The following is a 57,349-nucleotide window of genomic DNA, read 5'->3' on the forward strand; positions in this document are numbered from 1 at the left end:
TTCAAAAACTGTTTCAAATTACACATTGAAATAATTTTTTAAAATTAATAGCGCGGAATCGTTAGGTCGTCAACTAGTTTCTCGAAGGCTTTTTAACGTGACCGGGCAGTCTCTTTTTCAGCCGTTTGGTCAGGTGTCTAAAGCAGGCATCGACGCCGTTGAACCGCGAGTCGGATTGCACAATCATTTACCCAGCTACTTACCCAGCTACTTACCCACCAGGGCCAATGGCCGTTGCGAAAGCGGGTCGTTTTGCGGCGGTTTGACGCGCTTGGCAATCTGCTCCACCACCGCCACCACACGCTCTGTGGCGGTGATCGGCAGCATATGGCCCCTGCCCTCCACCACTTGCAGCTTCAGCCCCGGCACCTTGCTGGCCAGGGCCTGGCCGTGCTTCTGGAAGTCCAGCACCTTGTCGCGCGCGCCATAGATCAGGCCGATGGGCAAGGTCAGTTGCGGGTAGCGCTTGACCATGTCCGGCAGGTGATCGTTGACTGTGTTGATCTCGGTGGAGGCGGCGTAGAAGTTGTCCGGGCGCATCCCCAGCAGCCCGCCGCCACGGGTGGCGAAGTCCGGTGGAGCGGTATCGGGGGCGAACACGCCCTTGACCACCGAACCTTTGGTCAAAAGCCCCACGGGCAGGGTCAGGGTGTGCGACACCCAACGACGCAACCAGGCCGGGCGTACGGCCAGTGACAGGAACACCAGCGGCAACAGGCGCTGCGGGTGGGTCAGCGGCGCAACCAGGACCAACCCGGACACCGCATGCGGATGATCAAGCGCCAGCGCCAGGGCAATCGCACCGCCAAGGGAATGCCCCAGCACCAGCGGCTTATCCAGGTCGAGGGTCTTGATAAACGCGGCGATTTGGCGGGCCTGGGCCGGCAGGTCTGCCGCCGTGTGGGCGCCACGGCTGGAATAGCCGGAGCCCGGACGGTCCAGCGTAATCACCCGAAAGCGTTCACGTAATTGCCCGGACAACGCATAGGTGAGGTTGCGACTGCTGCCCATCAGCCCGTGAATCATCACCAGCGGTGGGCCTTTACCTTCTTCGACATAGTGAAAGCGCTCGCCATCGACCTCGACGAAACGCCCGTTGATCGGAACGGTGGTTTCTATACGCCGTGTCATCCAGGCACTCAAGCCCCACAGCAGCGCACTGGCGCCCACCAACACACCCGCAGCAACAACCCATTCAACCGCCATAGCTCGGTCCTCTGCTTCCCTGCTGCTGCTCCCTGACCGGTATTGGTCAAGGCCTCAGCCACCGTCCACACCCTGGACCCGGACTTGCTGCATAACGTGCGCGTCTGTCGGACAAGGCGCACATTGCGAACAAGGTCCTAGCGTAGGCGATATTTTCAGGTAGATTATTTAAAATCTTTTTTAAAATAATTAATTCATTTTTTCTTTGCAATGGTGTTCTATCTAAAAGACAAAACAAAAACAGGAGCACATCTGATGCCCATGAGGGACAGCCTATGAATGCCCACAGTGATTCCATCGACATCGCCATCATCGGTTCAGGTTTTGCCGGCCTGTGCATGGCGATCAAACTCAAGGAAGCCGGGTTTACCGACTTCTTTATCGCCGAGCAGGCCGACACCCTGGGCGGCACCTGGCGTGACAACCACTACCCTGGCTGCGCCTGCGACGTGCAGTCCCATGTGTATTCATATTCGTTTGCGCCCAACCCCAACTGGACGCGGCAATTTGCGCCACAGGCGGAGATCCGCGCTTACCTTGAGCACTGCGCGCAGCGGTTCGGGCTGGCGCCCTATTTGCGCTTCGCCATGGGCCTGCAACGTGCGGTGTTTGATGAGCAGCAGCAACGCTGGCAACTGAGTTTCAGCGATGGCCGCAAGATTAGCGCGCGGGTGTTGGTGTCGGGCATGGGCGGCCTGTCACGCCCGGCGTTGCCGGATATTCCAGGGCTGGACAGCTTCAAGGGCAAACGCTTTCACTCCCAGCACTGGGATCATGACTATTCGTTGAAAGGCAAGCGCGTGGCGGTGATCGGCACCGGCGCCAGTGCGATCCAGTTCGTGCCGCAGATTGCCCCGCAGGTGGCGCACCTGGACCTGTTCCAGCGCACGCCACCGTGGATCATGCCCAAGCCGGATCGCGAGATTTCAAGGCTCGAACGCTGGGCCTTCAAACACCTGCCGTTTACCCAACGCCTGGTGCGCGGCGCCTTTTACTGGGCGCTGGAAGGCCGCGTGGTGGGCTTTGCCCTGCACCCGCGGCTGATGAAGATGGTGCAGAAGATCGCCCTGCGCCACTTGCGCAAACAGGTGGCGCGCCCTTCCCTGCGCAAAACCCTGACGCCGGACTACACCATCGGCTGCAAGCGCGTGTTGATCTCCAATGACTACTACCCGGCGCTGTCACGCAGCAATGTCGAGGTGGTCACCGACACGGTGCTGCGCATCGAAGCCGATGGCGTGATCACCAGCGACGGCATCAAGCACCCGGCCGACTGCCTGATTTTCGGCACCGGCTTCCAGGCCACCGACCCGCTGCCCCGCGACTGCATCATCGGTCGCGACGGTGTCGACCTGATGGACGCCTGGCGCGACGGCGCCCACGCCTATAAAGGTACGACGGTGCCGGGTTATCCCAACCTGTTCCTGATTGTCGGGCCTAACACGGGCCTGGGGCATAATTCGATGATCCTGATGATCGAGGCCCAGGTCAGGTACATCCTCGATGCGCTCAAGCACATGCAGCACCAGCGCATTGCCACGGTCGAGGTCAAACCTGCCATCGAACAGGCTTACAACCAGCAACTGCAGGACAAGCTCAAGCGCACCATCTGGAACACCGGTGGTTGCCAAAGTTGGTACCTGGACCCGCGCACCGGCAAAAACACCACGCTGTGGCCCGGATCGACCTGGCGTTTCAAGCAAATCACCCGGCACTTTGCCCTCAAGGACTACCTCGCCAACCCGTTGCCGGCCTCCGCGCCGCGCGCGGTTGTGGCCCCGCAACCCACTGCAGAAGGCAGCCTGTCATGAAGTCATTCAATGGCCGCGTGGCGGCAATCACCGGCGCAGCCTCCGGCATGGGCCGTGCCCTGGCCCTCGCATTGGCGCGCGAAGGTTGCCACCTGGCGCTTTCGGACAAGAACAGCCAAGGCTTGGAACACACCCTGGCGCTGATCAAGTCTTCAACCTTGTCGCCGATCATGATCACCACCCACGTCGTCGATGTGGCCGACCGCCAGGCCGTGCAAGACTGGGCCGCACGCTGCGCGGCCGAGCATGGCCAGGTCAACCTGATCTTCAACAATGCCGGCGTGGCGCTGTCGAGCACCGTCGAGGGTGTGGACTATGCCGACCTTGAGTGGATCGTCGGCATCAACTTCTGGGGCGTGGTGCATGGCACCAAGGCGTTTCTGCCGCACCTCAAAGCCAGCGGCGAAGGGCATGTGATCAATACTTCCAGCGTGTTCGGCCTGTTTGCCCAGCCGGGCATGAGCGGCTACAACGCGACCAAGTTTGCCGTGCGCGGCTTTACCGAATCCCTGCGCCAGGAGCTCGACCTGCAAGGCTGCGGTGTGTCCGCCACCTGCGTGCACCCCGGCGGCATTCGCACCGATATCTGCCGCAGCAGCCGCATCGACGCGAACATGACCGGCTTTCTGATCCACAGCGAGCAACAGGCCCGCGCCGACTTCGAAAAACTCTTCATCACCGACGCCGACCAGGCCGCCAAGGTGATTTTGCACGCCGTGCGCAAGAACAAGCGCCGCGTGCTGATCGGTCGCGACGCGTATTTTCTCGACCTGCTCGCCCGTTGCCTGCCGGCGGCCTATCAGGCCCTGGTGGTGTTCGCCAGCAAGCGTATGGCGCCCAAACCGCGCACGCCGGTGTTCGAAACCAACGACGAAACCCGACTCTGAAGAGGAGCACGCACCATGCTGCCGATCCGTCGCGATATCCGTTTTGCCTTGCCTGCCGAGCGCATTAAGGACTGGCACGAACAAGGCCCGTTCATCACGCACTTTTTCAACGCGTTGTCGCTGCTGTTTCCCCAGGGCGAGCTGTTTTTCATGGACAGCGTGCGCCACTACCGCCAGCGCATCGACGACCCGGCGTTGAAGAAAGAAATCCAGGGGTTTATCGGCCAGGAAGCCATGCACAGCCGCGAACACGTGGCCTACAACGATCACTTGCAAGCGGCCGGCCTGCCGGCGCACACCCTCGACAAGCGCCTGAAGTTCTTCCTCGACCTGCAAAAGAAACACCTGCCACCGTCGTTCAACCTGGCGGTGACCATCGCCCTGGAACACTACACAGCGATGCTCGCGGAAATCCTGCTCAGCGACCCGTCGCGTTTTGGCGAGTCACTCAAGGGCTACCAGCAGATGTGGTACTGGCACGCCCTCGAAGAAACCGAGCACAAGGCCGTGGCGTTCGATGTGTGGAACACCGTGATCAAGCCTGGGCCGATGCGCTATCTGTTGCGCACCGGCACCATGTTGACCACCACGCTGCTGTTCTGGCTGGTCGTGTTTGATTTCCATGTGCGCCTGCTGTTGGCCGACCGCAAAGCCGGTGGGCACCTGAAGGGGTTCTGGCGCATGCTCAAGTTTCTATACGGGCCCAAGGGCGTGTTCCCACGCATGCTGCGGCCGTGGTTGCACTATTTCAAACCGGGCTTTCACCCCTGGGACCATGACAACCGTGCACGCCTGGCGGGTATCGACGATCTGGTCGAAGCGATTGAACAAACCCGGCGCGAATACGCGTCCGCCCACGCTTAAGCCTGAGCCGCCGCACGCCTGCGGACAAAGCCCGGTAGCAGGTCGCCGGGCAGCGCCTTGCTGAAATACCAGCCCTGGATAAACAGCTCGGTGCCGGTATTCAAAAAGGCCAACTGCTCGGCGGTCTCCACGCCCTCGACCACCACGCCCAGGTTCAGCGCCTCACAAAAGCGCAACATGCCGGTCAACACCTGGGCGCCTTTGGGGTCGCGCTGGGCCACCACGAAACTGCGGTCGATCTTGATAAAGTCCACCGGAAACTGATGCAGGTAACTCAAGGCCGAAAACCCGGTGCCGAAGTCATCGATATACACCTTGGCGCCGATCGCCTGGAGCCTCTGGATGGTCTGGCGGGTGGCCTGGACATCACCCACCAATGCATCTTCGGTGATTTCCACCGAGATCTGGCCACAGGCCTGGGCGAGGATCTCCACCAGGCGCTCGCCATAGCCTGCGTGAGTGAGCGTGGCGCTGGAAATATTGATGGTCATGGGCAAGGCAAAGCCGATCTTTTGCCACTTCTGATATTGGCGCACGGCCTGGGACGCCACCCACAGATCAACATCCGGCATCAACCGCGCCTGGGCCAGCCATTGCAGGAACTCCCAGGGTGAATGCACCGTGCCCTGGCTGTCCCGCGCGCGCATCAGCGCCTCACAGCCGGTGCACAGGCCGGTGCGGGTCGAGACTTGCGGCTGGAATTCCAGGTAGAACTCGTAATCGCTGATCTGCTGGATACGGCTCAATTCGACTGCCTGACGGGCGGCCGCCTTGTGGGACGCCAACACCGGGTCCAATTCCAGCAGGCGGCCTTTCTCTTCGAGGCCACGGAAGGTCATGTCCAACGACTTGAGGTACACCGTGCCACCCTCACTGGACTGGCGATGAATCGCGCGCACATACGGCGCATACACCAGCGTGCCCAGCCCCAACAGCACCACTTGCAGCACCACCGCCGCCACGTCGCCGTGAGTGCTGAGGTAGGCATTGAGCAGCACTGGCGCGGTAAATGGCACGCTGGCCACTGCCGGCGATACCCAGCCCAACTGCACCACCGTCAATGCCAGCAGGGTGTTGAACGCCGGCACCAGCAGAAACGGGATAAACAAGCGTGGGTTAAGGATGATCGGCAAGCCGAACAACAGCACTTCGCTGACATTGAACAACGACAGCGGCAGACTGGCCATTGCCAGCAAACGCATGGTTTGGCTTTTGGAAAACAACAGGATCGCCAGCAGCAAACACAACGCCCCGCCCGACCCACCGATAAACGCGAAAGAACCGAGCAGGCCACTGTTGAGCAGGTACTTGACCGGTTCACCCGCCGCCAGCGCGGCGCCATTGAGCACTACGGCCTGGTCCAGTACATCAAACAGCGGCTGCATGGCGTACACACCGTGAATGCCGAAAAACCACAGCAGCGAATTCATCAAGGTCACAAACAATCCGCTGCCATACGGCGTTTGCAATGCATCCAGTACCTGCGGCCCCTGTAGCTGCGCCACATAGGGAATCTGCAACATCAACGACAACACCACCACCAGCAACAGCGCTGTAATCGCGCCGGGCACCACCATGTTGATGGTGCCGCGCAGGTTGTGGCCCACCAAGTCTTCGTTGACCAGCCGCGTCCAGCGGAAACGGTGCAGCCAGGCGATCGTCGGCACATTCAACAGCGGCGAAGCGATGGCGATAAACAATACAAACGTCGCCGATGCTCGCGGGTAGTCGCGCAATACAAAGGTGGCGATAACCACGTGGGCCAGGCACAAAAATGCCACTGGCAATTGTGGCAGCCGGTGCTGGATGGCGAGCATGTAGCCAATCGATGCCGCCACCAGCAGCGGGATCACCGAGCTGATCTGGTTATGCAACCCCGACAGAAAGGCCACCACCTGCGGATCGAAGCCCAGCACCTTGGCGCATTCAGCCAAGATCAGGAAACCGGCAGACACCAGCAGGCACGGCAGGATCCACAGCAAGCCTTCACGGATGGCGCGCAATGATTCGGTACTGGCCAAGGCCGCCAGGCGTTGGGTGAGGAAAAGTTTGAACAGCGTTTGCGCCATGCCCCGTCCCTCTGCCCGTATCGCTTTCTGCCCATGCTTGGCAGTGCCCAAAAATCCCATGTAACGCTACACGGCCACCTACCGGTAGCGAAAGGCTTTTGCCGCACTACAATTAATTATTCAGAATTAATTTCAGATTGCGCGGTGTATCGGGGCCGTCGGGTCAGCGCTCAAACCCGTTTTCTCGATGCCCAGGCCAGCGACCCTGCCCGCCTGCCCGCCAGCTGATTGCAAAGCCTTGTGCGTGACCCCATCTATTCACTTCATCCCATCAGGAGTAAGCCCTTGTCAGAACCCGGTGATAACCACCAGCGCGCCCTGGACCGTTTCTTGAGTGAACACCCCCAGGTGGCTTCGCAACTGGATACGCTCAACCCTCTGGCCGCCCAAGCCAAAGGCGAAACCCTCGCGCAGTATCGCGCCGAGCGCTTGCATGAAGCTTTCGAGGCCGAGGCTGAGCGCCAGAATCTGTTTGCCTGGGAGCTGACGCTCAAGTTGACGGCCGAGTCGGCTGAAACTTTTGAGGCTCAGCGCCTGGAAGTGCATAAAGAAGTCGCCCAGATGGCGGGGTTGGGGTGGGAAGAGTACTGCCGGCTGCATGAGTTGGCTGGGTAGGTCATGTGGGAGCTGGCTTGCCTGCGATGGCATCAACTCGGTGCACCTGACACACCGAGGTGTCTGCATCGCAGCGGTGCGACGATTCGACAAGCCAGCTCCCACAGAACAACCGATACACAGCGTAGGCCAAATCGATACCTTGGCAGGCACCCATAGCTACCTGAACCAGCGCCATCGACAACGCGCCATAACCTCGCCCAACGCCTCCACGCTGATCGTTCGGCGCTCAGGATCCATCGCCAACGCCAAGCGCAAGGCTGGCCAGCACGCTGCGGGCAGCTGGCGGGGGCGCTCCAGCCGCTCAGTGGCCCGACGCTCGCCCAAGCGTTTGCCATGGGCCAACTCATACACCACACACGCCACCGCATACAGATCAGCACTCGCCGTCAATGCACCGCCCGCCAACAACTCCGGCGCAGCATAAGCCGCTGTCCAGGCATTGAACCGGTCGCGACACACACTCGCCAGCCCTGCCATCGCCTCTGCCGTCGCCTGCCCGAGGCCGAAATCGAACAAACGAATACCCTCTTCACCCACCATGATATTCACCGGCTTCACATCCCCATGCAGCACACCTTGGCGATGCACATACGCCACAGCATCCAGCAGCTGCACAGCCAGAGGCTGCAACTCACGCCACGGCAAGCCATCGGGACACTCCAGCAGCAGCCGGTCCAGGGTCATACCGTGCATTAACTCCATGCTGAAAAACGCGATCTGGCTGCTGATATCCACCTCAAACGCAAACATGCGTACCACGCGCTCATGCTGCAGGCTGCGGGTCAGGGCAAACTCGCTGTAGAGCAGCACATGTGCATCGGGCGCCAGGCGGAGATTCTCACCGAGCACCTTGATTGCCACGCTGGAACAGGGCTCGCCAAACTGCTCATGCAGCAGGTCGCGCGCCCGGTAGACCACACCCATGCCGCCCGAGCCCAACACGCGCTCCAGGTGATAACGCCCCGCCAGCAAGGTGGGCATGCCAGGTGCCGTGGTCATACGCGCACCACCACGGCCGTCAGGTCATCCCGCGCCGGCCCGCGTAGCGCCGCCGTGAACAGCCGCGCCACCACCTGTTGCGGCGTACCGCTGTCCATGGCGCTGCCCAGCTCGGCGTGCGTCATCGCCTGGTACATACCGTCACTGCACAGCACAAACACATCGCCTGGGTGCGCGCCCAACTCCAGCACCTCGAGTTTCAGCGGGTGCCGCGCGCCTACGGCGCGGGTCAATGCCCTGGCGTCGGGATGCGCCTGGGCCTGCGCCAGGCTCAATCGCTGCTCATCCATCAATTGGCGCAGCAGTGAGTGATCGCGCGACAGCTGATACAACCGCCCGCCTCGCCACAGGTAACAGCGGCTGTCCCCCGCCCAGATACACGCTGCGCGCCGGCCCTCCAGCAGCAGGACCACCACGGTACTGCCCATCCTGTCGTCGCGACCTGCGGCCGGCGGTGAGGTGTTATCCCCCCAACACTGATTGAGCCGTTGCAGGCATCGCCGCACCGCATCGATGCGCTGATCGAACGTACCGTGGACCGGCAACGCGGCAAGGCTGTCGACCACCCATTGGCTGGCCCTGTGTCCGGCCCGGTGGCCGCCCATACCGTCGGCAACCGCCCAGCAACCTTGTTGGGGGCAGTCGAGGAACGCATCTTCGTTGCGCTGCCTGGCCTTGCCACGTTGAGTACGTGCCGCGCTGTTTGCGGCGGCTTGCGGCGCGGTCACAGCCGCTCCGGCAAACGGAACGTGCGCCACGTGTCCATCTGAAACGGGCTGGGTGTGCGCTGGCTGACCAACAGGTAATTGGCACGCAAACCAGCGAGGTCGGACTTGAGTATCTGCGCATCGCGCCCACTGGCGGGCTCGCTGTGCAGCAAGTCAAAAAACCGGAACAACGACCAGGCCCCGCTGTTCTTCTCGATGCCCAACGGCCGCTGTGCACCTCGTTCCAATACCAGGCTGCTGCGACCATTTTCCACCTCGCTGGGCCACTGGAACGTCACAGGCACAATCGGCCCATGACGGTACTCCAACTGCTGACCGCCAAAGCTCAACACCGCGCGGCTGACCGCCTGATCCAGGCTATAAGGTGCCAACGTAAATCGAACCGACAACTCGCCTGGGTCGCCACCAAAAAAACCACGGCGGATGGTCTGCGCTTTGCCGAGTTGCTCCAGCAGCGCGCGCGACATTGGCAGGCTCTGGCCTTCCAGGCCGCGCAAGCGATAACGCCCGCCGTCGGCGCTGATAAACGGGCGCAGGTAGGTTTCATGGAACCTTGCCAGCACGCCCTGGGGTTTAAAAAACTCCTCGAAGTCGCCCAGGGCCACGTCGCTGCTGGCATGGGCATTGAACGGGTAACGCTGGCGAATAGCCTTGGCATACAGGCTATACACCTCGCTCTGGTAGCGTTGGTTCACATGCGTATAGGCCTCATCGAACAAATGCCGCCAACTGTCGTCGGCAAGGCCCTCGACCCAACCTTTGAGCGGCAGCGGCAAACGTGCGGCAATATCGCGTAACTGTCCCAACCCAGGTTGTTGCCCTTCCATACGCCGTTTCACCATCTGGAAAGCCGCCTGCTCCGGTGACCCTTCGCGGTTCAGCGCTGCCATTTGCAGGTGCACAGCATCAAGCAGGCGCAACGCCTGGGTCAGTTGCTCACCCGGGTTTTGCTGCTCATCAAGCAGTTGATGCAAAGGCTCGAAACGGCGTTGCAAGGCGCGTCTTGCAGCGTCATCGCCTGTGGGCTTGGGCAAAACACCCGCGCGTACACGGGCAGCCATCGACTGAGCGATAGCCGCCACGTCACCGGCCTCGTGGGGCACCGCTGACATTGGGTCATCAGTGGATAGCAAACGGGTATTTTCACGCACCTGCTGTAACAACAACACCAGTGGTGATTGCGCCGAGGTGAGGCTCGCCAGTTGTTCGGCGTCCTGGCGCAGGTTTTCGGTTTCGCGTAATCGGATTTGGCCCAGGGCCTGGCTCCACGCATCGGCGTACTCGCTGAAATAGCGCTGTTCGAGCTCGACTATCAACCGGCGCAACTCCATCGCACTGAGGTCAGTCGCCTGCCCCAGCACCCAATTGTCCAGGACAATCGCGTTAACCAATCGCGGGCCTTGCTGGTCGAAATACTGCACATAGCGCTTGCTGTAAAACCCGGAAATCGGTTGGTCCAGCGCCATGAACACAGTGCCGTCGGTGAGACGGCTGGGCTCCAGCGTGTGCGATTGCTCGCGCAGCACGCGATATACCACGTCTGCCAGCGACTCTCCGCGCAGCACCTGGCGAGCCTGGGCGACCAGTTCATCATTGAGTGGCGCGGCAAAAGGTTGTTCAAGCAGCCGGCCGAAGTGCTCACTCAGGCGCGCCTGCGTCGAAGCCTCACCGGCATAGCGCTCGGACCACCGAGTCGCCACGCGCTCCGCCAGCCACCCGGCATCACGTCGCTCGCGCAGATTGAGCATCAGGTAGGCGCGCAGGTTATCCAGTAACCGTTCGCGATCCCCAAGGCTCGACCGCACCTGTTCTTCGAGCAGCGAAGCGACCTGGGCGACCATTTGCTGCAGGGCGTCGTTGTAGGCACTGACCAACGGTGGTCGGCTCACTTCACCCTGAAACAGTCCGGCTCTCTCCAGCACGCCGGCCTCTGACACCGGCGGAAACACCCGGGTGGCCGCCAGGCGATTGTCCAGCAATGTCAGTAACCCCAACGTATGGTCCGCATCGTCCGGGGCTGGCGTATTAACTTGACCTAACTGCGCCAACAGCTCCAGGCGTTGGTGGTTGATCCCATAGCTGTGCACCCAGAGCATGCCCGCCGCACCGATGACCAGTGCTACGGCGCTCGCCCATCCCGCCTGCTGCCAACGAATGCGTCGGTGCTCCTCGGCGTGCAGCCCCGCAAGATCGGCCTCGGCGAAAATCACCTGGTTGAAAAGACCTTGGACAAAGCGTTCGTGCCGCTCACCGGCACAGGTCAAATAGAAACCTCGCAACCCCTGGATGCGCTGATTGCGATGGGCGCAGAACGCAACTTCGATAAACAGGCATAAACGCTCACCGATGCGTGCCACCTGGGGCACAAAACCCAGCATCCAGCCACGGCGCTCGACATTGCGCTCCTGGTGCAGGCGCTGCACCAGTTCGCCACTCAGGCGCTGCAGCAACGTCTCGAACACCTGGCGCACCTGCGCCATAGGCACACCCGTGTGGCTGCCAGTGATCAGCTCACCGAGTACGCCCTCTGCGGCGCTGTCGTGCGGCGTATCAAAAAACGCGGTAAAGCCTGGGATGTGGTCAGCGTGGGTCAGCACCAGATAAACCGGAATATCGATATGCAGCGTCTGCTGGATATCTTGTAACCTGGAATGCACATGCCGTGCATGGCGCTCCAGATCATGCTCATTGCTGCCCAACAGCGTGTCCACCGACAACGTCACCACCACGCCGTTGAGTGGACGTACTCGCCGCCTGGACTTGAGCAGCCCGAGTAATGTTGACCAACCTGCGGCATCGACCGCGCGGTCGGGCTGGTCCAGGTAGCGTCCGGCACTCTCCATCAGGACGCCCTGATCGGCGAAGAACCAGTCACAGTAGGCGCTGGCCCCTGATGATGCGGCTTGAAGGTGATCCGGCGGGCGCTGCAAGCCATTCGCTGCCAGCAAAGCGCTCTTGCCGCTGCCTCGCTGTCCGATCAACAAGTACCAGGGCAGTTCGTTGCGTGAGCGCACGCTGCGCCCGAAATAGTGGCGAGATGTTTTCAAGGTGTGCAGCGCGTCCTTGAAACGGGCGCGTACCTGTTTGCGCTCATCCTCTACCAGCCCCGGATGCTGACGGTCGGCCCGGCTTTCGTCGGTTTTGGACCTTGCGCTGTGGCGTGCGCCCGCAATGACCATCGCCAGCCCCCATAGCAGAAACAGCCCGCTGATAGTCACGAGCCGAGCCGTAGCACCTTGCCAGAACCGGTGGTCATCCACCGCCAGCACAGGCCCGAAAAACCACACCAGGCACGCGCTGGAAAGCACCAGCAACAAGCTCCATACCCAAACGATGCGCAGCAGGTTGCCCGCGCCCTTGAAGAATGCGTTCATTCAATGTTCCCAGCGTTACAAGGGCGTCGGAGTCAGTTCCGGCGCCGAAGATTGAAAGGGTTGCAATGCATGGGCTCGCTCCTGCTCCAGTACCCAGGCAGTTGCCGAATACATCGCCAGCAAAGCGATCAAGCCCAACGCCACACACCAGGTTGCGGAGAGTGTGCGCAGCCGCTTGCGGCGTGCCGGCTCCGGCCGGGGAACAGAGGCGGACACAGACACCGGGTCGCCACGCACGTGTCTTATCTGGCGATACAAGGCGTCACGGACGCCCTCAAGCTCGGTCACGCCGCGCTCCATGACCCTGTATTTGCCTTCAAAACCCATCGACAGGCACAGGTACATCAGTTCCAGCATGGCCAAGTGCTTCACGGGGTCGCGAGACAGTCGCTCCAACAGCTGGAAAAACTTTTCGCCGCCAAAGGTTTCGTTGTGAAAACGGCTCAGCAGACTGATCTTCGACCAGTCGCTGCGACTTCCCCACGCCGTGGTGACTACCGCTTCATCAACGACGCTGCACAGCACATAGCGAGCAGCAATCACCTGAGCGCTTTCCATGCCTTCATGCTGGGCGCGGACCTCGAAGCGTGTGAGGCTTGCGGCCAGTCGCTCATTGAGCGTCTGCAGGTTTTCCCGACCGCTGCTGAGTTTAAGTTCAAGCACCTCGCACATCAGTTCCCAGGCCGCTGTCACCAGCGGGTTAAGGCCCACGTTGAAACGTTGAGCGCCCTGCACAGCGGCGGCGTAGACCATGCGGTCTTCCAACTGTTCAAAACGCGGTGGCGAGGGAAAGTCCGTCACCGGGCGCTGTACCGGGCCGTGGCCGTTACGATCCAGCAACACGGTTTTTTCATCCAGCGGGTAATCACTGTCCATGTTCATGCTGTTCAATTCCTGATAGCCCAGAAGGTCAGTTCCAACTCGCTGAACTCGCCGCCGACATGGAACGCAAAACCACCCGATTGCTCCAACTGCGCGATATCCCGGGCACTGAGTTCGAGCATGAAATAGGTTTTACCGGAATGAAAAGGGATCTGGCGGGGCGCCACCGGCAGTGGTTTGACCTTGATGCCCGCCAGGTGCAGGTTGACCAGTTCGCGGATGCGCTCTACGGGACCGATTTTCAGATGGGCCGGCAAACGATGGCGCAGTTCTTCCGAGTCGCATTGAGCCGCGACTGCCAGGATGAATGTCGCGGTGCCCAGCAGCTTGAGATCGGCCACTGGGCAGACCATTACCCCATACTGGCGCTGTTGCAGTACCAGCTCCAGGGCATGCTGCTCAAAGACCATCGACAGCACTGTGCGCAACCCCGCCATCAACCCACGAAAACTCGTGCCCTGGTCGCCGTGGAGGTAGCGCACCTGCTGGGTGGCACGTTTGCTGTCGCTGGCAAACGTCGCCAGTTCGCCCAGTATCGACAGCATCTCGCGGAACAACGCCTCTGAACGCACTTGCGCCTGCACCAGATAATGGCGCAACACCGGCTCGGTCCGATTGATCAGTTGCAGCATCAAAAAGTCCGCAATCTGCGCACCCGCCGTGGCGCCATTGCCGCCCATCCGCTCAGCAATCGCATCCCCCCGGCTGGCGAGCAGGCTGATCACTTCTTTGAGGCAGGACGAAACAAACCCCGAGCCCTGCACATAAATAAACGTCGGGGCAAAATCAGGCTCCATACGCAGCCCCTCTTCAGCAGAGCATTCCAGCACCTGGGCAATCTTCAGCTTCACGTAGACCTCATCCCCCGGCTGCTCACCCAGCAACAGGCGCAAATCCGGCCGTGCGCAACTGATCTGGCAACGAGCGTCCCGGCCCGCATTGGAGTCCGCCACTTCAATGTCACAGGCGATGTAGCGCGCCAACACCTCCGGTGCCTCCTGCGTGCGGGTTTCAACCTGATTGCCGGTCGTCATCGGTAACGCCAGGTACACCGATTGCCTACCCGCGTTGGCCGGCACCTCCAGCACCAGTGGCGCCATGGCGGTGGTCAACTCGAAAAGACTGCCGTCCGGCAAAACGCCACTGGCTTGATTGACCACCAGCTTGCCCAGGTTCAGGTATTGCAGGTCGATGTCCAGGCTCAGGAAACCCCAGGCATCACTGCCCAGCAAGCGAGTTCGATTAAGCTGCTGATGGTAATAACGGTCGTTATGTTGCAGGTGCTGGGGGCGCAGCAACATCCCTTCCTGCCAGATGACTTTATGAGCCTGCATATCAGTTCTCCTCCAGGCTGGCGAGCGGGTCGCCAGCACGGATACCCGCCTGGTCAAGCACCAGGTGCGCTCTTGTGACTTGCTGTGGCGCCAGCGCCAGCACCCAGCGCCATTGCACATGGGGTAAATCGCGGTACGCCGCAATGATGCCCACGTAACGGCTTTGCGGTTCGCTCCTGAGCTTGAGGGCCACCTGCTCGCCGGGGCGCAGCTCCAGCTCCTCGCTGCTCACCCAGTCTTTGGGCAGCGCCTGCTCGGCATGCCCATACAGGGTAAAAAAATCTGCGTTTTCGAATGCCACTGGATGCTTGAGTTCAAACAGCTGCACCACCACCGGCGAGGGGCGCCCATGCAGGTCGGGGTTCACTTCGTCACTGGCGGCCAGCGTCAAGTCGAGCTTGGTCAATGTGGAAAACGGTGACAGGTTGCTGCAACCACCCAGCAGCACCAATACAACCAAAAGAGGCAGGGCGACACGGGTCATGGGCATCCTCCCGGAGGTGTGGCAAACAACGCCGAGGCCAGGCGTACCTGCTCCTCATAGGCCTTGGAAAAGTTGCCGCGCAACAGGTCCGTATTCGATGCATTTTCTTCGACCACTCGTTGATAGTGGCGCTGGTAGGCCCGCCAATGCGCCCTGTCGGCAAAGAACCTCGGCACCTTGTCATCGCGCTCAAAACTGGCCAGCAAGTGACCGGGGGCAAACGTCGCCAACGAGGTGCGCAGCGCCGTGCGGCATGCAACGAGCAGCGCGACCTGATGCACTTGCATTTGCCGGTACACCTGCGTAATGGCCGCTTCGGCGCAGGGTTGCGCCAACTCGCCCGTGCCCAGCAACGACGCCAACGCAGAGTCAATGCACAGGCTGTCTTTCAACGCGTTCGGACGTTTGATCAAGGTGCTCGCGTCCAGGTCCAATTCGTTGTGCAGTTCGTCGTGAGTGCGCAGGTTCTGTTGCAACCCATCAATCGCGTGCCTGAGTAAACCCGCAACCTTAATCGCCAACGCCTCGCGGCCAGCGCAATCGAGCGCATGCGCACTGACGCCCAACGCTTTGGCGAACTGCGCCCAGAACACTTCGTAAGCCTCGGGCGCCTGCGAGTCAGGCAAGACAGGTTCGACCCTCTCTACCAAAACGTCTGCCTGTGCAGGTAAGGCCAGGTAGTCGCGCTCAACACCGTCACCAGACATCCAGGCACTCGGTGCCTCTTGCACGTCGTTCAAGGCGTCCAGCTCGCACAGCGGTGCGCCGTGCATCGACTGGCGATCCCATTCTTGAACGGGGTCCAGGCCCAGGTAAGCATCATCGGGTATCACCCCGCCCGCCGTGGATAATGGCTGGCAATGCGACGCCACGCGCTCAATCAACCGCGCACGGATAGCAAATGGCCCCAACTGGAAAACATCACCCTCCACGATCAACCGCGCCTGCCCCTTTTGCAGCGACTTGCCACTGCTCACCGCACGGATACCGTTACTGCTGATATCCGTCAGGAAATAACGCGCGTCACGGTACGCGATCAACCCGTGGTGACTGGAAAGCAAGCGACTGGGGTCAGGAATACTCCAGTCGCAACCGGCTCCACGACCGACCACGCCGCCCACTCCATCGAACACCTTGCGCAGTGGCGGCTCATCGCCCCCGCCATCACACACTTCAAGCACTAATTGCATGAAAGGCTCCTTTTCATTGGCCGCGACGGGTCGCTTGGGAGTCACCCAAAGGACGATAGTCAGCGTCATCAAACACATAATTGGCGCTGCAACCGCTCAGCAAACACAACACAAGCAGTACGGCTCGCCATGGACGATCAGGCATCGGGGTTCTCCCTGGAAGATAAAACAAGCGGGGCATCGCAGAGCCCATTAGCACGCCAGCGTGAATACGCCATTCAGCATTCTTCTCGAGACGCGCCCATGGGGATATTCAAACGCGCAAGCCGGTACAGAAGCGTGCGACGCGCGACCCCAAGTTCACGCGCGGTGCGCGTTCGATTGCCACGGTTCTTGTGCAGGCAATCGATCAGAAAGACCCGTTCCACCCGCTCCAGGCGCTGACGCAGAGTCGCCTCGGCGGTCGTACCCGCGGGAGCCGACGACAGCGACAGGTGCGCAGGTAAAATCACCCCGTCATCACACAGCAGCACCGCCCGTTCCACCAGGCATTTGAGCTCACGCACATTGCCTGGGAAGGCGTGGCCGGAGAGCTGGTCAAGCGCGGCACTGGACCAACTGACCACCGGCTTTTTGAGTGCCGCGCAGACCTTTTCAGCAAAGTGCCGGGCAAGCAGCAGCACATCACCGTCACGCTCACGCAAGGCCGGTAATTGGATAGGGAACTGTGCCAATCGGTAATAGAGGTCCTCGCGAAAAGTCCCCTGGCTGACCATTGCCAGCAGGTCGCGATGGGTGGCGGCGATGATTCGCACGTCGACCTTGTGGGCGGTATTGGCGCCCAGGGGGCGCACCTCACCTTCTTGTAGAACTCTCAGCAGCTTTGCCTGCAGGGAGAGTGGCATATCGCCAATCTCATCCAGCAGCAGTGTGCCGCCATCAGCCGCGTCAAATAGCCCTGCATAGTTACGCTCCGCACCGGTAAACGCGCCTTTGCGGTAGCCGAACAGCTCACTCTCCAGCAAGCCCTCAGGGAAGGCTGCGCAGTTTTGCACGACAAACGCTCGCGTGCTGCGCGGGCCGGCGGCGTGAATCGCACGCGCCACCACCTCCTTGCCAGTGCCGGTTTCACCGTGCAACAGCACGGTAAAAGGCGCCTGCACAACCTTGCCGATGAGGTGACAGGTCGCTTCCATCGCGGTGCTGTTGCCGATCAAGCCATAGCCGCCTGTGACGGGCGCACAGCGCTGGGCAACAGCAGTGATGCGCCCAGGATGGGCAAGCCGGCGCAGAGTTAATTGGCCGAGGGCAAAGCTACCCAGTTGGCCCAACGACACGGCGTAGCCCTGCAATTGCGTCGGGCGCAGGCTGGCACAAAGCAGGACGCCGCACACCGCCTTGCTCCGGTTGAACAAGGGCAGGCATGTCAGCGAGTGCCAAGGCAACGTCGCTACGGGCAGAAAACCGCTGTCATAGGCGCTGTTGCACAGTTCATCAATGGTCAGCTCCCGCCCCTGGTTAAGGACGTAGTGCAATAACTGCTGGTGTTGAACCTCCACAGTTGCAGCCCGCTCGCCTGAGGGTTCCCCGTCAGGAAAGTATTGAGCGATCAACCTCAACTGGCCGGTGGTTTCCTCCCGCGCATACAGTTGGCACAGGTCACACTCGCTCAACTGCGCAGCGGCCGTGACGCAAAGCTGCGCCAACGTCGATTCCTCACACTCAAATCCCAGGCGGGTGAACCAGCCCAGCAGTTGGTCGGTGCAGGCCTGCGGACCAGGCAACGGCTTGAATGCGCTGTGCGTCATTGGCTGAACTCACACACAGGCACACCGCGGCCATCCAGCGTCGCGTGGGTGGCAGAGAGGGATTCGCCAACGGCCATCGCACTGAGCAGGCGATCAACGATCTGCGGCAGCAGGTGGGATTCGATCCACTGGTCGATATAACGCGCGCCACTGTCCTGGTGCATACAGCGTTCGACCATGTGCGTGACCAGTTCGGCGCTGTAGCTGAACACCAGTTCACGCGTGTGCAGCCGTTGGCCAAGGCGCGCAAGCTTGAGCCTTGCCACGTCCTGTAACCGTTCGCCTGCGAGCGGGTAATACGGCACGACACGCATCCGGGCAAGCAGAGCCGGCTTGAAGTGAGCGCGCAATACGGGGCGAATCACTTCCTCCAGCACCTCAGAATCAGGGCGCTGGCCATCGGCGCACAGTGCTGTGATGCAATCGCTGCCCAGGTTGGACGTCATCAGGATCAGCGTGTTACGGAAGTCGATTTCGCGACCTTCACCGTCATTGGCCAAGCCCTTGTCAAAGACCTGGTAGAACAGGTTCAGCACCTCTGGGTCGGCCTTCTCGACTTCATCGAGCAGCACCACTGAATAGGGGCGCTGGCGCACGGCCTCGGTCAGCACCCCGCCCTCGCCGTATCCAATGTAACCGGGAGGCGCTCCGATCAATCGGGACAGGGAGTGTTGCTCCTGGTATTCCGACATATTGAGCGTGATCACAAACCGCTCGCCGCCGTACAGCAAGTCCGCCAGCGCCAGCGCCGTCTCGGTCTTGCCGACCCCGCTTGGGCCGGCCAGCAAAAATACGCCTACTGGGGCCTCAGGATTATTAAGGCCTGCAGCCACCGCTCGCAGGTTGCGATCAAGCGCCTGCACCGCCGGTTCCTGCCCAATAATTCGCTCGCGCAGGGCATCGGCAAAACCCGGGATGCGCTCACTGTGCTCCAACGCCAGTTGCTCGACCGGAACACCGGTCCAGCCGCTGATGACCTGAGCGACCACCCGTGGGCAGACCTCGTGACTGGCTTGCTGCTGTTCACGCTGCATCCAGCCCTGCTCGGCTTGCTGGCGCTCAAGCTCGAGGGCGTCCAGACGCCGGACCAGTGTTTGCAACGCTGGCTGGTCAACTGACAAGCCTGCTTGAACATCGCGCTCAAGCGCCACGCGCTGCTGTGTGCCCTCGGCCAATTCAGCGCACAGCTGCTGCAACACCTCAGGCGCCGCCGTCAGGCTAATGCGCACTTGCGCACAGGCTGTATCCAGTACATCGACGGCCTTGTCCGGCAACTGGCGCCCCGCCAGGTAACGAGCGCTCAGTTGCGCTGCCGCCACCACCGCATCGTCGCGTACATAGACGCCATGGCTGGCTTCATACACCGGGACCAACCCGCGCAAAATGGAAACTGCCGCCGCCACACTCGGCTCGCCAACCTTCACCGGCTGGAAGCGCCGTGCCAGCGCAGGGTCTTTTTCGATGTATTTTTTGTACTCGGACCAGGTCGTGGCTGCGATTGTGCGCAATTGACCGCGCGCCAGGGCGGGCTTGAGCAAATTGGCGGCATCGCCTCCACCCACCTGCCCGCCGGCACCCACCAGGGTATGTGCCTCATCAATAAACAGGATCACGGCCTGTGGTGAGGCGTTGACCTCGTCGATCACACCTTTGAGCCGCCGTTCGAACTCGCCCTTGATGCTGGCGCCGGCCTGCAACAAGCCCATATCCAAGGTCAGTATGCGTACTCCCTTGAGTGGCTCGGGCACCTGTGAGGCAACCACTCGCAAAGCGAGCCCTTCGACGATGGCGGTCTTACCCACGCCCGCGTCTCCCACCAGGATCGGGTTGTTCTTGCGCCGACGCACAAGGATATCGATCAATTGACGGATCTCTGCGTCGCGGCAAAGGACCGGGTCGATACGGCCTTCGCGGGCTTGATGCGTCAGGTCGTGGGTAAAGCGCTCCAGCAGCGACTCGCCTGGTCGCAAAGGACCAGTTCCAGATCCCTGGCTCAACAAAAAATCGAGCACCCGTTGCGCGTCCAAACGACTCAGCAATTGCTGATAACCACTGCCCGCGTGTTGCAGTGGATGGCGCAGAAGTGCCAGCAATAAAGCACCGGCATCGACTTCAACCTGCCCCAGTTCAAGGTGGCCAACCATTAATGCTTGTTGCAACCACTGCACGAGTGCCGGGGCAAACACCGGGCTGCGCGATGCACTGTGTTCACCTTTGAGCTGCAGCATGGCCTGAAGCTCGCCTGGAGCGATCTCGGCATCCGCCAGAGCCCTGGCCAAAGGACCATCATGGTGTTCCAGCAGTGTCAGCAGCAGGTCCTCAACCAACACTTCCTTGCCACCGCGCGTAACACATCGTTCAGCTGCCCGCGCCAAGTCAACGCGCGTTTGCGGGGTCAAGGTCCGGATCAGTTGTTGCAGGTCTACATTCATCATAATCATCAGTCCCTAATCAGAGTGGCTGGCCAGAGTGACCACACCGTCGGCACGCTCGTACCCCAACCAACTGGTCCAACCGAGACGACATACGTTGCGCTCGCCAATATGCAATGGCCGCACTTCACCCTCGGCCAGTACCAGGCGCACGTCATAGTCCAATGGCACCCGCAGCATCAGGCGAACCAGCGAGCACAACGGTTTGCACGCGCTGCCGGCGGGTAGAAACGTGTGAAAGCGCTGCCAGCTCAAGCCCTCGACATGCACCCTGAACTTGCCGCTACGATCGGCAACCCGGTGCCCGAGCAGCAGGTCTTCGCCAAGCACGTTATTGGCCGTACCGAGTTGATTGCGTTGCTGTTGGGCGATGACCACCGTGCGTTCAACCCATTGTTCAATGAACAAACGACTGTGCTTGAAGTAATGGCGCAGCACCGTTTCGATCAACGTTGCCGAATGCGCTCGCAGGCTCAGCAGCCCCAGGTACGGCAACAACCGCTTGCAGTCCAATTGCGCCGCGTCTCGAATCTGGCGGCTGCCCAGCCCGACCAGCGCAAACATCTGCGCGGAAAAAGCATCACTGGCGTCGGTGCGAAAACTCGCTCGATAGCGATACTTACGCCAGATCGGCAACATCAACCTCTGCAGGCGGTGGTGAAATACGTCGAGAAAGCCACGGCTGACGCTGCCACTCGCCTGCTCTTGATAAAACCCAGGCAATGGCGAACCGGCGCCAAACAAGCCGAGCACGTTAAGACGCAGGCGCGCGCGTAACTGTCCGTGCTCGACAAAAAAAACCACCCGGTCAATGTCGTGCCCAGGGAAACCCAAGCTTGGGTTGGCCTGGAACTCGAGCAGGTCATATAACGCGTCGTCATCCAGTGAAGGATGGCTGTCGCGCAGGCGCTCGATCACCTGCAGTACCGCCTGGAATAACGAATACTCGCGAATTGTGCGTGCTAGAGCAGTCAAAGCAGGGCCTGCCGACCCATCCGGGGTGGCCATAGATACACGTCTCCTTGTGTGCTGGTGACCCGCAGTTCGTGATACGAATTGAGGCCGGCGTATAGGGCAAAAAACTCATTGAGTGCCGAGGCGAAGACAAACAGGTCGCCCTGGCCGGCAAAGCCGTTGACGTCAATACTCAAGTCGACCTGCAGGCCGCGTATCGGCAGCCCACGATGTATTCGATCGACGGCTTGATGACGGATGGACTTCAACGCATCCAGTCTTCGCTGGCTGACGTTGTGAGCCTGTCGATCGTGATAGCGCGGCAAGTCGTATGTCTGGAGGATGACTTTCAAGGCACGGGTATCGGTCAACGAGAGGTAGTTGAGCGACATGTTGCTGATCAGTTTCCAGAGGAAGTCCTGGTCCAAAGGCGGAGCAAAGCTTGCCGTCGGCGCACAGATATTGCGAAACGTCAGGAATTCCGGGGTTTGTTCACAGGGCTGATTGATCTCTCCCACCTGCAGCAGCCGTGGCAAGTTGTGGTTGGTGCAGGTCAATTCAATCGAAAGGGTTTCCTGCTCATTGCCTGGACCAGTGCCAAAACTCAACCAGGTATCCAGTTCGGCACTTTGCACCGACGAGCGCTGACGAATGCTGTAGCTGGGCGTGCGCGCCGAAGTGGCATTGCCACTGCCATGCTCGAAGGATTCGAACGGCACATACGCCTGGTAGCCCAGCCCACCCGGGCGCCATCCGGTCACCTGGTCCACGGAAAAGACCGCGGCATTGCCCCGCGCTATGCCACCCGGCAGCAGCAGGTACTCATCCTGCTTGCCATCGAGGCGAATGGGCACTGCATCGTGCTTGAACAGGTTGGCAATCGGCGTGCAATACAGCTTTACGTTGTCCAGAGTGGGGCGATGCGCCGCATGCGCGGGGTGGTTTAACTTGAAACGCAGCTCTATACATCTCGCCTGCTTGCGCAATTCATTTGGCAACGCCTCTAACGCATCCAGCCCCAGTACATCGACAAACAGATACTTGTCCGTAAACGCAAAATATTCCTGCAGATGGCGATAACCGCAAAAGGTGTTGGCGGGATAGGGAATCAGTGCATGCTCCTCATCGAACCCCACCGGTTTTACCTGGCTTGCAGCAAGCCGCAGCGACAACGGCTGGCCATCGCGATCCTTGATCACAACCCCTTCGTGGTCAAAGAGCCGCAATTCGATGCCCTCCAGATGACGCAACAAGCTCAGGTACAAGCCTTGGCTCACCTGTCGATCACCCGCCAGGTGCAAACGCAATTGATCGAACGCCAACTGGCTCAAATTGCCCTCGACGCTCATCTCCATGTGCAGGTTGAGGAGCGTTTGTGCTCCCTGGGACACGTACTCCAGGCGACTCAGTTGCAACGCCAGCACCTGGGTGGCGTAGCAGGTACGAAAGCGGCAGCGCTCACCATTGACCAGCACGCTTTCAACCGGCGTGTCCCGTTCTACGCTCACCGTGGTGCACGCATGTTTCACCGGGTCAAATTGCAAGATACTGAACGCCGGCAGTGGTCGCATATAGTTGGGCCACAGCAGATGCATCAATGAGTGAGTCAGCTCTGGAAGCTCGTCGGCAAGCTTCTGGCGCAAGCGCCCGGTCAGAAAGGCGAAGCCTTCCAATAGACGCTCTACATCCGGGTCCTGGCCTGAGTCGGCGAGAAAAGGTGCCAAGGCTGGGTTGCGTTCAGCAAAACGCCGCCCAAGTTGGCGCAAGGCACTGAGCTCACTTTGGTAAAAGTGGTTAAAGGACATCAGGCAGTACCTCAACCCGACCACCACCGGCCAACTGCGCGTTAAAAACCACTGGTTGCATAACGCCGTCGATGAGCAGTGTTGCCTCAATCACAAACGCCAGGACCAAGGGGTTGCCGGTATCGGGTAAGCCCCTGACACACACATTCGAAAGACGTGGTTCGTAAACCTGGATGAAACGCTCAATCGACAGGCGCGACTGACTCAATGACTCATGCAGGCTCAAGCGCATGTCATTGAGGTCGGGCAGCCCATAGTCCGGCAGCGTCAAGACACTGCCTGCACGTGTGCCGAGCATGTTCTCCAAGTGCGCGGCAATCGACGCTACACTTCCGGCCCTGGCGGGTGCCAGGCCTTCGAGACGCTCAAAAAGGCTGCGATAGTCGGGTATCCCCTGCCCCTTTCTCATTCTTTGTCGAGTTTGCCGACGAGGGACAGGGTGAAGTCCGCGCCCATGTACTTGAAGTGCGGTCGCACACTGAGGTTAACGCGGTACCAGCCAGGTTCGCCCTCAACATCACTGACCACGATGCGGGCAGCCCGCAATGGGCGCCGCCCACGCACTTCGGCGCTGGGGTTTTCCTGGTCGGCAACGTATTGGCGAATCCATTTGTTGAGCTCCAGCTCAAGGTCGGTACGCTCCTTCCATGAACCCAACTGCTCACGCTGCAACACCTTGAGATAATGCGCCAGCCGGTTGACCACCATCATGTAGGGCAGTTGTGTTCCCAGGCGGTAATTCAACTCAGCTTCCTTGCCCTCGGCACTGCTGCCGAAATACTTGGGTTTTTGTACTGAACTGGCGGAAAAGAACGCCGCGTTATCACTGCCTTTGCGCATGGTCAGGGCAATAAAACCTTCCTGTGCGAGTTCGTACTCGCGACGGTCAGAGACCAGCACTTCGGTCGGGATCTTGGTTTCAATTTCACCCATGCTCTGGAAATGATGCAGGGGCAGGTCTTCCACTGTCCCACCGCTTTGCGGGCCGATAATGTTCGGGCACCAGCGAAACCGGGCAAAACTGTCCGTCAGCCGGGTGGCAAAGGCAAACGCGGTATTGCCCCACAAATAGTGTTCGTGGCTGTTGACCACGTTTTCCTGGTAGGCAAATGTCTTGACCGGGCACTCAAGGGGATCGTAAGGGGTACGCAACAGGAACCGCGGCACGGTCAGGCCAATGTAACGAGCGTCTTCGCTCTGACGAAAGCTTTGCCATTTGGCAAATTGCGGCCCCTCGAAATGATCCTTGAGGTCCTTCATGTCAGGTAGACCGGTAAAGCTTTCCAAACCGAAAAAGCTCGGCCCTGCGGCGGCAATAAACGGTGCATGGGCCATGCAGGCAACACTGGAAACGTATTGCATCAGCTTCACATCCGGCGCGCTGGGCCCAAGGAAGTAGTTGGCAATGATGGCGCCCACGGGCTGGCCGCCGAACTGACCATACTCGGCACTGTAGATATGCTTGTAGAGCCCGGACTGGGTGGTTTCCGGGGAGTCTTCGAAATCGTCCAGCAGGTCCTGTCGTGAGACGTTCAGCAGTTCGATCTTGATGTTCTCGCGAAAATTGGTGCGATCGACGAGCAGTTGCAACCCTCTCCACGAAGCTTCCAGTGCCTGGAAATCCGGGTGATGAAGAATTTCATCCATTTGCTCGCTGAGCTTCATGTCGATCTCGGCGATCATTCGATCGACCAGACGCTTCTTGACCGGCTCGCCGCTGTTGTGCGGTTTGACAAGCTCTTCGATAAACGCCGAGACACCGCGTTTGGCAATGCTGTAGGCCTCGTCATCCGCGCTCAGCAGTGTTTGGGCAATGATGGTATCGAGAATGCTGTGCTCGTCAGCCACTCGGGTGGGTAGCGGATGCTGTTGGGTGGTCATGGCGTCAGTGTCCTTTACTGAAAATGTCAGGCGGTGGGGTCACTCAACCCCAATTCGGTCAATACACGTGCGCGGGAGTCGTCATCCGCCAGCGCCTGTTCGATCGCCTTGCGAAAGCTCGGCGTGTTACCCAATGGCCCCTTGAGGGCCATCAGTGCTTCACGCAGCGCCATGAGTTTTTGCAGCTCCGGGATCTGCTCGACCAGGTTCGCCGGGGTAAAATCCTTCATCGAGTTGACCCGCACCTGGATCGACAGTGCTTCGATATCGGGCAGTTCCTGCAGGCGATTAGGCACACTTAGCGTCAACGCCAGTGCCTGTTTGGCCAGCACGTCATCAAAGGTGTTCTTGTCGATACCGATAGGCTTGCGGTCTTCGAGCTTGCGTGGGTCTTCGCGCTGGGCGAAGTCACCCAGCACCAGCAACTTCAGAGGTAGCTCAACCTCTTCCTGGGCGCCCCCGACGGCGGGCTTGAAGGTGATATTGATGCGTTCCTTGGGTGCTACCGAACCTTCTTTGGCCACGGTAAATCTCCTTTTTTCGAGGGGGTTCAAAAGCCTATTCAAGTACCGCTTCAACATCGAAGTGGCAGAGCCTTCGGTGGGTAGTTTCCTTACGCTCGCGTATGGCCTGGCTTTGCGGCAAAAGCTCGCAACAGCGATACAAAAGCTGCGCAACCTGCAGTGCCAGTTCCGGCTCCCAGCGATCCAGACCGGCGCGCTGAAGCTCGTGGTCCAAGTCTTCCAGCTGCACCTTCGCCAGCGCTTGCTTGCCTGCCGATACGCACAACCGCGCCAGTGCCAGACGCCAATGAAAACGCGCGCGCTCGCTGCGTGCGGTGTGCATGCCCTGCTTGAGTTCGCGTATTGCCTCCTTGAGCCCGTCCTTACGCAACCTGGGCATGACCTCTTGCAAGGCCGCTTCCCAGGGTTCGGCGTTGGCATCCACAACCACGCCGGACGGCGCAGGCGGCTGCAAGTGTCGAGCGACCTGAAGCGTGATCCAGTCCCGGGTGGCGGTATCGGCAAACGGCGCACCGTCGTGAAATTTGAATTCGGGCAGGTCTGGCAAACGTTTCAATAACAGCGCGAAGCTGACTTCCAGTTCGGTCATGGCCAGATCGGCCTGCAAGGCGTCAAGGCATTCCCAGACCATGCGCAAGCCGTCAAACCAGAACAACGCACCCGCCAGGCTGGCCTCAAGTTCAAGCAACAGGTCGCCGTAATGCCCTTGGGCAAAACGCTCCCGGTAGCGCTTGAGCTTGTCGGGCGTCGGGCCACGAAGCACCGTGAGCCGGTCACTGTCAGCGTCCGGGTAGGTGTTGAGTGCCAGCCAGGTCAGTGTCCGGTTAAGCCGCAAGGCGCGCAGGTCGGTCGCATCCTGGCGCAGCCACCAGTTGCACAAGTGCCGGCCATGTTCCTGTAAGGCGCGCAGTGATTTGTGGGCTTCTTTTTCACTGGCTATCGTCTGGTTACCCGTTTTGTCGTGACCCGTTGCCGACTCGGGGATCAGCAGCCGCGTCGTCGCCTGCTTGACCTGAGCAGTCACACGCGCCGAACCGGCTTCTGACAGCTCCACTTCTACGGCCTGCTCCAAGCGCTGCGTCAATTGCCTGCGCAGCGGCAATAACGTCGGTGCCTCATCACTCAAATGCGCAGACCAAAGCTCATCGAGGTGCGTCAGGTGCTCAAGCATGCGGCGAAACAATGGCTGCTGGTCCTTGAGCGAAAAGCTTTGTGCAAATACCTGCTCCAGGCGTAGCGCCAACCAGCCCAGTGCTGCGCCACGGGTACGTAATTTTGCCGGATAGACAACCGCCCAATGGTGCTCGCATAAATGACGTATCAACCCGAGGCCCGCCACCAGCCCCGGCAAGGATTCACGCTGGTACAGCGCCCAAGTCAACCAGGCCGCCACCCGCAGATCCTTGGTGTGCTGACGCAGCAGGCACTCGCTGATGTGCATGGCCTCCTGCCAGTCCGGCTGGGTGCTGACATGTATCGATTGCACTTTGCCAAGCTCGGACTCCAAGGCCTCATATTCACTTGAAAAGCGCATATCGCTGCCTGCAAAGTTACCCTGCGAACAGGGCGCCAAGGCAAGTTCAAGATAATATCCACACAAAGCGCCTGAATAATCCATTTTGGGCCGCACACCATTTAAAACAATTAAATTCTGCACACCTGAAGCACACTCAGGCGCAAAAAACACGATTATAAAAACCTCGCCACTCTCTCCACGAAGTTCGCAAACACTAGCCGGACAAATAACATCCGGCAAGTGTCAAATCGGCACTTAAGGATTTTCCTACAACCCCCTAAATCATTGGCGTGCGCACCATTTTGCGCAGCAAAACCAGCACGCCATGCTCAATTAACCCTCTCCTCCAATAAGCACACGAAAAAACTAGACGAGCAAATTAATGCACACTTCTGCGCAACTAATTTCATTTAAATCGGATTAAAACATCCACCTCCTTAATGAAATCAAGCTCAATAACAAGCAACCCCCTGCTTTTACTGGGCTTGTTAATTTCAGGCACGCTTCTTGTTATAGGAACTTGCCCAGCCGGCACAACTGCCGCTGGGCACTACTTCAACCATCAGGCAAGGAAACCCGTCATGCCAACACCCGCATACCTTTCGATCACCGGTGTCAAACAAGGACTGATTACGGCAGGCACGTTTACCCAGGACTCGGTAGGCAACATTTATCAGGAGGGCCACGAAGACCAGATCCTGGTCCAGGCTTTTTCGCATCAAGTGATCATTCCCCGTGACCCGCAATCCGGCCAGCCAACCGGCCAAAGGGTTCACAAACCGCTGATGATCAGCAAGGTCTTCGATAAATCATCGCCCCTGCTGTTCAGCGCCCTGACCAGTGGCGAAGAAGTCAAATGCCAACTGCAATGGTTCCGCACCTCCTCGGCCGGCACCCAGGAGCACTATTTCACCATCGAGCTTGAGGGTGCGACCATCGTGGACATCCAGTCACGCATGCCCAACTGCCAGGCACCGGAAAACGCGCACTTCACGCATTTGGAAGATGTGCATTTCACCTATCGCAAGATCATCTGGACGCACGAAGTGGCAGGTACTTCCGGCTCGGACGACTGGCGTAGCCCGGTCGCCGGCTAACCCTGGGTGACGCAGAAACGCCGGCCATGGACGGCAGCGTTTCTGCACGCTTGCTACACCATTGACAGGGGATGCTTGCGCTTGGGTGCACCGAACACGCGGTCGATCGCATCCAGATCGTGCTCATCCAGCACCAGTTTCGCGGCACTTGCGTTTAGCCGCACATGCTCGGGGCTCACCGCCTTGGGAATGGCAATCACACCCTCCTGACGCAGTACCCAGGCCAGGGCGATCTGTGCGGGTGTGGCCTCATGTCGGTGGGCAATTTGCTTGAGCGTCGGGCTGGACAGCAGTTCACCGCCCTGGGCGATTGGGCAGTACGCCATCAGTGGCAAATGGTGCTGTTGCCACCATGGCAACAGGTCGAACTCGATACCCCGCTCTTCGATGTTGTAGAGCACCTGGTTGGTGGCACACGCGGGGGATGCAAGTTCCTGCAGGTCGGCGACGTCGAAGTTGGAAACACCCCAACGACCGATCTTGCCTGCCTCGCGCAGACGTTCGAACGCTTCGACGGTTTCTTCGAGCGGGTACTGGCCGCGCCAGTGCAACAGGTACAGGTCGATATAATCAGTGCCCAGCCGCTGAAGGCTGGCGTCACAGGCACGCGGCACGCCCTTGTGGCTGGCATTGTGAGGGTAGATTTTACTGACCAGGAACACCTGGTCGCGCTTGCCACGAATGGCCTCGCCTACCACCTTTTCGGCGCCACCTTCGCCGTACATTTCAGCGGTGTCGATCAGGCTCATGCCCTCGTCGATACCCAATTGCAACGCGGCGACTTCAGCTTTGCGCAGGTCCGGGTTTTCACCCATGCGCCAGGTGCCTTGGCCGATGACAGGCACGGGAACACCGGCCAGATCAATGGTGCGCATAACAACCTCCTGATGAGTTGGCGAATTAACAGTGTGGCACTGACCGGACAAAAGGGTTCAATCGAAGTATGGTTAGCCTTTACCCAATCACCAGGCAGGACCTGTAATGCTGTTTGTTGTCATGCTCGGGGGCAAGCACCCAAGGGCCAAAATCGAAGTTCACGATGTGGTGTTCGCAGTGGCGGACACGCTGCAAGCCACCTACCCGCAATTGCGAGACGGCTGGTTCGGCAGCCCCAAGGGCATGCATATCGACGCCTGGATGGCCGTCGATGGCGTAGACGGCTGGAAAGTCGAACTCAGCCAAATGGCGCCGCCTGCAGGTGCCCATCACCTGTACTTCATCAACCTGGGTGGTTATGAAGCCAAGGTGTTCGGCGAGGCCCACCATTACTTACTGGTGGTGGCTCGCGACAAACAGGAAGCCAAGCGCAAAGGCCAGCAGCAGCTATTGCAGCACTGGTCGCAGGCCCATACCGATGGCGTGATGGATATTGACGACTGCCTGCCTATCGATCTGGTGGACGGTCGCTATGTTCACCTGGTGCCAGGCGCGCACCAGCCGATCATCCAACAGAACGACTACATCACCCTGCCCTGAGCCTTTATGTACAGGGCGCCAAGGTTTTGCCAAACAAACGATTGCCATGGGTTTCCCCTTGGAAGGTATAGGTCGGCGACCCCAGCACCGCGTAACCCCGTCGGGGGTAAAAACCCAGCGCGCGCTCATTGCCCACCCACACGGTTGCCCACACGAAAGACGCCCCGCCCAGCACCGCGCGCTGTTCTGCCGCCTGCAGCAACCGATAGCCAATTCCCTGGCCGGTAAATCGCTCCTGGATGTAGAGGCGCTGCAACTCGGCGGCATCTGAAGCTGTGATCATCGAATGAGTGGCGTGGAGTTTGATCTGGGCAAAGCCAACAAGGTGGCCATTCGACTCAGCCACCACCAGCGAGAGACCGGGTTGTATCAGCAGTTGGGTGATGGTCTGCGGCGCAAAGGCTTGCAGCGCCTCTCTGGCAATCGAGGCGCGGATACCTTGGGTCGCGTAAGTATCGAGAAACACCTGCATACCGAGCACGCCGATGCATAAGGCGTCCTCGGCAGTGGCATCCCGAACAGTAATGGGCGGCGGGTTGATAACAGGCATTGAGTCTCCGTACTCAAGGGGTGCAGGGATCAACGTTTTACCACGAATGCAGCCAACAGCAATTGCCTCTACCGATGGGCCGCAGTAGGGTTTACGCCTCGCCCAATCTGCAGGAGCCCGCCATGAGCTTTTTTTCCGACCCTGATGCCGTCGCCCGCTACGCCGAAGGCCCTGTGCGTCTGGTACCGGGCTTCGATGGCTTGCAACGGATGACCATCCTGCTGCTGCGTGAAACTGTTCCAGCGACCGGCAGCGTGTTGGTATTGGGCGCCGGGGGCGGCCTGGAGCTAAAACGGTTTGCCGACGCCGAGCCAGGCTGGCGCTTTACAGGCGTCGACCCGTCGGCCGAGATGCTGAAGTTGGCGCAGGCGACACTGGGCCCTTTAAATGAGCGCGTGCAGTTGCACGAGGGTTATATCGATACCGCCCCATTGGGTCCCTTTGACGGCGCCACCTGCTTGCTGACCTTGCACTTCATTCCAGAAGAGGAACGCCTGCAAACCCTCAAGGCCTTGTGGCAACGGTTGCTACCCGGAGCACCGCTGATCGTGGCGCACCACAGTTTCCCCCAGGCACCGCAGGAAAAAAGCCGCTGGTTGAAGCGTTACGCCGCGTTTGCGGTGGACTCGGGCGTGCCGGCCGAGGATGCAGAGCGCGCGATTACCGCGATCAGCGCCAAATTGCCGGTACTGTCACCCGCACAAGATGCAGCCTTGATGGTTGAAGCCGGGTTCGAAGGCGTGGAGCTGTTCTACGCCGGCTTCAGTTTCAAAGGATGGGTAGGTTATAAACCGCGCTAGCGCTTACCAACTACCAGATGCCCCACCGCCACCACTGGAACCACCGCCTCCGGACGAACTGCTGCTTGAACTGGAGCTTGAACCCGAGCTGCCTGAGCTTGAGCCAGACCCGCCGCCCGAACCCGAGCCGCCATCGGAAATACTCTGCAAAAACACTATAAACGCCACCACCGAAGCGGCGGGTATGGCGATGATCCAGCCTTGATAACCGTGCCCCAGCAGTAACCCGACTGCCACATACACCGCTACCACCGCCGCCACCCGCACGAAGAAGAAGCGCGGGCTATTCTTCCAGGATTGGTGGATAACGAAAAACAGTCCCATATACAACGCCAGCACCAACGCGCAGCCAAACGGCCACACCAGCCAATGGACGAAGTTGACGGCCACGAAATGGTCGACCACCAGCAGCCCGGCAACGTAGGCCAGCACCCCAATCACGCAATAAAACACGGTGCGCGCCAGCCATAAGGCGCCGAAAGTCGCGCCGCCAATCAGCAGGGTCAGCGGCAACACCAGCAGGTACATCGGCCAGTCGCGACCGCCCCCATACAGCGTCAACAGTACCGTAACCGCCACGGTGGCGATTAACGCCGGGCGCCACGGCAGCTTGCCGGCGGCGATCAGCACACCGCCGACGCCTCCCAAGATAAACGCCAACAGCACCGCAATGGCCTGCGGGTTGACCTCAGGCCCCACCGGCTTGGGCAGGTCGCCGCCGTCTACCAGCACGCCCAGGTCATCGACGGCCTGTTGAATCCCTCCCGCATAGTCACCCTGGCGAAACGCCGGGGTGATGTGCTCTTCGATGATGCGGTGGGCCAGCAGGTCGGTGACCGTGCCTTCCAGGCCGTAACCTACTTCGATACGCACGGTGTGGTCGTTTTTAGCCACTACCAGCAGGATGCCGTCATTGACGTCCTTGCGCCCCAGTTTCCAGGCACGGAACAGTTGGTTGGCAAAGTCTTCGATGGTTGCGCCGCCGGTGGTGGGCACCAGCAGCACGGCAACCTGGGCGCCCTTGCGTTGTTCGAGGGCGGCGAGTTGAGCCTTCAAGCGCTCGGTTGTGCCGTTATCCAACGTATTGGTGAGGTCGATCACCCGTTGATCGAGGGCGACCTTGATCGGCGAAGTGTCCGCCTGGGCACTGGTCAACAGGCCGATAAACACCAGCGCCAGCAGACTCAAGACGGATTGGCGCAAATACAGCCGCATGTTTTGTTACCTGAAGTTTCTTCGAGGAGGCGTCGACTTTACCTTATAGACGTATAACGCGTGACCCCACGCCCGCGACTATCTAAACTGCCCACACATATAGCAATGCGCCATAGCTGAGAACCCCATGAACCTAAAGCACCGCAACAACGTCAGTGTGATGGGCAACGGCACGGCGACCTTGGTGTTCTCCCACGGTTTCGGCTGCAACCAGGCCATGTGGAATTATATGACGCCGCACTTTACCGAGCGTTTTCGCGTCGTGATGTATGACTTGGTGGGGGCTGGCCTGTCGGACCTCAGCGCATTCGACAAGACCAAATATGCCGCGCTGGGCGGTTATGCCCGCGATTTAAACGAGATTATCGACGCTTTCGCCAGCGGCCCGGTGATCCTGGTCAGCCATTCGGTCAGCGCGATGATCGCCACCCTCGCCGACCGCCTGGCACCAGGCCGTATCGCCGCCCATGTGATGATCGGCCCGTCGCCACGCTATATCGACGACGTGGGCTACGTCGGCGGCTTCAAGCGCAGCGATATCGATGACCTGCTTGACACGCTCGACAGCAACTACCTGGGCTGGTCCAGCACCATGGCCCCCGTGATCATGGGCGCCCCCGAGCAACCGGCGTTGAGTGCCGAGCTGAGCGACAGTTTCTGCCGTACCGAACCGGACATCGCCAAGCAATTTGCGCGGGTGACCTTTATGTCGGACAACCGTAAGGACGTGATCGGCCTGACCACGCCCGTGCTGATCCTGCAATCACGTGACGACCTGATTGCACCCGTGGCGGTGGGCGAATACCTGCACAGCGTGCTGCCCAACAGCACCTATTGCCTGGTCGATAATGTCGGCCATTGCCCGCATATGAGCGCGCCCGAGGCCTGCACGAGGGCGATGGACAACTTCCTGGCGCCATGGGCCATGGCTGATGTCGGCTGATCTGTTCGACAGCGCCGCCTGTGCCCTGGCGGTGACGGCTGAAGACGGCACGATCCTGCGCGCCAACACGCTGCTCGGCCAATGGCTGGGGCTGCGCAGTGCCGAGCTGTGCGGGCGGCGGTTTCAGGATTTGCTGACCATGGGCGGGCGAATATTCCACCAGACCCACCTGACGCCGATGCTGCGCATGCGTGGCAGCGTCAGCGAAGTCAAACTCGACTTGGTGCACCACGACGGCCACAAAGTGACCGTACTGCTCAACGCCAGCGCCCGCGAACAGGCTGGCGCATTGGTACACGACCTGGCGCTGTTCGGCACCACCGACCGCGACAAGTACGAGCGCGAGCTGCTCAATGCGCGCAAGCTTGCCGAAGCCTTGTTGCAGGAACGCACCAGCACCGAATTGGCGCTGCATCAGGCCCAGGCGGAACTGAGCGAAGCCTATGCCATCGCCCAACGCCGCGCGTTGTTTGCCGAGCAGATGGTGGCGATCGTCAGCCATGACTTGAAAAACCCACTGACCGCCATCCGCATGGCCTCGGACATGCTTGCGCGCAGCGAGCGCACGCCCAGGGAGCACCAGTTGCTGGGCCATATCGGCCAGTCCTCCGAGCGCGCCCAGCGAATGATTGCCGACCTGCTGGATTTCACCCAGGCCCGGGTCGGCCACGGGATCAGCATCAAGACCACACCCCTGGACCTGCACGGCGTGATCCAGCACGCCGTGGATGAACTGCGCGTGGCCTTCCCCAAGGCCACATTAAAGCACCAGCCCGAAGGTATGGGCCAAGCGTGCCTGGATGCCGACCGGGTGCAGCAGATCATTGGTAACCTGGTGGCCAACAGCGTGGCCTATGGCGACTTGTTGATGCCAATTACCATCACCTCACGCTTGGGCGAAGGTGGCTGCCAAGTGGCCGTGCATAACCACGGTGCCGCGATCCCGCAAACGCTGCTGGCCGGGCTGTTCGAGCCCATGACCCGAGGCACCGACCAGGGCAGCGAGGTGCGTAGCGTGGGGTTGGGCCTGTATATCGTGCGTGAACTGGCCAGGGCGCACGGTGGAGACGTGGCGGTGAGTTCCTGCGTCAACGAGGGCACGACCTTTACCGTAACGCTTTAAAGCAGGTACGCCGTGCCCTGCATGACCGGCTGGACACGGCCGGTCAACACCACACCGCCCTGCCCGTCCCACTGCACAGTGACCGTGCCACCGTCGCATTGCACCTGAACCGTGGCGTCCAGCAACCCGCGCCGAATCCCATTGACCACCGCGCCACAGCAGCAGGAGCCGGAACCCAGCGGCACACCCCCGCCGCGCTCCCAGATACGCAGGCGGATGTGGCTGCGGTCCAGCACCTGCACAAAATGCACATTGGTGTTGGCCGGGAACAGCGGATGGGTTTCCAGCGCCGGGCCCACGGCCGCCACGTCGATGGTGCTGATGTCGTCGATAAAATACGTGCAATGCGGGTTACCCATGCTGCAGGCGGCAGGCGCGCCATCGATGGGCAAGATACGGGTGTCCAGCGCGTCAGCCAGTGGTACGCCAGACCAGTCCAGCGAGGGCGCGCCCATGTCCACCGACACTTGCTGGCCGGCGGCCCGCACGCACGTCAGCAAGCCTCGATCCGTGCGCAATACGATGGTGTCGCGACCGGTCTCATGCATCAAGCGGTCGGCCACGCCGCGGGTGGCGCTGCCGCAGGTTTGCAGCGGCGTACCGTTGGGGTTCCAGAACTTGATGCGGGCCAGGGCGTCTTCGCAGTCGAGCACCACCGCCAGTTGGTTGAAGCCGATACCGGTGTGGCGGTTGCCCAGTCGCCGGGCGACCTGCGCAGTGATCGGGTCGTCCAGGCCACGGCGGTCGATGATGATGAAATCGTCGCCATGGGCATGCATCTTCACAAAGGGCAAGGTCATGGGCGGTCCTCGGTCGAGATCAGCCTGCAAGCATACGGGAGTTTCATCCAAGCCGTTTCAGCCGCGTGCTAGCGTTGGCACATCCTTATCCAACAGAACCGTCCATGAACAAAACCACCCTTGCCTTTACCTTGCTGCTGGCCGCGTTGCCCGCCGTGGCGATGGCTGCAAGCCTTTGCCAGCCTGCGTCGGCAAACCCGGCAGCCCACGCGCTGCTGGCCGCCGCCCAACGGCATTTGGCCGACCAGCCTGCGCCGTTGCCGCAGGTGCACACCGAAGGCACCCTGCCGAACCATGGCATTCGCGAGCAAAGCCTGGTTGCCGAAAAGGACTGGCCGCTGATGCGCCAGGCGGCGCTGGCCTGGCGCATCAGCGGTGACCCGCGTTACCTCAGGCAAGTCGACGACTACCTCGCCGCCTGGGCCGATGTCTACCAGCCGGATTTCAACCCCATCGACGAAACCAATCTCGATATGCTGATCACGGCCTATGCGCTTACCGCCGACCACCTGCGCCTGGAAACCCGCGCCGCCAGCCGCCGTTTTATCAGCAAGCTGGGCAATGGCTACATCGCGCATATCGAACAATTCCACGGCCAGAAAAAAGGCACCCAGACCAATAACTGGCAGAGCCACCGCATCAAGTTGGTGACCCTCGCCGCCGCCGCACTCAACGACCAGGCCATGCTTGAGCACGCTCATCAACTGTTTAAACAGCAAGTGGCCGATAACATCCTGCCTGACGGCTCGGTCACCGACTTCCAGGACCGCGACGCCCTGCATTACGTGGTCTACGACCTTGAACCGCTGGTGCAGGCCGCACTGGCGGCCAAGTCCTACGGCGGCGACTGGCTGAACCTCAAGAGCAATGGTGCGTCGCTGGGCGCCGCCCTCGACTGGCTGGTGCCTTACGCCACTGGGCAACGCAGCCACCAGGAGTTCGTGCACACCCACGTTCAGTTCGACAAAGACCGTGCCACAGTAGGCGAAGCCGGTTACAGCGGCACCTGGGATGCCAAAAGCAGCGCGACGCTGTTCTGGCTGGCGGCGCAACTGGATAAACGCTACTTGCCCGTGGCCACGCAACTGGCGGCCCACCCGGCCGATTGGATCAGCGCCTGCTATTTGAAGTAAGCGCGGCTAGACTGGCCGGGCGCCCTATTCAAAGGATTGACCATGCTTATTGTATTCAGCGGCCTGCCCGGCACCGGCAAGACCACGATTGCCAGCGAACTGGCACGTCGGATAAACGCGGTTTACCTGCGTATTGATGTGATTGAGCAGGCGCTTCGGGATGCAAACGTACTGACCGGTGATGTGGGCGCCAGCGGTTATGGCGTGGCGAATGCGCTGGCATTGAGTAATTTGAGAATGGGGCAGACGGTGATTGCCGACTGTGTGAACCCGCTGAAGGAGAGCCGGGAGGCGTGGCAGGCCGTGGCGGCGACAGCGGGCGTCGAGATGCTTGATATTGAGGTGGTTTGCTCTGACCTGCTGGAACATCAGCGCCGGGTGGAGGGCCGCACGGGCGATATTGCCGGGTTGGTGCCGCCCTCCTGGCAGTCCGTTTCAGTACATGAATATCAGGCGTGGGCTGAGACGCCACTGACTGTCGACACTGCAAGTGTGACAGCCGCCGAGGCCGTCGAAGTGATCCTGGCACACATCACCCCTCTGGCGAGCGGGCTTACCGTGGCGAGCAGGCTTGCCCTGCGTTGGGCTGCGAAGCGGCCCTAATAATACAGTCACCGCGTTTTCTCAGAGACACATAAGCGTCTGGTTTTGGGACTGCTACGCAGCCCAACGCAGGGCAAGCCTGCTCGCCACAACAACCCCGTCTGCCACAACAAACCAGCTAGCCACAACAAGCCCGTCTGCCACAGTGAGTTTTTAGAGCACCGCTCCCATCGCCTTCACCAACACCGGGTCACGCGCATAAATATCCGGCGAGTACACCAACCCGCCTTGGCGATCGACTTCCACTGTCCAGTAACCCAACAGCACCGGCACCGGCGTGGCCAGCCTGAATTCATGGGTTGTGCCGGTGGCTAGCAATTCTTCGGTGCGCGTGCGTTCGGCCGGGGTTACCAGCAGGTCGCGCAGCATCATCGGCTGCTCAACCCGCACGCAGCCCGAACTGAATGCCCGTGGGCCTTTGGTAAACAGCGGCTGGCTCGGCGTGTCGTGCAAGTAAACGGAATAGGGGTTGGGAAAGCGCATCACGATGCGGCCCAGCGGGTTGCGCGGGCCGGCCTCCTGGCGCAGCAGAATGTTGCCGGGGTGCGACCAATCCACCTGGTCGGCCGTCAATGGGCGGCCCTGGGCGTCGAGCACTTGCAGGTTTTGCTGGCGCAGATATTCGGGGTTGAGGCGGATGGCCGGGAGTTTGTCCTCACGCATGATCGTCGGCGGGATGGTCCACGTGGGGTTGAGGGTAAGCCGGGTAATGCGCGACTTGAGCAGCGGCGTCTGGCGTTCGGCACGCCCCACTTGCAGGCGGGTTTGCCACACCGGGATGCCGCTCTGGTAAACACTCAATTGCGCAGCCGCGACGTTAACCACGACACCTTCGGGTTCCAGGTCCTGAGCCAGCCAACGAAAACGTTCGAGGTTGATGCGCAACTGATCGCGGCGCATCGCCGGGCTGATATTGAGTTCGGCCACAGTACCCGTGCCTATCACACCGTCGGCCTGCAACGAGTGGCTGAGCTGGAAGGCCTTGACCGCCTTGACCAACTCGTCACGGTACTGCCGGCTGTTGCCCGTCGGCGCCTTGGCGAGATAACCACCGCTATATAAGCGCCGCGCCAGGTCGGGCACGCGCGGGTCCTCCATGCCTGGCTTGAGCAGCGGCCCGGTGGCGACCGGGTCCCAATGGGGCAACGGCTGCAGGCGCACAGTGGCGTAGGTATTGCGCAAGCTGCGGTACAGGTCGGCACTGGGGCGCGCCTGATCAAAGGCTTGCGCCATGTCTTGCAGGCCGGTGGTGGCAAAAGCCAGCACTTGGGTATTGGGGTCGAGGGTGGGTGGCTGGGAATGCCAAAGCGGCTCGAAACGCGACTGTTGCAGGCGCCCGTAATGCAAATCCTGCAGGGCTTGCAGGTATTGCCGGCTGCTGCCGATATCGCTGCACAGCACGTTACCCGTGGCATCCACGGTAGGCAGGCTATAGTGGGTGGGGTCCAGGCCATCGTCGGCCAGCATCAGCAACTGAGATTGCAGAGTGTGGCGGCGCTCATCGGACCACAGCGTCACATTGCCCTGTTGCTGGTAGAACGCCTGCAAGCGCGCTTGGGTCGTTGCGTCTATCTGCGCGGCAAGGTTGGGGCAAACGCTGGGCAGTTCAGAAAGGGCCAACTGCACCGGGCTGGTCGAAACCACCGGCACAGCGTCCACCGGCAGCTCATCAGCTGTCGCGACCAGTGGTGCAACGAGCAGGCAAATGCTCAAGTAACATGCGTGTTTTTTGAACAATTGACTTAACTCCAATCCACAGCGGGGGGATGTACTGTAGATGCTGACTTTAATATGCCGCGCCGGCTTGATCGCCATGACCCTGGCTACGCTGAGCAATGTTACGCTCGCCGCCACTGCCAACCCTCCTACTTTGTATAGCAGCCTGGCGCGCTCGGCTCCAGAACTCAATCCCACTGTACTGAAAAGCGCCCTGAGCGCGGTGCAATGCGCGGTCAATAACGGCGAGGAACGCTCGGATCGCCTGGCCGTCATTGACTACTCCCAGCCCTCTACCGCCCGTCGGCTGTGGATCTTCGACCTACGCAAGAGGTCCCTGGTACTGCGCGACCTGGTGGCCCATGGTGCCAAATCCGGGGAAAACTTTGCCACGCAATTCTCCAATCGGGAAGGCAGCCACCAATCCAGCCTGGGTTTGTTCCGCACCCAGGAGAGTTACTTGGGCACCCACGGCTACTCGTTGCGCATGGACGGCCTGGAGCCGGGCTTCAATGACCAGGCCCGCGACCGCGCACTGGTGATTCATGCGGCCGACTACGTCAACCCGGCGTGGAGCAAGCGCGAAGGCCGAATCGGCCGCAGCCAGGGTTGCCCGGCCGTGCGCCCGCAAGTAGCGCGCCAGGTGGTAGACAAACTCAAGGATGGGCAGTTCATGTTCTCCTGGTACCCGGACCAGCGCTGGCTGAAGTCCTCGACGTATCTCAACTGCAAACCCCAACAGGTGGCGAGTAGTCGTACAATCCGTGGTGGTTAGCCTGTCCCCACAGATAAAAGAGAGCGTCGCATGCTTCTACACACCTCCACCTGGATCGAAATCGGGCAGTTTCTGGAACGCAGCCGCACGGTGGTTATTCCCATTGGCTCCAACGAGCAGCATGGCCCCACCGGCCTATTGGGCACCGACTGGATGTGCCCGGAAATCATCGCCCACGAGGCGCAGAAAAACGCCGACATCCTGATCGGCCCGACCTTCAATATCGGTATGGCCCAGCACCACCTGGGTTTTCCCGGGACCATTTCCCTGCGCCCTTCCACCTTTATCGCTGCCATTGGCGATTGGGTGCGTTCATTGGCCGGGCATGGTTTCGAGAAAATCCTGTTCTTGAATGGTCACGGCGGCAATATCGCCACCATCGAGGCGGCCTTTTCCGAGCTGTACGCCGAAGCCAGCTACGCCCGCCGCCCGGCCGGGTTTGCACTCAAGCTGGTGAACTGGTGGGACCTGGAAGGCGTCAACGAACTGGCTCACCGCCAATTCCCGGTGGGCCACGGCAGCCACGCCACGCCGTCGGAGATTGCAGTGACGCAGTGGGCGTACCCAGAGTCGATCAAGTCGGCTGAGTATTCGCCACAAATCGCCAACACCGGGCCGATCCGCGAAGCGCTGGACTTTCGCGCACGCTTCCCCGACGGGCGCATGGGCTCTGATCCTGCGCTGGCGACGGTGGAAAAAGGCGGTGAGTTGGTGGCGTTGGCAGCCAAGGGGTTGGTCAACACGGTGCACACCTTCAGCAACGAAGCCAAACCCTAGGCCCACCATAAATCCAAATATGGGAGCTGGCTTGAACGGTGTGAAGGCTCGGATTATTTGCAATCCTGCGCCGCCAACTCAAGCCGCGATGGCTTGATCGCCGACGCCAGTGGCTTGCGCTCATACAGGAACACCTTGGTGCCGTCCTGGGACTTGTAGGCTTCCAGTACATCATCGGCGGCAATCTTGCTGGTCAACACCACTTTGGCATGACGCGAGTTCTGGGTCACCGTCGAGGTAATGCCGTGTTTTTCAAGCTTGGGCAACACGCACTGCACATAGCCTTCAGGGGTCTTATTGGTTTGCAGGGTCAAGCTCGGAGCGTTGGGAGCGGTGATACAACCGGTCAGCAACAAAGGAGCCGCAGCCAGGGCCGGAACGAAAAAAGCGCGCATATAAAATCCTGAGTATAAAAAGAAAAGTTCACATCAACTGGCGCTTACCAACGCCTTGAGCGACACATCGAACTGCTTCAACGCATCAAGCTGTACATCACGCTGCTGTTCAATCTGTGCGGCAATTTCCGGCACCGCCTTGTCATGCACCCACACAGACGGCACCTGTTTGTGCACCGAGCCTTCAGCCTTGGCGATGTATTGCAGGTTCGCGTCATAGAACCGTGCAACAAAGCGCGCCTCAACCTGATCGTTACGCTGGGTCAGCAGCTGGTTGTGGGTATCGAGCACCACCACCACATCCGGGTGCGCCTGCACCAATTCATCGAGGCTGCTATAGACCGTTACTGTAAGAAAAGTGCCCTGCAACGAACTCATTAACCAATCGATGGCCAGTTCCGGGTCGGAGCTGTTGACGAACGCTTCACGGATGCGCCCGTCGAGGGCATCCTTGGCGCCGTTCATGGCCATGGCGTGGTAGCGTTCAAGGTAGCTGAGGTTGTCGCGGGTGTTTTCGCTGTACAACACCCCCACCGATTGCGCATGCCGCAGGGAGTCTACGCTACCGACGAGAGGCAGCAAATGGCTTGTACGCAGATCATCGGCAATCGCCGGGTTGGCCAGCACCGTGGTGCCGAGCATCAGTATCATCAGGCCCAGCTGGATTATCGTCCTCATCGCGCATTTCCTTGAACAGCGTGTCGATGGCGTGATTGTCCGCTTTTGGCGCAAAAACAGAACGTGTGATCCTTGATGGTGACTATCATTTGAACCGATAGTGTCAGGCAGCCTAACTCCATAAAACCTATAAGGACCACGCCATGAAGCCCCACCAGAAAACCTTCGACCGCATCCGCGAAGCCGTATTGCCGGAGTTTCGCGAGCGGGTCGCCGATTACCTGGTTGAATATGAGAACGTGCTGCAGGACGACACCGCAGACGCCGACCTGCGTTACGCCAGCGCCCAGCAACTGCTCGGTTACCTGCGCGGCTTGAACACCACGCGGGTGTTGGGCATGGCCGATTGGGAAGACCTGGGCCGGCGTGTGGCCCAGGAATGGCTGTAACCCCTAGAGCGCCGGGCGGTGCAGGTTGACCCAGGCCTGCACGGAAGGCCGCTGCCATTGGTGTTGTGCATAGGCCACCAACTCGGCGGGCACGTTGTCACCGTTGAGGATCAAACGGTTGAGCATCACCGCCAGGTCCACATCGACTATCGACCACGCACCGAACAGGTACAGCGGGTTGCCTGCCAATAACGCCTGTGCCGCCTGAATCAACTTGTGCGCGGCCGCCTCACCCGCAGGCGACAACGGCGGCATCTTCTGCCCATAGAACACCACCAGCGTCGAACGTTCCTGGCGAATAGCCTGCAAGTCGCTGCGCAACCACGCCTGAACCTGCCGCGCCCTCGCCCGCTGTTTTAAGTCCGTCGGGTATACCGTGGTCTGGGGGAAAGCCTCATCCAGGTATTCGCTGATTGCAGAGGACTCCGACAAGGCGAAGTCGCCTTCCACCAACGTGGGCACACGCTGAGTCAGGGACAGTTGGACAAATTCCGCTGCCTGGTTTTGCGCCGTGTCCAGGTCAAGGGTGACGGTTTCGAAGGTCATGCCCTTTTCCAGCAGGGTGACGAATACCGACATGGCGTAGGGGCTGGTGTATTGGGCATCCACGTAAAGGCGCAACGATGGTGAAGGCATAAAAGCTCTCCTTGGGTGAGAGACCACGCTACGAGATCGGCGCCCAGAAAGACAATGCGCTGTTTTTATAGGGGCATTCCTGGTGGGAATGCATACTTTTATCCAGCGCTCGCCAATACTTGATCAAATGCATAGCCCATCATGTTATTCAAGAACTTCTCTTGCCCATTGTCTACCGTGGTGCCTGAAACCTCAGTGGTGGTAAGTTCAATATCACTGAATGCGATCACTCGGCCCATCGTGCCGCCTACCAACCAAAAAAGCACATAAGCACCCAATGTCGCCAACACCTTGCTCCCCGGCGGAAGTTGTGTTGCAGCCACTGAGAGTGTTGCGTTCCCCTTCATTGTCACGCCTAAAGAGTTGCCGAAATAGCTGCTTAAATTTTCCGTCGCGGAAGATAATCCGCTGTAAACCCCCGCGACAGTCGCGCCAACAAGAGTACCGGTATGCCCAAATCGCTGTAAAACATTCAACATGCCTACGGCGCTACCACAGTCGCAGGCTAACAGCAAGACGCCGCCCAGCGCTGCATACTCTTTCAGTCTATCGGCTTGTACCACGGTAAAATTACTGCCATGCAACCCGACAGACAGCACATCATATTTAGCCTTCAATTCAGCAGCCGTTATAGAGGGAGCAACAATATCTGCCGTGGCATCAATGGCGTCTACAGACTGGATTTTATTATAAGTCCCGTTGGGTCCGTAGTTTGCGGGTTCTTTAACCTGCGCCATCAAATTGGGGTAACTTGAATTACCAATGGCGACACCCGTAAAACCAAACTTTATAACCTGCAACTTTACTGGCTTGGTCACGGCCGCAGTCGCCGCCGAACAACAATGACGGTGCACATGAACATGCACGTGTATATGCACCTCTTCACCACTGAGGCAGTTCTTGTGATCTTCACGGCACGTCTCAGAAACTACGACACCACTGATTTCACGCGGGGACTGGCTTGAATCAGACATATTCAAAACTCCTATAAACTTAGCAAACTTACCGGAACGTTACTGCCGACCGCATATGCGCTTATTCCGCGCTCACCAGCACCTGATCAAAAACATAAGCCATCATATTATTTACAAATCTCTCTTGCCCGTTATCGATCGTAGCGCCATCGACATCAATCACCGCCAGGTCTATATCACTAAAGGCGACCACCCGGCCCTTTGTCCCACCCACTACCCAGAACAGCACATTAGTTCCGTAAGTGGCTATCACTCTACTGTCGACAGGGAGTTGCGCAGCCGTTATTGCCAACAGCCCACCGCCCTTAAGCGGAACCGCCTCAGAGTTGCCAAAATAGCTGCTAAAGCTTTCTGATACGGAGGACACTCCGCTATAAGTAAATGATGGAGTGACAACAAAGGAGCCGGTATGCCCAAATACCTGCAGAACATTTGTCATGCCTGCCGCAGTACTGTTATCACAGGTCAGCAGCAAGACACCGCCCAAATCGGCATAGGCTTTCAACTTGGCAGCTTGTGCCACGGTAAACGTACTCACATGCAGCCCTACCGACAGCACGTCATATTTAGCTTTGAGTTCGGCAGCGGTTACGGTGACCGATACAATATCGGCCATCGCATCAAACGTAATGACAGATTGAATTTTATTATACGTGCCCTCTGCACCATAGTTGGCTGGCAACTTGACCTGCGGCATCACTTTAGAATAATTCGGACTGCCAATTGCAATATTGGTAAAACCAAGCCTGATAACTGGCAATTTTTTTTCGGCCACCGGCACGGGTACGGGTACGGACACCGCCCCCGTCGAACAGCATTTATGGTGTACATGAACATGAATATGCACGTGCGCCACCTCCCCATGATCGAGGCAGGCCTTGTGATCTTCATGGCACTGCTCAGATACAACGGTGCAGCAGACTTCACGCGGGGCTTGGCTTGAATCGGACATGATCGACACTCCTGGGGCCTAAGAGCACCTACCTCAGTAACAGGTAGGTACCCGCCCTCACCTGGGCGGACTCACAGCACTACACGCCGAATCCAATACCCCGTCTACTGTCAGAATTAACAGGGCTGGCGTAAAAAGTGTCTGGCGCACCGAGTGCATTCCTGGCGGAATCAGTCGCATTGATGGCAATATCATAGCTCTTGGCTACGAAGCAAAACCGCACCGGTATTCGTCGCATTACCCCCATAGCTTTCAAGGAAGATAAGCTTATGAAACAAGCAGTTGTGGTTATCCACGGCATCGGCGAACAGCGCCCAATGGACACGCTACGCGGCTTCGTCGAAGCGATGATCCCTGCCGCCCCGCCCGATGGCACACCGTTTTACTGGAGCAAGCCAGACCGGCTTTCGCGCAATTTCGATCTGCGCGTACTGAAGTCGTCAGGTCGCACCTCCACGGACTTCTATGAATACTACTGGGCCCACAAGATGCAGGGCACCAGGGTCGGTCACCTGCTGGGCTGGCTATGGGATATTTTCAAACGCCCGCGCCGTGACATTCCCGAGGCCATCGTGCCGATCTGGCGCACCACGCGCTGGACGCTGATGGTGCTCCTGCTGCTGATTGCCAGTGGCACTCTAGCCACGGCCTGGGGCGGGTTCGAGCCCAGTGACAATCCGTTCGCACTGTTGCCACTGCTGCTTGGCGCCATCGGGCTAGGGTTGCGCTATTCAGCGCTGTCTTACCTCGGCGATGCGGCGCGCTACTTGAGTCCCAACCCGCAGAACGTGGTGATTCGCGAACAGATCCGCGCAGACGGGGTGGCGTTGCTGCGCGCCCTGCACAACCAGGGCGACTACGACCGTATCATCGTCGTCGGCCACAGCCTGGGCAGCGTGATTGCTTACGACATCGTCGGTTACCTGTGGCATGAACACCACGACCAATTGACCCAGGTGATCCCCAGCAACCGCGAGCTGGCCAGCCGTTATGCCGCCAATGCCACGTTGCAACCGGTGATTAATGAAGCATTGCCCAACGCCGGCGCCGCCCTCGATGGCAGCCTGGGCAGCACCTTGAGGTTCCGCGAGCAGCAGGCCCAGGCATTTATCGAGCAACGCGGCCTGGGCAATCCGTGGCGCATCAGCGACCTGGTCACCGTCGGCAGCCCGATGGCCCACGCCAGCCTGTTGTTGGGCCGCAGTGTGAGTGACTTCAAAAAACGCATTGAACGCCGCGAAGCGCCGGCCTGCCCACCGACCGAAGACACCAAGGGCTATGGCTATAACGCACGCAAGCCAGTGATGCTTGGGCAAAAACCGTTTACCCCGCAGTACCTGCACCATGCTGCGGCGTTTGCCGTGACGCGCTGGACCAACCTCTACTTTCCCGCGCCCTACGGCTTGTTTGGCGATATCGTCGGCGGCCCGGTCAAGCCGGTGATGGGTGCAGGCGTGCTGGATTTACCCGTCACCGTAGGCACCTGGAAAGGCTGGCTCGCCCGCTCCTGGCTCAGCCACACCCATTACTGGAGCGAGCGCGGCGGTGCCCAGGGTTACCTCGGCACGCTCACTCAGGATGACAGCGCAATCAGCCATGGCCAGCGCCCGTCGGCCACCGAAGCCTTGCGCTGGGCGGTCGACCTCAAGGGGTTGCGGCGCTTTCGTCCGGTGGGCGCCAAGGCAGCCTTGGCACCCACCGAGGTCTAGGAGGCCCATGATCGCTCCCACGCAATGGGAACGATCACGGCCTAGCCGGCGAAACCACCGGCCTTGAGAAACTCATGCTCGGGTTGGGTGGTTGCCCTTGCCAATACCGCGTTGCGATGGGGAAACCGCCCAAACCGTTCAATGATATCCGCGTGCTCCTTGGCCCAATGGTAGGTGCTGGCATCCAAATACTGGTTCAGCGCCAGCGAACGCTGCTGGTCCGCCGGGTCTTCGGAATGTTCAAACGGCAGATAACAGAAGGCGCGCAGTTCGGGCTCGATCTGTTGATCCAACCCGGCGTCCACCGCCCGCCGCGCATACAAACGCGCCAGCGGGTCGGTGGCAAACATATGTGCCGTGCCGCGAAACGCATTGCGCGGGTATTGATCCAGCAAAATCAGCAAGGCCAGCGCACCCTGCGCCGAATCCAGCCAGCTTTCCAACTCACGCCGGGCGGCTTGCATATGCGTGGCGTGAAAGGTCTCGCGAAAGGCTGCGTCAAACGCGTCGTCCTTGGCGAACCAGCGTTTTGGCCCTGCCTGCTTCCAGAACGCGATCACTGCCTCGGCGGATTGTTCGTTCATGCTCGTCATCGTCCTCTCCAACACTTAACACAAAAAAAACCGTACAGACTTCATCATCGACGTCGGCAATATCCATCAAGTTTCCCACATGGGCTGCGCAAGCTTGCGCGCGGTCGCACCATTGCACATAGGGTTTACCTGATGATCCACCGTCTTGCCCAGGTTTTCAGCGACTCCAATAGCCAAGTGCGCAACAAGCTGTCGGGTACAACATCAACGGGATCTTTGTCGCCAACTGCGCGATCTCGGTGATGCTGTACCGCTGGAAAAGCCTTGATGCCATTGAGCTCAAGCGCCCTGTGGCCTGAAACTGCGCGCCACCGGGTTCAAGGCGCAATAACGTGCAGGTAGAACGCGTGAAACATGAAATACGCACACCCGGCCAACGCCAGCCCCATGCAGCGGTTGAACCAGGTAAACGCCGCCGCCCCGTTGATCCGCCGCCCCAACAGTGCGCCCAACAATGCGTAAACCCACGGCGCTCCGACCGCCCCCAGCCCCAGTAAGGCCGACACGCCAAAGATCGAGGCCCCGGTGATATGCGCCGCCGGCAACATCACGCTGGTGATTGGCAACACCGCGACGATGCCCTTGGGGTTGAGCAACTGGATCACCAGGCCATTCCAGAAGGTCAAGGTTTTGGCAGGCGTGCTTGGGGCGTCATCCACTTCGGTACGTGCGGTGAACACCTGGTAGGCGAGGTACAGCGTGTACACACCGCCAATCAAAGAAATATACGGCAGCGCCGCCTGGGAGATGATCGCTTCGCCGGTGTAGCCAAACAGCACGAACATCAGCAGCATCGCGCACCCCACGCCGATGTAGAAACCGCTGGAGCGACGCAATTTGCCCGTAAGCCCGGCATTGAGGCCCATCAAATTGACCGGACCGGGGCTGTACATGACGCTGAACGCGTAAAGGAAAATGTCCATGGCGAACCTGCAGTAGAAGAAGTCGGGCGAGTCTACTGAGCGGGGTGGTGCGCAATCTTGAACGTTTGTGGTTGATTGGCGCACACGTGGCGAGGGAGCTTGCTCCCGCTGGGCTGCGCAGCAGTCCCGAAGCCACACTCTGTAGTGAGTCCCTGGGCGCCCGCTACACATTAAATCGGGGCCGCTGCGCGCCCCAGCGGGAGCAAGCTCCCTCGCCACAGGTAGAGTGTCAGCCGGCCAAACGATAGAATCATCCAATGCGGTCAGATTTTTGACCCGGCTTGTCAGCGAATGGGAAAACGGCACCCTGCGGTTTGACAAACCTGGTGAGTGCCTATTGGGCGTGTTTCGTCACGACCTGTTGATTGCGATCGGAGGTGTTTCACGTGATCCGTACTCCAATCCAGACACCGGCCGGTTACGCCGCGTATACGTTGCCCCCTCAATGCGCAGACACAACGTTGGCAAGGCGCTGGTGCAACGGTTATTGGAACACGCAGCGGCACATTTTCAACAGGTGCACCTGACCACCGATACACCAGAAGCCGCAGCGTTTTATCTGCGCTGCGGCTTTCATCAGATAACCAATGGCACAGCAACCCACGCGAAATCGCTTGTGCCGGGCGTCACCGGACCTTGAGCCTTACATCAACGGAATCGAGTAATTCACAAATACCCGGTTCTGGTCCTGGTCCCGCGCGACTTCGCTGCGCGACACGCCATTGCGCCAGCCGAACCCGACGTTCTTGAACGGGCCGCTTTGCACCACGTAGTCCAGGGAGATATCCCGTTCCCATTCGCTGGCGTTGTTGCCGCTGGCGGTGAGGATGTGGTCGCCCTTCAAGTACATCACCGACGCTTTCAGGCCGGGCACGCCGAGCGCGACGAAGTCGTAGGCGTATTGGGCGAAGGCCGTGCGTTCACCGGCCTGGATAAACGTTTGCACGGTACGATCGGTGTAGAGGTACAGGCTGGAGCCGCCCTCCCCTTTATTCACCAGCCCGCCCTGGTTGAGTTGGGCGAAGTTGCTGTCGTCCGAGACTTGCTGGTAACCGGCGGTAATGGCGTGCGGGCCGAGCGAATAGATGAACGCGGCGCTCCAGGTGTTGTTGTCGATCTCCCCCGTGCCGTTCTTGGTATAGCCGCTGAACTTATAGCCTTCTGCACGGCCGGCGGCGCTGCTGTTTTTGCCGTCGGAGGTGGTCTTGAAATAACGCAGATCGGTTTTCAGTGAGCCGTAGTCACCCAACGGCAACACATGGATCAGCCCGGCAAAGTGTTGTTGGTAATAGTCTTCAAGGTTGGCGTAGTAGTACTGCACCAGCAGGTCCTTGTTTACTTGATAGTCGGCACCGGCGTAGTTGAATTTATTGCTTTCCTGGGTGCCGCCTGCCGCTGCCAGGCCACTGCGGTCGCTGGACCCGCGGCCGGTGGTGTGTTGCAGTTGGCCGCCAATCAAGGTCAGGTTGTCGATGTCTTTACTGGTGATCTGCCCACCTTCGAAAGACTGTGGCAACAGACGGCCATCGTTGCTCACCAGAATCGGCAGGTTTGGGCGCAGGTAGCCGTAGCGCAGCTCGCTCTTGGCAAAACGCGCCTTGGCGGTCGCACCGCCACGGGCCCAGCTGTCGGCGGCTTTGCCGTCATCGTTGGGGATCATCGAGCTGCCGACATGGCGGCCGGCACCACTGTCGAGGGTCAGGCCGAGCATGCCTATAGCATCCAGGCCAAAGCCTACGGTGCCGTCGGTAAAGCCCGACTGGTAGTTGAGAATAAAGGCCTGGCCCCACTCTTCGGTCTTCGACGGCGCGGCGGTGCCGTCGCGGTTATCGTTGTTGAAATAGAAGTTACGCATGTTCAGGTTGGCTTTGCTGTCGTTCAGAAAGTCAGCCGAGGCCAAGGGGCTCAGGGCAATGCCCAAGCCGCCGGTCAATACGCTTAAAACATTCAAAGTGGCTTTCATCAAGGCGAACTCCGGCGCGGAATCCAAGTTCCGGGCGCAAAAAAGGGCAGCAGGATGCACGCGACCAAACTTGCGTGGGTCGCTGCGTTAACTAACGTTCAATTACCTGGTTGTAAGGAAGTGGACCTCCGTGAAACCTCAGTCAATCAATCCATGGGCGTCATAAAACGGATAGGGCCCCGGGTAGTCCCCGAACACACCGTTGTGGCTGATCAACCCGTGCTGTTCATCCCAGCGATGCAACAGGTAACCCGCCGGCTCCAGGTTGAAATGCGCGGGCGCGGCGTCTTGCAGGTCGAGCACGATCTGGTGGGAGGTGCCGGGGCAGACACAACTCAGGCTGCCGCCAAAACGCCGCTGCATCGGGCGGTGCAAATGGCCGCACAACAGACGCTCCACTTGTGGGTGACGGGAGACGACCTTTTCCAGCGCAGCCGCGTTGATAAAAGGTTCACGGTCCATATGACCGATGCCGCTGATAAACGGCGGGTGATGCAGGATCAGCAGGGTCGGTACATGCGGGCGCAGCGCCAATTGCGCGTCCAGCCACTGCAACTGGCTTTCCAGCAACTGCCCGCCATGGCCACCGGGGATGGTCGAATCGAGGCCGATCAAGCGCAACGGGTGCTCATCCACAACCCAGTCCAGCGGGCCATCCGCCGACGTCGGCAAATAGCGGTGATCGCCGAATGCATCCAGCAACGGCCCACGCGTGTCATGGTTGCCCGGCACCACATAGCAAGGCATGTGCAGGCGCGACAGCTCCGGGTGCAGCACGGCGTATTCATCGGCGCGACCAAAATCCACCAGGTCGCCGCTGACCACCACGATGTCGGGCCGTGGGTCACTGGCATTCAGATGGTCGACGGCACGGCGCAGTGCGCCCAGCGTGTCGACCACGCCATAGGTGAGGCGATTACCGGCTTTCAGGTGCAGGTCGCTGATCTGGGCAACAACAAACGGACGGTTCACAGTAAATTCTCAAGCATTGAGGGTAAATAACTTGTGTGGCGCAATCGCCAGGGCAATCGGTGCGCCGACGCTGTGCAATAGGTTGTCGCTGCTGTCCACCAGCAGCGGTTGGGCGCCACCGACATCCACCAGCAGGCGGCTTTGTGCACCCTGGAAGAATTGCGCCACAAGATGGCCGTGCACGTGCCCTTCGTCTTCCATCACCCGCAAGTGTTCGGGCCGGCAATAGACGGTGCTCGGCGAGTCAGCCCTGTGCCACGGCAACTCGCCGCCGCAGACTTTCAGGCCGCGGGCGGTGCGATCAAGCACCACAAAGGCATTGAGGTTGCCGACAAAGCCTGCGACGAACGCATTGGCCGGTTGCTGGTAGATCTCCCGCGGGCTGGCCAGTTGCGCAACACGGCCCCGCTCCATGACCAGGATGCGATCGCCCAGGGCCATGGCTTCGCCTTGGTCGTGGGTGACAAATACCGAGGTGATGCCCAACCCACGCAACAGCTCATCCAACTCACTGCGCAAACGCTCGCGTAATTGCGCATCCAGGGCTGCCAACGGCTCGTCCAGCAACAGCACTTTGGGGCGCGGCGCCAAGGCTCGCGCCAGGGCCACGCGTTGGCGCTGGCCCCCGGACAATTCGTGGATGCTGCGTTTGCCGTGGTGCTGCAAACCCACCAGTTCCAGCAGTTCTTCACAACGCTTGTTGCGCGCAACGGGCGACAGGCCGCGAATCTTCAAGCCATAGACGATGTTCCCGGCCACATCCAGGTTGGGAAACAGCGCGTAATTCTGGAACACCATGCCCACATCGCGGCGCTCGATCGGCAGGCGGGTGACGTCCTGGCCGCCGAAAAACACCTGCCCCACGTCCGGGCGTTCCAGCCCGGCGATCAGGCGCAGGGTGGTGGTTTTGCCACAGCCGGACGGGCCGAGAATCGCCAGGGTTTCACCGCCTTCGACGGTCAGGTTCAAGTCATGCACGGCCACGGTGCCGTCGGCGAACGCCTTGCGACAGCCCTTCAGGCGGATAGTGATAGCAGTCATCGACGCTCTCCACGGGACAAACGAGCACTGATGGCCTGCAACGCAATCAGCAGCGGCACGATCATCAGCAAAAAGATAAGGGTGTAGGCGCTGGCGATTTCCAGGCGCGCCGAGGCATAGCTGTCGGCCAGACCGACCGGCAAGGTTTTGGTCATCGGCGTGTGAAGCATCCACGTCAGGTTGAACTCACCCAGGCTCAGGGTGACCACCATCAGTACGCCCGCCAGAATCCCCGCCCGGCAGTTGGGTACCACCACACTGAAAAAACGCTTGATCGGCCCGGCCCCCAGGCTCGCGGCGGCCTCTTCCAGCACTGGCAGGTGCTGGCGTTGCATCACCGCCATCACCGGGCGTACCAGAAACGGCAGCGTGAACAGTACGTGACCGACAAGAATGAACAGCCAACTGCTGCGAAAGGTGCCGAACTGGCCGTAGGTCAGCAGTAACGCCAACGCACTGGCGAGCCCCGGCATCGCTACCGGCAGAACCATCAGTTCCTCGAACGCACGGCTGAAGCGGTTGTTCATGCGCACTAACGCATACGCTGCGGGCACACCCAACACACAGACGCACACCGCGCAGGCCAGCGCCAATTGCAGCGACAGCCACACCGTCGGCGAGTAGGCCTGCCACACCTGGATCAGCCAATCGAAGGTCAAGCCGCTGGACAGGCCGACAAAGAAATTGCGCGTCAACCCGGCCAACAACGACATCAACACCGGCACCAGCATGAAAGCGCACACCAGCAGGGTGAACAGCAGTTGAATCACAAACAGCGATGAGCGCTTCACAGGACAGTCCCCGCGTTTTTAACCAGGCGTCGTGTCAGCAACAGCACCGCCCAGGTTACCGCGCCGAGCACCACCGACAGCGCGGCTGCCACGGCAAAGTTGGCGTAATTGGTGAACACGTTGTAGATCGCCACCGGTGTGACATTCAGGCGTGTACCCAGGGTGAAGGCCGTGCCGAAAGCGCCCATGGAGGTGGCAAAGCAGATGGCCCCGCAAGAAGCCAGCGCCGGCGCCAAGCCCGGCACGATCACGTCACACACCACGCGCCAATGCCCCGCGCCCAACGAATGCGCGGCCTCCTCGAGGCTGCGATCGAGGCTTTCGCACGCAGCCATCACCGTGAGAATCACCCGTGGGATCGAAAAGTACAGGTAGCCGACAAACAACCCCGCCAACGAATAGGCAAAGATCCAGCGCTCACCGGCCAAGTGCATCCCCAGCGCCGCAAACAAGCCTTGACGCCCCGCCAACAGAATCACCAGGAAGCCCACCACCACGCCAGGAAATGCCAAGGGAAACGTGAGCAGCGCCACCAACGCCGAACGCCCGAAAAACTGCTGGCGTGCCAGAAACACACCGCTGATGCCACCGATCAACAGCGCGACCAGCGTCACCACCATCGCAAGCATCAGGGTTTGCCCAAGGCTGCCCAGGTATTGCGCGCTGCTCAGCACCTGCCAATAGCCGCTGCCGTTGCTGTCACGGCTGTCGGCGCCCAACACCACCAGGTGCGCCAACGGCAACAGCCAAAAGGCGAGCAGCACCGCAAAAGCCGGGGCCAGCGCCCAGGCCGCGTGTCGGGTCGAAGTTGCCACTTACTTGACCTCGTTGAGGTAGCGGGCGGCGAAGGCTTCCTGCACCGCGGCCATTTTCTGGTAGTCCACGACACCTGCGCGGGCGTAATCGCTGTCGGGCAAGAACTGTGCGGCGACCTCGGCCGGCATTTTCACCGGGCGCACCGGGCGCAGGTACGCCTTGGCCCACAGCGCCTGGCCCTGGTCCGAGAGCACGAAGTCGAGCACCTTCTCGGCGTTGGCGCGATGCGGCGCATTGGCCACTTGGCTCATCACATACGGCACGCTGATGCTGCCCTCTTGCGGAATCACAAAGGCAACATTGGCGTTGTCCTTGTAGCGGGCACGGTAGGCGTTGAAGTCGTAATCCACCAGGATCGGCAATTCACCGGACAGCACCCGTGCATAGGCGGTTTGCTTGGGCACGATGGGCGCGTTTTTCGCCAGTTTCTGGAAATAGTCGATGGCCGGGGCGAAGTTATCCAGGTCGCCGCCCAAGGCACGGTTGATGGCCACGGCAGACACGTAGCCGACGAATGCGCTGGAGGGGTCGAGGTAGCCGACTATGCCTTTGTATTGCGGCTTGAGCAGATCGGCCCAGCTCTGCGGCACCGGCAAACCGCCGAGCGCGTCGACGTTGACCATGATGCCCAGGGTGCCCGAATGGATGGCGAACCATCGGCCCTCGGGGTCTTTCAAGCCTGCGGGAATCTGCTCCCAGCCCTGGGGTTTGTAACCCTCCACCACCCCGGCTTTTTGCGCTTGTAAACCGAACGTCACGCCGTAGTACACGACGTCAGCGACCGGGGCGGCCTTTTCCGCCACCAGTTGCGCCAGCGACTGGCCGGAGTTCTTGTTGTCCAGCGGCACCTGTACGCCAGTGCTGGCGGCGATGGCCTTGAGCTGCGTGCCCCAGTCGGCCCAGTCCGGCGGGCAGTTGTAGCAAATCGCGGTTTCGGCGGCCTGGGCCAGGCTGGCCACACCGCACAGCAACACAGCGGCCAGGGTTTTACTGAATGCGCGCATCGAGGGGCTCCTCATGGGGTTGAGTGCTTTCGCCCGGCCGGATATGGCAAGGCAAGCAATGGGAAATCGGGGCGTTACCGGCGATTTGCGCCAGCAGTTGGTCAATCACCGTGCTGGCCAGCAGTGCAATGGGCTGCACCACGCTGCACAGGGTCGGGTGCATCTGGGTGCCAAGGGAGATACCGTCAAAGCCCATCACCGACAGTTGCTCGGGCACATTCCAGGCATTGCGGCGCAGTTCGGCGATCAGGCTGATGGCCAGGAAATCGTTAGAGCACACCAACGCCGTGGGCGCGTCCGGGCCTTGCAGATACGGCTGGATCGCGGCAAATTCGGCCTGGGTGTGCGCCGGCATTTCGATCACGGCGCGCGGTTGAAGGCCATACGCTTTCATCGCATCGCAATACCCGGCGTAGCGCAGTCGCGCACGGTCCGATTGCAAGGCAGGCCCGGCGACCATGCTGATGCGTCGGTGCCCGGCCTCAAGCAAATACCGCGTGGCCAGCGCCATGCCCGCGCGGTTATCAACCGACACCGCGCTGTAGCCGGGGTTGCTCGGCTGGTGGTAAGCCAGCACAAACGGGGTTTGCTCCATAGCCAGGCTGTTCAGCACGCTGCTGCTCTCGGCGTCGGTGACGGTCAGCACCAAGCCATCCACACGCTGGCGCAGCAGCTCTTCGACCACCACGCTTTCGCGCTCGCAGCTGTAATCGGTGGTCGCCAGCAACAAGCTGTAGCCACGCAGCCGCGCTGCGCGCTCCATGGCCTGGAACTGTTCGGCAAACACCGGGTTGAGCAGGTTGGGCACCACCACACCGATCAGATGGGTGGTTTGCAGGCGCAACTGGCGGCCGAGCAGGTTGGGCCGAAAACCCAGCTCACGGGCAGCAGCGAACACCTGCTCACGGGTGGCCTCGCGCACCTGCTCCGGGGAGGCGAAGGTGCGGGCGGCAGTGGCGCGGGATACACCGGCCAACTGCGCAACGTCTTTCAAATCAGTCATTGTCACTCGCTTGAGATCGATCTCATTGGCGAGGACAGTAACGGGGGAATGTGGCAGGACGGTGCCAGGGAGATGACGGTTTAATGGCAGCCAGGGTTCACGAGAATGTCTTTATTGCGACGTAGGGTTCAGCAAATCCGCCCGCTAACCTTTCGATCTGATCCAAGTGCGGGCACAATGCGTGTCCTTTTTTGGCAGGCACCGCCGCAGGCTCTCAAAAATGATCAAAACGCCGTACTACCTCATCGATAAACAGAAGCTTCTGGTCAACATGCAGAAGATTGCTTACGTGCGCGAGCAGTCCGGCGCCAAGGCTTTGCTGGCGCTCAAGTGCTTTGCTACCTGGTCGGTGTTTGACCTGATGCAGCAATACATGGACGGCACCACCTCGTCGTCGCTGTATGAATTGAAGCTCGGTCGCCAGAAGTTCGAAGGTGAAGCGCACGCCTACAGCGTGGCCTGGGCCGATGACGAAATCGAAGAGATGCTGGAGAACTGCGACAAGATCATCTTCAACTCCATCAGCCAACTGCAACGTTTTGCCGAACGCAGCGAAGGCAAGACCCGCGGCCTGCGCGTCAACCCGCAGGTGAGCAGCTCCGACTATTTGCTCGCCGACCCGGCGCGCCCGTTCAGCCGCCTGGGCGAATGGGACCCGGTGAAGATCGAAGGCGTGATTGATCAAATCTCGGGCTTCATGTTTCACAACAACTGTGAGAACGGCGACTTCAGCCTGTTCGACAAAATGCTCGGCACCATCGAAGAACGCTTCGGCGCGCTGCTGCACAAGGTCGAGTGGGTCAGCCTTGGCGGCGGCATCCACTTCACCGGTGAAGACTATGCCGTGGACGCGTTCTGCGCGCGCTTGAAAGCATTCTCCGAGCAGTACGGCGTGCAGGTGTATCTGGAACCGGGTGAAGCAGCGATCACCAACAGCGCCTCGCTGGAAGTCACCGTGCTCGACACCCTCTACAACGGCAAGAACCTCGCCGTGGTCGACAGCTCCATCGAAGCTCACCTGCTGGACTTGCTGATCTACCGCCTCAACGCCAAATTAGCGTCGAGCGACGGCGAACACACCGTGATGGTGTGCGGCAAATCCTGCCTGGCCGGGGACATCTTCGGCGAGTATCAATTTGATCGTCCGCTGGCCATCGGCGATCGGCTGTCGTTCATCGACACCGCAGGCTACACCATGGTCAAGAAAAACTGGTTCAACGGCCTGAAAATGCCGTCCATCGTAGTGAAACAACTCGACGGTACAGTCGAGGTGGTTCGTGAATTTGGTTACGACGACTACCTGTCCAGCCTTTCGTAAGCTGGCGGATAAAGGAGAGATAAAGCAATTGAAAAAGAACGTTCTTATCATTGGTGCAGGAGGTGTCGCCAAGGTGGTGGCCCACAAGTGCGCGCAGCACAACGACGAACTCGGTCGTATTGCTATCGCGTCGCGCAACATCTCCAAATGCCAGGCCATCATCGACAGCGTCAAGGCCAAGGGTAGCCTCAAGGTGCCCGCCGACATCCAGGCCTTTGCGCTGAACGCTTTGGACGTGGAAGCGACCAAGGCCCTGATCCGCGAGACCGAGTCGCAGATCGTTATCAACGTGGGTTCCGCGTTCCTCAACATGTCGGTACTGCGTGCCTGCATCGACACGGGCGTTGCGTACCTGGACACCGCCATTCACGAAGAGCCGGGCAAGGTCTGCGAGACCCCGCCGTGGTACGGCAACTATGAATGGAACCACCTGGAAGAGTGCAAACAGAAGAACATCACCGCCATCCTTGGCGTGGGCTTCGACCCGGGTGTCGTCAACGCGTATGCCGCGCTGGCGCAGCAACAGCATTTCGACCGCATTGATTCAATCGATATTCTCGACGTCAATGCCGGCAGCCATGGCAAATACTTCGCCACCAACTTCGACCCGGAAATCAACTTCCGCGAGTTCACCGGGCAGGTGTGGAGCTGGCAGAACAGCCAGTGGACCAGCAACACCATGTTCGAAGTCAAACGCACCGACGACCTGCCGGTCGTCGGTTCGCAGAACCTCTACCTTACCGGCCACGATGAAGTGCACTCGCTCTCGAAAAACCTCGACGTGCCCAACGTGCGGTTCTGGATGAGCTTCGGCGAACACTACATCAACGTGTTCACCGTATTGAAAAACCTCGGCCTGCTCTCCGAAAAACCGGTCA

General features: G+C 60.0%; 53 protein-coding genes and 1 pseudogene (1 of these 54 running past the window's edge). 18 read left to right on the forward strand and 36 right to left on the reverse strand.

Annotated features, from left to right (window positions below; all coding sequences use genetic code 11):
* Window positions 1–207 precede the first annotated feature (207 nt).
* A complete protein-coding gene (locus AB4P96_RS18605) occupies window positions 208–1,206 on the reverse strand; it encodes an alpha/beta fold hydrolase (RefSeq protein WP_099547833.1) in 999 nt (332 codons plus the stop codon).
* 275 nt (window positions 1,207–1,481) lie between these two features.
* Here AB4P96_RS18605 and AB4P96_RS18610 point away from each other — a divergent pair, with 275 nt between their 5' ends.
* The 3 genes from AB4P96_RS18610 to AB4P96_RS18620 are packed head-to-tail and all read left to right on the forward strand — an operon-like array spanning window position 1,482 to window position 4,768.
* Window positions 1,482–3,017 (forward strand): flavin-containing monooxygenase, encoded by a 1,536-nt coding sequence (locus tag AB4P96_RS18610; protein ID WP_395599918.1) that lies wholly within the window; start codon window positions 1,482–1,484, stop codon window positions 3,015–3,017.
* The gene (locus AB4P96_RS18615) at window positions 3,014–3,904 is read left to right on the forward strand and encodes an SDR family oxidoreductase (protein WP_017136814.1); all 891 of its coding nucleotides are present in this window, start codon (window positions 3,014–3,016) and stop codon (window positions 3,902–3,904) included. The genes AB4P96_RS18610 and AB4P96_RS18615 overlap by 4 nt, the downstream gene beginning before the upstream one ends.
* A gap of 15 nt (window positions 3,905–3,919) precedes the next feature.
* On the forward strand, window positions 3,920–4,768 hold the full coding sequence (locus tag AB4P96_RS18620) for a metal-dependent hydrolase (RefSeq protein ID WP_099547831.1): 849 nt from the start codon (window positions 3,920–3,922) through the stop codon (window positions 4,766–4,768).
* On the opposite strand, the gene AB4P96_RS18625 is transcribed toward AB4P96_RS18620, so the two are convergent.
* A complete protein-coding gene (locus tag AB4P96_RS18625) occupies window positions 4,765–6,837 on the reverse strand; it encodes an EAL domain-containing protein (RefSeq protein ID WP_017136816.1) in 2,073 nt (690 codons plus the stop codon). The two genes, AB4P96_RS18620 and AB4P96_RS18625, sit on opposite strands and share 4 nt — an antisense overlap.
* Window positions 6,838–7,122: 285 nt before the next feature.
* On the opposite strand from AB4P96_RS18625, the gene AB4P96_RS18630 reads away from it, so the two are divergent.
* Window positions 7,123–7,452: a DUF6388 family protein gene (locus tag AB4P96_RS18630; RefSeq protein WP_017136817.1), complete on the forward strand. Its 330-nt coding sequence runs from the start codon at window positions 7,123–7,125 to the stop codon at window positions 7,450–7,452.
* A 159-nt stretch (window positions 7,453–7,611) separates the two neighbouring features.
* Here AB4P96_RS18630 and AB4P96_RS18635 read toward each other — a convergent pair whose 3' ends face one another.
* The 15 genes from AB4P96_RS18635 to tssA all read right to left on the reverse strand — a co-directional run bounded on the left by AB4P96_RS18635 (window position 7,612) and on the right by tssA (window position 27,408).
* Window positions 7,612–8,454 (reverse strand): serine/threonine-protein kinase, encoded by an 843-nt coding sequence (locus AB4P96_RS18635; RefSeq protein WP_395599919.1) that lies wholly within the window; start codon window positions 8,452–8,454, stop codon window positions 7,612–7,614.
* A complete protein-coding gene (locus AB4P96_RS18640) occupies window positions 8,451–9,182 on the reverse strand; it encodes a PP2C family serine/threonine-protein phosphatase (RefSeq protein ID WP_099547828.1) in 732 nt (243 codons plus the stop codon). Before AB4P96_RS18640 ends, AB4P96_RS18635 begins: the two co-directional genes overlap by 4 nt.
* Window positions 9,179–12,556 (reverse strand): type VI secretion system membrane subunit TssM, encoded by a 3,378-nt coding sequence (gene tssM / locus AB4P96_RS18645; protein ID WP_395599920.1) that lies wholly within the window; start codon window positions 12,554–12,556, stop codon window positions 9,179–9,181. Before tssM ends, AB4P96_RS18640 begins: the two co-directional genes overlap by 4 nt.
* 15 nt (window positions 12,557–12,571) lie before the next feature.
* The gene (icmH, locus tag AB4P96_RS18650; protein WP_138450039.1) at window positions 12,572–13,438 is read right to left on the reverse strand and encodes a type IVB secretion system protein IcmH/DotU; all 867 of its coding nucleotides are present in this window, start codon (window positions 13,436–13,438) and stop codon (window positions 12,572–12,574) included.
* A gap of 5 nt (window positions 13,439–13,443) precedes the next feature.
* Window positions 13,444–14,772: a type VI secretion system baseplate subunit TssK gene (tssK, locus tag AB4P96_RS18655; RefSeq protein ID WP_099547825.1), complete on the reverse strand. Its 1,329-nt coding sequence runs from the start codon at window positions 14,770–14,772 to the stop codon at window positions 13,444–13,446.
* A gap of 1 nt (window position 14,773) precedes the next feature.
* Complete coding sequence (gene tssJ / locus AB4P96_RS18660) at window positions 14,774–15,256, reverse strand: type VI secretion system lipoprotein TssJ (protein WP_017136823.1); 483 nt, start codon at window positions 15,254–15,256, stop codon at window positions 14,774–14,776.
* Window positions 15,253–16,446, reverse strand: coding sequence for a type VI secretion system-associated FHA domain protein TagH (tagH, locus tag AB4P96_RS18665; RefSeq protein ID WP_395599921.1), 1,194 nt, complete (start codon window positions 16,444–16,446; stop codon window positions 15,253–15,255). Before tagH ends, tssJ begins: the two co-directional genes overlap by 4 nt.
* Before the next feature lie 218 nt (window positions 16,447–16,664).
* Complete coding sequence (locus tag AB4P96_RS18670) at window positions 16,665–18,194, reverse strand: sigma-54-dependent Fis family transcriptional regulator (RefSeq protein ID WP_170040056.1); 1,530 nt, start codon at window positions 18,192–18,194, stop codon at window positions 16,665–16,667.
* Complete coding sequence (locus AB4P96_RS18675) at window positions 18,191–20,635, reverse strand: AAA family ATPase (RefSeq protein WP_240792716.1); 2,445 nt, start codon at window positions 20,633–20,635, stop codon at window positions 18,191–18,193. Before AB4P96_RS18675 ends, AB4P96_RS18670 begins: the two co-directional genes overlap by 4 nt.
* Window positions 20,636–20,641: 6 nt before the next feature.
* Window positions 20,642–21,634 carry a type VI secretion system baseplate subunit TssG gene (gene tssG, locus AB4P96_RS18680; protein WP_017136827.1) on the reverse strand — a complete coding sequence of 331 codons (993 nt, stop codon included), beginning with the start codon at window positions 21,632–21,634 and terminating at the stop codon, window positions 20,642–20,644.
* Entirely contained in the window at window positions 21,598–23,385 is a 1,788-nt protein-coding gene (tssF, locus tag AB4P96_RS18685; protein WP_395599922.1) for a type VI secretion system baseplate subunit TssF, read from the reverse strand. The genes tssG and tssF overlap by 37 nt, the downstream gene beginning before the upstream one ends.
* Complete coding sequence (gene tssE / locus AB4P96_RS18690; RefSeq protein ID WP_178110997.1) at window positions 23,375–23,794, reverse strand: type VI secretion system baseplate subunit TssE; 420 nt, start codon at window positions 23,792–23,794, stop codon at window positions 23,375–23,377. The genes tssF and tssE overlap by 11 nt, the downstream gene beginning before the upstream one ends.
* The gene (tssC, locus tag AB4P96_RS18695; RefSeq protein ID WP_017136830.1) at window positions 23,791–25,266 is read right to left on the reverse strand and encodes a type VI secretion system contractile sheath large subunit; all 1,476 of its coding nucleotides are present in this window, start codon (window positions 25,264–25,266) and stop codon (window positions 23,791–23,793) included. The genes tssE and tssC overlap by 4 nt, the downstream gene beginning before the upstream one ends.
* Before the next feature lie 26 nt (window positions 25,267–25,292).
* Window positions 25,293–25,790 (reverse strand): type VI secretion system contractile sheath small subunit, encoded by a 498-nt coding sequence (gene tssB / locus AB4P96_RS18700; protein WP_017136831.1) that lies wholly within the window; start codon window positions 25,788–25,790, stop codon window positions 25,293–25,295.
* Window positions 25,791–25,824: 34 nt separating this feature from the next.
* Window positions 25,825–27,408 (reverse strand): type VI secretion system protein TssA, encoded by a 1,584-nt coding sequence (tssA, locus tag AB4P96_RS18705; RefSeq protein ID WP_395600988.1) that lies wholly within the window; start codon window positions 27,406–27,408, stop codon window positions 25,825–25,827.
* Window positions 27,409–27,887: 479 nt separating this feature from the next.
* Between tssA and AB4P96_RS18710 the strand changes: the two genes are divergently transcribed.
* The gene (locus AB4P96_RS18710) at window positions 27,888–28,403 is read left to right on the forward strand and encodes an Hcp family type VI secretion system effector (RefSeq protein WP_017136833.1); all 516 of its coding nucleotides are present in this window, start codon (window positions 27,888–27,890) and stop codon (window positions 28,401–28,403) included.
* A gap of 53 nt (window positions 28,404–28,456) precedes the next feature.
* On the opposite strand, the gene AB4P96_RS18715 is transcribed toward AB4P96_RS18710, so the two are convergent.
* Complete coding sequence (locus AB4P96_RS18715; RefSeq protein ID WP_170040061.1) at window positions 28,457–29,278, reverse strand: aldo/keto reductase; 822 nt, start codon at window positions 29,276–29,278, stop codon at window positions 28,457–28,459.
* Between the two features lie 106 nt (window positions 29,279–29,384).
* On the opposite strand from AB4P96_RS18715, the gene AB4P96_RS18720 reads away from it, so the two are divergent.
* Complete coding sequence (locus tag AB4P96_RS18720; RefSeq protein ID WP_017136835.1) at window positions 29,385–29,879, forward strand: DUF1543 domain-containing protein; 495 nt, start codon at window positions 29,385–29,387, stop codon at window positions 29,877–29,879.
* 4 nt (window positions 29,880–29,883) lie between these two features.
* On the opposite strand, the gene AB4P96_RS18725 is transcribed toward AB4P96_RS18720, so the two are convergent.
* Window positions 29,884–30,429: a GNAT family N-acetyltransferase gene (locus AB4P96_RS18725; RefSeq protein WP_177034415.1), complete on the reverse strand. Its 546-nt coding sequence runs from the start codon at window positions 30,427–30,429 to the stop codon at window positions 29,884–29,886.
* 122 nt (window positions 30,430–30,551) lie between these two features.
* On the opposite strand from AB4P96_RS18725, the gene AB4P96_RS18730 reads away from it, so the two are divergent.
* The gene (locus AB4P96_RS18730) at window positions 30,552–31,229 is read left to right on the forward strand and encodes a bifunctional 2-polyprenyl-6-hydroxyphenol methylase/3-demethylubiquinol 3-O-methyltransferase UbiG (protein ID WP_017136837.1); all 678 of its coding nucleotides are present in this window, start codon (window positions 30,552–30,554) and stop codon (window positions 31,227–31,229) included.
* A 3-nt stretch (window positions 31,230–31,232) separates the two neighbouring features.
* On the opposite strand, the gene AB4P96_RS18735 is transcribed toward AB4P96_RS18730, so the two are convergent.
* Window positions 31,233–32,444: a YgcG family protein gene (locus AB4P96_RS18735; protein ID WP_099547814.1), complete on the reverse strand. Its 1,212-nt coding sequence runs from the start codon at window positions 32,442–32,444 to the stop codon at window positions 31,233–31,235.
* 127 nt (window positions 32,445–32,571) lie between these two features.
* Between AB4P96_RS18735 and AB4P96_RS18740 the strand changes: the two genes are divergently transcribed.
* Complete coding sequence (locus AB4P96_RS18740) at window positions 32,572–33,387, forward strand: alpha/beta fold hydrolase (protein ID WP_017136839.1); 816 nt, start codon at window positions 32,572–32,574, stop codon at window positions 33,385–33,387.
* On the forward strand, window positions 33,377–34,510 hold the full coding sequence (locus AB4P96_RS18745; protein ID WP_099547813.1) for a PAS domain-containing sensor histidine kinase: 1,134 nt from the start codon (window positions 33,377–33,379) through the stop codon (window positions 34,508–34,510). Before AB4P96_RS18740 ends, AB4P96_RS18745 begins: the two co-directional genes overlap by 11 nt.
* Here AB4P96_RS18745 and dapF read toward each other — a convergent pair.
* Complete coding sequence (dapF, locus tag AB4P96_RS18750; protein ID WP_177034411.1) at window positions 34,507–35,310, reverse strand: diaminopimelate epimerase; 804 nt, start codon at window positions 35,308–35,310, stop codon at window positions 34,507–34,509. The two genes, AB4P96_RS18745 and dapF, sit on opposite strands and share 4 nt — an antisense overlap.
* A 104-nt stretch (window positions 35,311–35,414) precedes the next feature.
* Between dapF and AB4P96_RS18755 the strand changes: the two genes are divergently transcribed.
* Together AB4P96_RS18755 and AB4P96_RS18760 are read left to right on the forward strand one after the other, a co-directional pair.
* Window positions 35,415–36,443 (forward strand): alginate lyase family protein, encoded by a 1,029-nt coding sequence (locus AB4P96_RS18755; RefSeq protein WP_395599923.1) that lies wholly within the window; start codon window positions 35,415–35,417, stop codon window positions 36,441–36,443.
* Between the two features lie 42 nt (window positions 36,444–36,485).
* The gene (locus tag AB4P96_RS18760) at window positions 36,486–37,046 is read left to right on the forward strand and encodes an AAA family ATPase (RefSeq protein WP_395599924.1); all 561 of its coding nucleotides are present in this window, start codon (window positions 36,486–36,488) and stop codon (window positions 37,044–37,046) included.
* A 153-nt stretch (window positions 37,047–37,199) separates the two neighbouring features.
* On the opposite strand, the gene AB4P96_RS18765 is transcribed toward AB4P96_RS18760, so the two are convergent.
* The gene (locus tag AB4P96_RS18765; protein WP_176991904.1) at window positions 37,200–38,783 is read right to left on the reverse strand and encodes a murein L,D-transpeptidase; all 1,584 of its coding nucleotides are present in this window, start codon (window positions 38,781–38,783) and stop codon (window positions 37,200–37,202) included.
* A 40-nt stretch (window positions 38,784–38,823) separates the two neighbouring features.
* Here AB4P96_RS18765 and AB4P96_RS18770 point away from each other — a divergent pair, with 40 nt between their 5' ends.
* Window positions 38,824–39,537 (forward strand): murein L,D-transpeptidase catalytic domain family protein, encoded by a 714-nt coding sequence (locus tag AB4P96_RS18770; RefSeq protein WP_017136845.1) that lies wholly within the window; start codon window positions 38,824–38,826, stop codon window positions 39,535–39,537.
* 30 nt (window positions 39,538–39,567) lie between these two features.
* Entirely contained in the window at window positions 39,568–40,314 is a 747-nt protein-coding gene (locus AB4P96_RS18775; protein ID WP_017136846.1) for a creatininase family protein, read from the forward strand.
* A gap of 53 nt (window positions 40,315–40,367) precedes the next feature.
* Here the strand turns inward: AB4P96_RS18775 and AB4P96_RS18780 are convergent, their stop codons facing one another.
* Both AB4P96_RS18780 and AB4P96_RS18785 read right to left on the reverse strand, forming a co-directional pair.
* Window positions 40,368–40,709: a hypothetical protein gene (locus tag AB4P96_RS18780; RefSeq protein ID WP_017136847.1), complete on the reverse strand. Its 342-nt coding sequence runs from the start codon at window positions 40,707–40,709 to the stop codon at window positions 40,368–40,370.
* Between the two features lie 33 nt (window positions 40,710–40,742).
* Complete coding sequence (locus AB4P96_RS18785; protein ID WP_017136848.1) at window positions 40,743–41,387, reverse strand: hypothetical protein; 645 nt, start codon at window positions 41,385–41,387, stop codon at window positions 40,743–40,745.
* A gap of 143 nt (window positions 41,388–41,530) precedes the next feature.
* Between AB4P96_RS18785 and AB4P96_RS18790 the strand changes: the two genes are divergently transcribed.
* A complete protein-coding gene (locus AB4P96_RS18790; protein WP_017136849.1) occupies window positions 41,531–41,776 on the forward strand; it encodes a hypothetical protein in 246 nt (81 codons plus the stop codon).
* A 3-nt stretch (window positions 41,777–41,779) separates the two neighbouring features.
* Here AB4P96_RS18790 and yfcF read toward each other — a convergent pair whose 3' ends face one another.
* From yfcF to AB4P96_RS18805, 3 genes are all read right to left on the reverse strand, one after another.
* Entirely contained in the window at window positions 41,780–42,412 is a 633-nt protein-coding gene (yfcF, locus tag AB4P96_RS18795; protein WP_138452699.1) for a glutathione transferase, read from the reverse strand.
* 98 nt (window positions 42,413–42,510) lie between these two features.
* Window positions 42,511–43,386, reverse strand: a complete 876-nt coding sequence (locus AB4P96_RS18800) for a hypothetical protein (RefSeq protein ID WP_256349286.1) — start codon at window positions 43,384–43,386, stop codon at window positions 42,511–42,513.
* A gap of 61 nt (window positions 43,387–43,447) precedes the next feature.
* A complete protein-coding gene (locus tag AB4P96_RS18805) occupies window positions 43,448–44,338 on the reverse strand; it encodes a hypothetical protein (RefSeq protein WP_395599925.1) in 891 nt (296 codons plus the stop codon).
* Between the two features lie 269 nt (window positions 44,339–44,607).
* Between AB4P96_RS18805 and AB4P96_RS18810 the strand changes: the two genes are divergently transcribed.
* Window positions 44,608–46,047 carry a hypothetical protein gene (locus AB4P96_RS18810; RefSeq protein WP_395599926.1) on the forward strand — a complete coding sequence of 480 codons (1,440 nt, stop codon included), beginning with the start codon at window positions 44,608–44,610 and terminating at the stop codon, window positions 46,045–46,047.
* Between the two features lie 41 nt (window positions 46,048–46,088).
* On the opposite strand, the gene AB4P96_RS18815 is transcribed toward AB4P96_RS18810, so the two are convergent.
* Both AB4P96_RS18815 and AB4P96_RS18820 read right to left on the reverse strand, forming a co-directional pair.
* A complete protein-coding gene (locus AB4P96_RS18815) occupies window positions 46,089–46,631 on the reverse strand; it encodes a DUF924 family protein (protein WP_026013690.1) in 543 nt (180 codons plus the stop codon).
* A 326-nt stretch (window positions 46,632–46,957) separates the two neighbouring features.
* Entirely contained in the window at window positions 46,958–47,563 is a 606-nt protein-coding gene (locus AB4P96_RS18820) for a LysE family translocator (protein WP_099547802.1), read from the reverse strand.
* A gap of 265 nt (window positions 47,564–47,828) precedes the next feature.
* Here AB4P96_RS18820 and AB4P96_RS18825 point away from each other — a divergent pair.
* A pseudogene (locus tag AB4P96_RS18825) lies at window positions 47,829–48,203 on the forward strand (GNAT family N-acetyltransferase); the annotation flags it as partial.
* A 3-nt stretch (window positions 48,204–48,206) separates the two neighbouring features.
* Here the strand turns inward: AB4P96_RS18825 and AB4P96_RS18830 are convergent.
* The 7 genes from AB4P96_RS18830 to AB4P96_RS18860 form a co-directional block, all read right to left on the reverse strand.
* A complete protein-coding gene (locus AB4P96_RS18830; protein WP_017136858.1) occupies window positions 48,207–49,526 on the reverse strand; it encodes an OprD family porin in 1,320 nt (439 codons plus the stop codon).
* Between the two features lie 138 nt (window positions 49,527–49,664).
* Complete coding sequence (locus AB4P96_RS18835; protein WP_099547799.1) at window positions 49,665–50,498, reverse strand: phosphodiesterase; 834 nt, start codon at window positions 50,496–50,498, stop codon at window positions 49,665–49,667.
* Between the two features lie 9 nt (window positions 50,499–50,507).
* On the reverse strand, window positions 50,508–51,539 hold the full coding sequence (locus AB4P96_RS18840) for an ABC transporter ATP-binding protein (protein WP_395599927.1): 1,032 nt from the start codon (window positions 51,537–51,539) through the stop codon (window positions 50,508–50,510).
* Entirely contained in the window at window positions 51,536–52,330 is a 795-nt protein-coding gene (locus AB4P96_RS18845) for an ABC transporter permease (RefSeq protein ID WP_017136861.1), read from the reverse strand. The genes AB4P96_RS18840 and AB4P96_RS18845 overlap by 4 nt, the downstream gene beginning before the upstream one ends.
* Window positions 52,327–53,145, reverse strand: a complete 819-nt coding sequence (locus AB4P96_RS18850; RefSeq protein ID WP_138454108.1) for an iron ABC transporter permease — start codon at window positions 53,143–53,145, stop codon at window positions 52,327–52,329. Before AB4P96_RS18850 ends, AB4P96_RS18845 begins: the two co-directional genes overlap by 4 nt.
* Window positions 53,146–54,150, reverse strand: coding sequence for an ABC transporter substrate-binding protein (locus tag AB4P96_RS18855; RefSeq protein ID WP_395599928.1), 1,005 nt, complete (start codon window positions 54,148–54,150; stop codon window positions 53,146–53,148). It abuts the gene before it with no gap.
* Window positions 54,134–55,153, reverse strand: a complete 1,020-nt coding sequence (locus tag AB4P96_RS18860; protein ID WP_017136864.1) for a LacI family DNA-binding transcriptional regulator — start codon at window positions 55,151–55,153, stop codon at window positions 54,134–54,136. Before AB4P96_RS18860 ends, AB4P96_RS18855 begins: the two co-directional genes overlap by 17 nt.
* A gap of 220 nt (window positions 55,154–55,373) precedes the next feature.
* On the opposite strand from AB4P96_RS18860, the gene AB4P96_RS18865 reads away from it, so the two are divergent.
* Both AB4P96_RS18865 and AB4P96_RS18870 read left to right on the forward strand, forming a co-directional pair.
* A complete protein-coding gene (locus AB4P96_RS18865; RefSeq protein WP_176991912.1) occupies window positions 55,374–56,471 on the forward strand; it encodes a carboxynorspermidine decarboxylase in 1,098 nt (365 codons plus the stop codon).
* A gap of 28 nt (window positions 56,472–56,499) precedes the next feature.
* Window positions 56,500–57,349 carry the 5' portion of a saccharopine dehydrogenase family protein gene (locus AB4P96_RS18870; protein ID WP_017136866.1) on the forward strand. It continues 395 nt past the right edge of the window, so only the first 850 of its 1,245 coding nucleotides appear in the window; it begins with the start codon at window positions 56,500–56,502; its stop codon lies beyond the right edge, outside the window.

Source organism: Pseudomonas sp. B19125, assembly GCF_044218855.1.
Lineage (GTDB): Bacteria > Pseudomonadota > Gammaproteobacteria > Pseudomonadales > Pseudomonadaceae > Aquipseudomonas > Aquipseudomonas edaphica.

Coding starts and splice junctions, on each gene's coding strand:
- AB4P96_RS18605 (WP_099547833.1), bottom strand. CDS start 1,206: ATGGCGGTTGAATGGGTTGTTGCTGCGGGTGTGTTGGTGGGCGCCAGT.
- AB4P96_RS18610 (WP_395599918.1), top strand. CDS start 1,482: ATGAATGCCCACAGTGATTCCATCGACATCGCCATCATCGGTTCAGGT.
- AB4P96_RS18615 (WP_017136814.1), top strand. CDS start 3,014: ATGAAGTCATTCAATGGCCGCGTGGCGGCAATCACCGGCGCAGCCTCC.
- AB4P96_RS18620 (WP_099547831.1), top strand. CDS start 3,920: ATGCTGCCGATCCGTCGCGATATCCGTTTTGCCTTGCCTGCCGAGCGC.
- AB4P96_RS18625 (WP_017136816.1), bottom strand. CDS start 6,837: ATGGCGCAAACGCTGTTCAAACTTTTCCTCACCCAACGCCTGGCGGCC.
- AB4P96_RS18635 (WP_395599919.1), bottom strand. CDS start 8,454: ATGACCACGGCACCTGGCATGCCCACCTTGCTGGCGGGGCGTTATCAC.
- tssM (WP_395599920.1), bottom strand. CDS start 12,556: ATGAACGCATTCTTCAAGGGCGCGGGCAACCTGCTGCGCATCGTTTGG.
- icmH (WP_138450039.1), bottom strand. CDS start 13,438: ATGAACATGGACAGTGATTACCCGCTGGATGAAAAAACCGTGTTGCTG.
- tssK (WP_099547825.1), bottom strand. CDS start 14,772: ATGCAGGCTCATAAAGTCATCTGGCAGGAAGGGATGTTGCTGCGCCCC.
- tssJ (WP_017136823.1), bottom strand. CDS start 15,256: ATGACCCGTGTCGCCCTGCCTCTTTTGGTTGTATTGGTGCTGCTGGGT.
- tagH (WP_395599921.1), bottom strand. CDS start 16,446: ATGCAATTAGTGCTTGAAGTGTGTGATGGCGGGGGCGATGAGCCGCCA.
- AB4P96_RS18670 (WP_170040056.1), bottom strand. CDS start 18,194: ATGACGCACAGCGCATTCAAGCCGTTGCCTGGTCCGCAGGCCTGCACC.
- AB4P96_RS18675 (WP_240792716.1), bottom strand. CDS start 20,635: ATGATTATGATGAATGTAGACCTGCAACAACTGATCCGGACCTTGACC.
- tssG (WP_017136827.1), bottom strand. CDS start 21,634: ATGGCCACCCCGGATGGGTCGGCAGGCCCTGCTTTGACTGCTCTAGCA.
- tssF (WP_395599922.1), bottom strand. CDS start 23,385: ATGTCCTTTAACCACTTTTACCAAAGTGAGCTCAGTGCCTTGCGCCAA.
- tssE (WP_178110997.1), bottom strand. CDS start 23,794: ATGAGAAAGGGGCAGGGGATACCCGACTATCGCAGCCTTTTTGAGCGT.
- tssC (WP_017136830.1), bottom strand. CDS start 25,266: ATGACCACCCAACAGCATCCGCTACCCACCCGAGTGGCTGACGAGCAC.
- tssA (WP_395600988.1), bottom strand. CDS start 27,408: ATGGATTATTCAGGCGCTTTGTGTGGATATTATCTTGAACTTGCCTTG.
- AB4P96_RS18710 (WP_017136833.1), top strand. CDS start 27,888: ATGCCAACACCCGCATACCTTTCGATCACCGGTGTCAAACAAGGACTG.
- AB4P96_RS18715 (WP_170040061.1), bottom strand. CDS start 29,278: ATGCGCACCATTGATCTGGCCGGTGTTCCCGTGCCTGTCATCGGCCAA.
- AB4P96_RS18720 (WP_017136835.1), top strand. CDS start 29,385: ATGCTGTTTGTTGTCATGCTCGGGGGCAAGCACCCAAGGGCCAAAATC.
- AB4P96_RS18725 (WP_177034415.1), bottom strand. CDS start 30,429: ATGCCTGTTATCAACCCGCCGCCCATTACTGTTCGGGATGCCACTGCC.
- AB4P96_RS18730 (WP_017136837.1), top strand. CDS start 30,552: ATGAGCTTTTTTTCCGACCCTGATGCCGTCGCCCGCTACGCCGAAGGC.
- AB4P96_RS18735 (WP_099547814.1), bottom strand. CDS start 32,444: ATGCGGCTGTATTTGCGCCAATCCGTCTTGAGTCTGCTGGCGCTGGTG.
- AB4P96_RS18740 (WP_017136839.1), top strand. CDS start 32,572: ATGAACCTAAAGCACCGCAACAACGTCAGTGTGATGGGCAACGGCACG.
- AB4P96_RS18745 (WP_099547813.1), top strand. CDS start 33,377: ATGTCGGCTGATCTGTTCGACAGCGCCGCCTGTGCCCTGGCGGTGACG.
- dapF (WP_177034411.1), bottom strand. CDS start 35,310: ATGACCTTGCCCTTTGTGAAGATGCATGCCCATGGCGACGATTTCATC.
- AB4P96_RS18755 (WP_395599923.1), top strand. CDS start 35,415: ATGAACAAAACCACCCTTGCCTTTACCTTGCTGCTGGCCGCGTTGCCC.
- AB4P96_RS18760 (WP_395599924.1), top strand. CDS start 36,486: ATGCTTATTGTATTCAGCGGCCTGCCCGGCACCGGCAAGACCACGATT.
- AB4P96_RS18770 (WP_017136845.1), top strand. CDS start 38,824: ATGCTGACTTTAATATGCCGCGCCGGCTTGATCGCCATGACCCTGGCT.
- AB4P96_RS18775 (WP_017136846.1), top strand. CDS start 39,568: ATGCTTCTACACACCTCCACCTGGATCGAAATCGGGCAGTTTCTGGAA.
- AB4P96_RS18780 (WP_017136847.1), bottom strand. CDS start 40,709: ATGCGCGCTTTTTTCGTTCCGGCCCTGGCTGCGGCTCCTTTGTTGCTG.
- AB4P96_RS18785 (WP_017136848.1), bottom strand. CDS start 41,387: ATGAGGACGATAATCCAGCTGGGCCTGATGATACTGATGCTCGGCACC.
- AB4P96_RS18790 (WP_017136849.1), top strand. CDS start 41,531: ATGAAGCCCCACCAGAAAACCTTCGACCGCATCCGCGAAGCCGTATTG.
- yfcF (WP_138452699.1), bottom strand. CDS start 42,412: ATGCCTTCACCATCGTTGCGCCTTTACGTGGATGCCCAATACACCAGC.
- AB4P96_RS18800 (WP_256349286.1), bottom strand. CDS start 43,386: ATGTCTGATTCAAGCCAGTCCCCGCGTGAAATCAGTGGTGTCGTAGTT.
- AB4P96_RS18805 (WP_395599925.1), bottom strand. CDS start 44,338: ATGTCCGATTCAAGCCAAGCCCCGCGTGAAGTCTGCTGCACCGTTGTA.
- AB4P96_RS18810 (WP_395599926.1), top strand. CDS start 44,608: ATGAAACAAGCAGTTGTGGTTATCCACGGCATCGGCGAACAGCGCCCA.
- AB4P96_RS18815 (WP_026013690.1), bottom strand. CDS start 46,631: ATGAACGAACAATCCGCCGAGGCAGTGATCGCGTTCTGGAAGCAGGCA.
- AB4P96_RS18820 (WP_099547802.1), bottom strand. CDS start 47,563: ATGGACATTTTCCTTTACGCGTTCAGCGTCATGTACAGCCCCGGTCCG.
- AB4P96_RS18830 (WP_017136858.1), bottom strand. CDS start 49,526: ATGAAAGCCACTTTGAATGTTTTAAGCGTATTGACCGGCGGCTTGGGC.
- AB4P96_RS18840 (WP_395599927.1), bottom strand. CDS start 51,539: ATGACTGCTATCACTATCCGCCTGAAGGGCTGTCGCAAGGCGTTCGCC.
- AB4P96_RS18855 (WP_395599928.1), bottom strand. CDS start 54,150: ATGCGCGCATTCAGTAAAACCCTGGCCGCTGTGTTGCTGTGCGGTGTG.
- AB4P96_RS18860 (WP_017136864.1), bottom strand. CDS start 55,153: ATGACTGATTTGAAAGACGTTGCGCAGTTGGCCGGTGTATCCCGCGCC.
- AB4P96_RS18865 (WP_176991912.1), top strand. CDS start 55,374: ATGATCAAAACGCCGTACTACCTCATCGATAAACAGAAGCTTCTGGTC.